General features: G+C 70.1%; 56 protein-coding genes and 1 pseudogene. 30 read left to right on the top strand and 27 right to left on the bottom strand.

Translation table 11 applies throughout. From position 1 onward, the window contains the following. Nucleotides 1-44 precede the first annotated feature (44 nt). The 7 genes from ACIBBB_RS26230 to ACIBBB_RS26200 all read right to left on the bottom strand — a co-directional run bounded on the left by ACIBBB_RS26230 (nt 45) and on the right by ACIBBB_RS26200 (nt 8,312). Nucleotides 45-599, bottom strand: coding sequence for a bacterial proteasome activator family protein (locus ACIBBB_RS26230; protein ID WP_398986054.1), 555 nt, complete (start codon nt 597-599; stop codon nt 45-47). A gap of 99 nt (nt 600-698) precedes the next feature. Continuing rightward, a complete protein-coding gene (locus ACIBBB_RS26225) occupies nt 699-3,644 on the bottom strand; it encodes an FtsX-like permease family protein (RefSeq protein WP_398986052.1) in 2,946 nt (981 codons plus the stop codon). Further along, the gene (locus ACIBBB_RS26220; RefSeq protein WP_398986050.1) at nt 3,641-4,381 is read right to left on the bottom strand and encodes an ABC transporter ATP-binding protein; all 741 of its coding nucleotides are present in this window, start codon (nt 4,379-4,381) and stop codon (nt 3,641-3,643) included. The genes ACIBBB_RS26225 and ACIBBB_RS26220 overlap by 4 nt, the downstream gene beginning before the upstream one ends. A gap of 83 nt (nt 4,382-4,464) precedes the next feature. Then, nucleotides 4,465-5,160, bottom strand: coding sequence for a PadR family transcriptional regulator (locus ACIBBB_RS26215; protein ID WP_398986048.1), 696 nt, complete (start codon nt 5,158-5,160; stop codon nt 4,465-4,467). Nucleotides 5,161-5,317: 157 nt separating this feature from the next. Then, nucleotides 5,318-5,971, bottom strand: coding sequence for a hypothetical protein (locus ACIBBB_RS26210; protein ID WP_398986046.1), 654 nt, complete (start codon nt 5,969-5,971; stop codon nt 5,318-5,320). Between the two features lie 172 nt (nt 5,972-6,143). Continuing rightward, a complete protein-coding gene (locus ACIBBB_RS26205) occupies nt 6,144-6,563 on the bottom strand; it encodes a hypothetical protein (protein WP_398986044.1) in 420 nt (139 codons plus the stop codon). A gap of 111 nt (nt 6,564-6,674) precedes the next feature. Beyond that, nucleotides 6,675-8,312 carry a protein kinase gene (locus ACIBBB_RS26200; protein ID WP_398986042.1) on the bottom strand — a complete coding sequence of 546 codons (1,638 nt, stop codon included), beginning with the start codon at nt 8,310-8,312 and terminating at the stop codon, nt 6,675-6,677. Nucleotides 8,313-8,691: 379 nt separating this feature from the next. On the opposite strand from ACIBBB_RS26200, the gene ACIBBB_RS26195 reads away from it, so the two are divergent. After that, nucleotides 8,692-10,302, top strand: a complete 1,611-nt coding sequence (locus ACIBBB_RS26195) for a protein kinase (protein WP_398986039.1) — start codon at nt 8,692-8,694, stop codon at nt 10,300-10,302. 29 nt (nt 10,303-10,331) lie between these two features. Here ACIBBB_RS26195 and ACIBBB_RS26190 read toward each other — a convergent pair whose 3' ends face one another. The 3 genes from ACIBBB_RS26190 to ACIBBB_RS26180 all read right to left on the bottom strand — a co-directional run bounded on the left by ACIBBB_RS26190 (nt 10,332) and on the right by ACIBBB_RS26180 (nt 12,689). After that, the gene (locus ACIBBB_RS26190; protein ID WP_398986037.1) at nt 10,332-11,381 is read right to left on the bottom strand and encodes a phosphotransferase; all 1,050 of its coding nucleotides are present in this window, start codon (nt 11,379-11,381) and stop codon (nt 10,332-10,334) included. 45 nt (nt 11,382-11,426) lie between these two features. Further along, a complete protein-coding gene (locus ACIBBB_RS26185) occupies nt 11,427-11,909 on the bottom strand; it encodes a pyridoxamine 5'-phosphate oxidase family protein (protein WP_398986035.1) in 483 nt (160 codons plus the stop codon). Nucleotides 11,910-12,029: 120 nt separating this feature from the next. Beyond that, on the bottom strand, nt 12,030-12,689 hold the full coding sequence (locus ACIBBB_RS26180) for a response regulator (protein WP_398986033.1): 660 nt from the start codon (nt 12,687-12,689) through the stop codon (nt 12,030-12,032). Between the two features lie 324 nt (nt 12,690-13,013). Between ACIBBB_RS26180 and pdhA the strand changes: the two genes are divergently transcribed. From pdhA to ACIBBB_RS26155, 5 genes are all read left to right on the top strand, one after another. Next, entirely contained in the window at nt 13,014-14,213 is a 1,200-nt protein-coding gene (gene pdhA / locus ACIBBB_RS26175) for a pyruvate dehydrogenase (acetyl-transferring) E1 component subunit alpha (RefSeq protein WP_398986031.1), read from the top strand. Between the two features lie 2 nt (nt 14,214-14,215). After that, complete coding sequence (locus ACIBBB_RS26170; protein WP_398986029.1) at nt 14,216-15,196, top strand: alpha-ketoacid dehydrogenase subunit beta; 981 nt, start codon at nt 14,216-14,218, stop codon at nt 15,194-15,196. Nucleotides 15,197-15,210: 14 nt separating this feature from the next. After that, nucleotides 15,211-16,593 carry a dihydrolipoamide acetyltransferase family protein gene (locus ACIBBB_RS26165; protein WP_398986027.1) on the top strand — a complete coding sequence of 461 codons (1,383 nt, stop codon included), beginning with the start codon at nt 15,211-15,213 and terminating at the stop codon, nt 16,591-16,593. A 93-nt stretch (nt 16,594-16,686) separates the two neighbouring features. Continuing rightward, complete coding sequence (locus tag ACIBBB_RS26160) at nt 16,687-16,848, top strand: hypothetical protein (RefSeq protein ID WP_398986025.1); 162 nt, start codon at nt 16,687-16,689, stop codon at nt 16,846-16,848. Further along, on the top strand, nt 16,818-17,981 hold the full coding sequence (locus tag ACIBBB_RS26155; RefSeq protein ID WP_398986023.1) for a methyltransferase domain-containing protein: 1,164 nt from the start codon (nt 16,818-16,820) through the stop codon (nt 17,979-17,981). Before ACIBBB_RS26160 ends, ACIBBB_RS26155 begins: the two co-directional genes overlap by 31 nt. On the opposite strand, the gene ACIBBB_RS26150 is transcribed toward ACIBBB_RS26155, so the two are convergent. Next, nucleotides 17,923-18,426 carry an ATP-binding protein gene (locus tag ACIBBB_RS26150; RefSeq protein ID WP_398986022.1) on the bottom strand — a complete coding sequence of 168 codons (504 nt, stop codon included), beginning with the start codon at nt 18,424-18,426 and terminating at the stop codon, nt 17,923-17,925. The genes ACIBBB_RS26155 and ACIBBB_RS26150 overlap by 59 nt on opposite strands. On the opposite strand from ACIBBB_RS26150, the gene ACIBBB_RS26145 reads away from it, so the two are divergent. Beyond that, nucleotides 18,412-18,975: a DUF5753 domain-containing protein gene (locus ACIBBB_RS26145; RefSeq protein ID WP_398986020.1), complete on the top strand. Its 564-nt coding sequence runs from the start codon at nt 18,412-18,414 to the stop codon at nt 18,973-18,975. The genes ACIBBB_RS26150 and ACIBBB_RS26145 overlap by 15 nt on opposite strands. Nucleotides 18,976-18,978: 3 nt before the next feature. Next, nucleotides 18,979-19,161, top strand: coding sequence for a DUF397 domain-containing protein (locus ACIBBB_RS26140; protein ID WP_398986018.1), 183 nt, complete (start codon nt 18,979-18,981; stop codon nt 19,159-19,161). A 9-nt stretch (nt 19,162-19,170) separates the two neighbouring features. Here ACIBBB_RS26140 and ACIBBB_RS26135 read toward each other — a convergent pair whose 3' ends face one another. Both ACIBBB_RS26135 and ACIBBB_RS26130 read right to left on the bottom strand, forming a co-directional pair. Then, nucleotides 19,171-20,001, bottom strand: a complete 831-nt coding sequence (locus ACIBBB_RS26135) for an RNA methyltransferase (protein WP_398986016.1) — start codon at nt 19,999-20,001, stop codon at nt 19,171-19,173. A gap of 103 nt (nt 20,002-20,104) precedes the next feature. After that, nucleotides 20,105-20,917 (bottom strand): GNAT family N-acetyltransferase, encoded by an 813-nt coding sequence (locus ACIBBB_RS26130; RefSeq protein WP_398986014.1) that lies wholly within the window; start codon nt 20,915-20,917, stop codon nt 20,105-20,107. 333 nt (nt 20,918-21,250) lie between these two features. Here ACIBBB_RS26130 and ACIBBB_RS26125 point away from each other — a divergent pair, with 333 nt between their 5' ends. The 4 genes from ACIBBB_RS26125 to ACIBBB_RS26110 all read left to right on the top strand — a co-directional run bounded on the left by ACIBBB_RS26125 (nt 21,251) and on the right by ACIBBB_RS26110 (nt 24,562). After that, the gene (locus tag ACIBBB_RS26125) at nt 21,251-21,613 is read left to right on the top strand and encodes a DUF1330 domain-containing protein (RefSeq protein WP_398986012.1); all 363 of its coding nucleotides are present in this window, start codon (nt 21,251-21,253) and stop codon (nt 21,611-21,613) included. 267 nt (nt 21,614-21,880) lie between these two features. Continuing rightward, nucleotides 21,881-22,471 (top strand): TetR/AcrR family transcriptional regulator, encoded by a 591-nt coding sequence (locus ACIBBB_RS26120; RefSeq protein ID WP_398986010.1) that lies wholly within the window; start codon nt 21,881-21,883, stop codon nt 22,469-22,471. Nucleotides 22,472-22,591: 120 nt separating this feature from the next. Then, on the top strand, nt 22,592-23,512 hold the full coding sequence (locus tag ACIBBB_RS26115) for an RNA polymerase sigma factor (protein WP_398986008.1): 921 nt from the start codon (nt 22,592-22,594) through the stop codon (nt 23,510-23,512). 153 nt (nt 23,513-23,665) lie between these two features. Continuing rightward, on the top strand, nt 23,666-24,562 hold the full coding sequence (locus ACIBBB_RS26110; RefSeq protein WP_398986006.1) for an alpha/beta fold hydrolase: 897 nt from the start codon (nt 23,666-23,668) through the stop codon (nt 24,560-24,562). A 78-nt stretch (nt 24,563-24,640) separates the two neighbouring features. Here ACIBBB_RS26110 and ACIBBB_RS26105 read toward each other — a convergent pair whose 3' ends face one another. Then, complete coding sequence (locus ACIBBB_RS26105; RefSeq protein WP_398986449.1) at nt 24,641-25,549, bottom strand: D-alanyl-D-alanine carboxypeptidase family protein; 909 nt, start codon at nt 25,547-25,549, stop codon at nt 24,641-24,643. A gap of 257 nt (nt 25,550-25,806) precedes the next feature. Here ACIBBB_RS26105 and ACIBBB_RS26100 point away from each other — a divergent pair, with 257 nt between their 5' ends. Further along, entirely contained in the window at nt 25,807-26,481 is a 675-nt protein-coding gene (locus tag ACIBBB_RS26100) for a GntR family transcriptional regulator (RefSeq protein WP_398986004.1), read from the top strand. Nucleotides 26,482-26,627: 146 nt separating this feature from the next. Beyond that, the gene (locus tag ACIBBB_RS26095) at nt 26,628-27,875 is read left to right on the top strand and encodes a nitrate/nitrite transporter (protein ID WP_398986447.1); all 1,248 of its coding nucleotides are present in this window, start codon (nt 26,628-26,630) and stop codon (nt 27,873-27,875) included. A 41-nt stretch (nt 27,876-27,916) separates the two neighbouring features. On the opposite strand, the gene ACIBBB_RS26090 is transcribed toward ACIBBB_RS26095, so the two are convergent. Beyond that, complete coding sequence (locus tag ACIBBB_RS26090; RefSeq protein ID WP_398986002.1) at nt 27,917-28,741, bottom strand: maleylpyruvate isomerase family mycothiol-dependent enzyme; 825 nt, start codon at nt 28,739-28,741, stop codon at nt 27,917-27,919. Nucleotides 28,742-28,918: 177 nt separating this feature from the next. Here ACIBBB_RS26090 and ACIBBB_RS26085 point away from each other — a divergent pair, with 177 nt between their 5' ends. Then, entirely contained in the window at nt 28,919-29,731 is an 813-nt protein-coding gene (locus ACIBBB_RS26085) for a carbon-nitrogen family hydrolase (protein ID WP_398986000.1), read from the top strand. A 66-nt stretch (nt 29,732-29,797) separates the two neighbouring features. Here the strand turns inward: ACIBBB_RS26085 and ACIBBB_RS26080 are convergent, their stop codons facing one another. Both ACIBBB_RS26080 and ACIBBB_RS26075 read right to left on the bottom strand, forming a co-directional pair. Then, nucleotides 29,798-30,292 (bottom strand): LURP-one-related/scramblase family protein, encoded by a 495-nt coding sequence (locus ACIBBB_RS26080; protein ID WP_398985998.1) that lies wholly within the window; start codon nt 30,290-30,292, stop codon nt 29,798-29,800. Continuing rightward, on the bottom strand, nt 30,289-31,536 hold the full coding sequence (locus ACIBBB_RS26075; protein WP_398985996.1) for an MFS transporter: 1,248 nt from the start codon (nt 31,534-31,536) through the stop codon (nt 30,289-30,291). Before ACIBBB_RS26075 ends, ACIBBB_RS26080 begins: the two co-directional genes overlap by 4 nt. Before the next feature lie 81 nt (nt 31,537-31,617). On the opposite strand from ACIBBB_RS26075, the gene ACIBBB_RS26070 reads away from it, so the two are divergent. Further along, nucleotides 31,618-32,607: an ArsR/SmtB family transcription factor gene (locus ACIBBB_RS26070; protein WP_398985994.1), complete on the top strand. Its 990-nt coding sequence runs from the start codon at nt 31,618-31,620 to the stop codon at nt 32,605-32,607. Between the two features lie 248 nt (nt 32,608-32,855). After that, nucleotides 32,856-34,691, top strand: coding sequence for an NHL domain-containing thioredoxin family protein (locus tag ACIBBB_RS26065; protein ID WP_398985992.1), 1,836 nt, complete (start codon nt 32,856-32,858; stop codon nt 34,689-34,691). Nucleotides 34,692-34,738: 47 nt separating this feature from the next. On the opposite strand, the gene ACIBBB_RS26060 is transcribed toward ACIBBB_RS26065, so the two are convergent. The 3 genes from ACIBBB_RS26060 to ACIBBB_RS26050 all read right to left on the bottom strand — a co-directional run bounded on the left by ACIBBB_RS26060 (nt 34,739) and on the right by ACIBBB_RS26050 (nt 38,403). Next, complete coding sequence (locus tag ACIBBB_RS26060; RefSeq protein ID WP_398985990.1) at nt 34,739-34,948, bottom strand: DUF6458 family protein; 210 nt, start codon at nt 34,946-34,948, stop codon at nt 34,739-34,741. Between the two features lie 89 nt (nt 34,949-35,037). Beyond that, nucleotides 35,038-36,342: a M18 family aminopeptidase gene (locus tag ACIBBB_RS26055; RefSeq protein ID WP_398985988.1), complete on the bottom strand. Its 1,305-nt coding sequence runs from the start codon at nt 36,340-36,342 to the stop codon at nt 35,038-35,040. Between the two features lie 234 nt (nt 36,343-36,576). Next, nucleotides 36,577-38,403 carry an acyl-CoA dehydrogenase gene (locus ACIBBB_RS26050; RefSeq protein ID WP_398985986.1) on the bottom strand — a complete coding sequence of 609 codons (1,827 nt, stop codon included), beginning with the start codon at nt 38,401-38,403 and terminating at the stop codon, nt 36,577-36,579. Between the two features lie 174 nt (nt 38,404-38,577). On the opposite strand from ACIBBB_RS26050, the gene ACIBBB_RS26045 reads away from it, so the two are divergent. The 3 genes from ACIBBB_RS26045 to ACIBBB_RS26035 all read left to right on the top strand — a co-directional run bounded on the left by ACIBBB_RS26045 (nt 38,578) and on the right by ACIBBB_RS26035 (nt 41,454). Continuing rightward, on the top strand, nt 38,578-39,042 hold the full coding sequence (locus ACIBBB_RS26045) for an SseB family protein (RefSeq protein ID WP_189106118.1): 465 nt from the start codon (nt 38,578-38,580) through the stop codon (nt 39,040-39,042). Nucleotides 39,043-39,275: 233 nt separating this feature from the next. Continuing rightward, a complete protein-coding gene (locus ACIBBB_RS26040; protein WP_398985984.1) occupies nt 39,276-40,229 on the top strand; it encodes a pirin family protein in 954 nt (317 codons plus the stop codon). Between the two features lie 163 nt (nt 40,230-40,392). Next, nucleotides 40,393-41,454, top strand: a complete 1,062-nt coding sequence (locus ACIBBB_RS26035; protein ID WP_398985982.1) for an AI-2E family transporter — start codon at nt 40,393-40,395, stop codon at nt 41,452-41,454. Between the two features lie 26 nt (nt 41,455-41,480). On the opposite strand, the gene ACIBBB_RS26030 is transcribed toward ACIBBB_RS26035, so the two are convergent. Then, nucleotides 41,481-43,622 (bottom strand): SpoIIE family protein phosphatase, encoded by a 2,142-nt coding sequence (locus tag ACIBBB_RS26030; RefSeq protein WP_398985980.1) that lies wholly within the window; start codon nt 43,620-43,622, stop codon nt 41,481-41,483. Between the two features lie 190 nt (nt 43,623-43,812). Here ACIBBB_RS26030 and aspS point away from each other — a divergent pair, with 190 nt between their 5' ends. The 3 genes from aspS to ACIBBB_RS26015 all read left to right on the top strand — a co-directional run bounded on the left by aspS (nt 43,813) and on the right by ACIBBB_RS26015 (nt 47,036). Continuing rightward, on the top strand, nt 43,813-45,576 hold the full coding sequence (gene aspS / locus ACIBBB_RS26025) for an aspartate--tRNA ligase (protein WP_398985978.1): 1,764 nt from the start codon (nt 43,813-43,815) through the stop codon (nt 45,574-45,576). A 121-nt stretch (nt 45,577-45,697) separates the two neighbouring features. After that, complete coding sequence (locus ACIBBB_RS26020; protein ID WP_398985976.1) at nt 45,698-46,204, top strand: hypothetical protein; 507 nt, start codon at nt 45,698-45,700, stop codon at nt 46,202-46,204. A 10-nt stretch (nt 46,205-46,214) separates the two neighbouring features. Beyond that, on the top strand, nt 46,215-47,036 hold the full coding sequence (locus ACIBBB_RS26015; RefSeq protein ID WP_398985974.1) for a L,D-transpeptidase family protein: 822 nt from the start codon (nt 46,215-46,217) through the stop codon (nt 47,034-47,036). Nucleotides 47,037-47,118: 82 nt separating this feature from the next. Here the strand turns inward: ACIBBB_RS26015 and metG are convergent, their stop codons facing one another. Continuing rightward, a complete protein-coding gene (metG, locus tag ACIBBB_RS26010; RefSeq protein ID WP_398985972.1) occupies nt 47,119-48,732 on the bottom strand; it encodes a methionine--tRNA ligase in 1,614 nt (537 codons plus the stop codon). 163 nt (nt 48,733-48,895) lie between these two features. On the opposite strand from metG, the gene ACIBBB_RS26005 reads away from it, so the two are divergent. From ACIBBB_RS26005 to ACIBBB_RS25995, 3 genes are read left to right on the top strand one after another with little or no spacing between them, the layout of a single operon-like run. Then, nucleotides 48,896-49,555, top strand: a complete 660-nt coding sequence (locus ACIBBB_RS26005; RefSeq protein WP_398985971.1) for a response regulator transcription factor — start codon at nt 48,896-48,898, stop codon at nt 49,553-49,555. Next, nucleotides 49,552-50,673 carry an ATP-binding protein gene (locus ACIBBB_RS26000; protein ID WP_398985969.1) on the top strand — a complete coding sequence of 374 codons (1,122 nt, stop codon included), beginning with the start codon at nt 49,552-49,554 and terminating at the stop codon, nt 50,671-50,673. The genes ACIBBB_RS26005 and ACIBBB_RS26000 overlap by 4 nt, the downstream gene beginning before the upstream one ends. Before the next feature lie 60 nt (nt 50,674-50,733). After that, complete coding sequence (locus tag ACIBBB_RS25995) at nt 50,734-51,177, top strand: GNAT family N-acetyltransferase (RefSeq protein WP_398985967.1); 444 nt, start codon at nt 50,734-50,736, stop codon at nt 51,175-51,177. Here the strand turns inward: ACIBBB_RS25995 and ACIBBB_RS25990 are convergent. Continuing rightward, the gene (locus tag ACIBBB_RS25990; RefSeq protein ID WP_398985965.1) at nt 51,152-51,640 is read right to left on the bottom strand and encodes an HIT family protein; all 489 of its coding nucleotides are present in this window, start codon (nt 51,638-51,640) and stop codon (nt 51,152-51,154) included. The genes ACIBBB_RS25995 and ACIBBB_RS25990 overlap by 26 nt on opposite strands. On the opposite strand from ACIBBB_RS25990, the gene ACIBBB_RS25985 reads away from it, so the two are divergent. Further along, nucleotides 51,639-52,085 carry a DUF6210 family protein gene (locus ACIBBB_RS25985; RefSeq protein ID WP_398985963.1) on the top strand — a complete coding sequence of 149 codons (447 nt, stop codon included), beginning with the start codon at nt 51,639-51,641 and terminating at the stop codon, nt 52,083-52,085. The two genes, ACIBBB_RS25990 and ACIBBB_RS25985, sit on opposite strands and share 2 nt — an antisense overlap. Here the strand turns inward: ACIBBB_RS25985 and ACIBBB_RS25980 are convergent. From ACIBBB_RS25980 to ACIBBB_RS25970, 3 genes are read right to left on the bottom strand one after another with little or no spacing between them, the layout of a single operon-like run. Further along, complete coding sequence (locus tag ACIBBB_RS25980; RefSeq protein ID WP_398985961.1) at nt 52,072-52,263, bottom strand: DUF397 domain-containing protein; 192 nt, start codon at nt 52,261-52,263, stop codon at nt 52,072-52,074. The genes ACIBBB_RS25985 and ACIBBB_RS25980 overlap by 14 nt on opposite strands. Further along, nucleotides 52,223-52,678: a DUF5753 domain-containing protein gene (locus ACIBBB_RS25975; RefSeq protein WP_398985959.1), complete on the bottom strand. Its 456-nt coding sequence runs from the start codon at nt 52,676-52,678 to the stop codon at nt 52,223-52,225. The genes ACIBBB_RS25980 and ACIBBB_RS25975 overlap by 41 nt, the downstream gene beginning before the upstream one ends. A gap of 7 nt (nt 52,679-52,685) precedes the next feature. Next, nucleotides 52,686-52,859 carry a helix-turn-helix domain-containing protein gene (locus tag ACIBBB_RS25970; protein WP_398985957.1) on the bottom strand — a complete coding sequence of 58 codons (174 nt, stop codon included), beginning with the start codon at nt 52,857-52,859 and terminating at the stop codon, nt 52,686-52,688. A 121-nt stretch (nt 52,860-52,980) separates the two neighbouring features. Here ACIBBB_RS25970 and ACIBBB_RS25965 point away from each other — a divergent pair, with 121 nt between their 5' ends. From ACIBBB_RS25965 to ACIBBB_RS25955, 3 genes and pseudogenes are all read left to right on the top strand, one after another. After that, entirely contained in the window at nt 52,981-53,163 is a 183-nt protein-coding gene (locus ACIBBB_RS25965) for a hypothetical protein (protein ID WP_398985955.1), read from the top strand. A 35-nt stretch (nt 53,164-53,198) separates the two neighbouring features. Continuing rightward, nucleotides 53,199-53,417, top strand: a complete 219-nt coding sequence (locus tag ACIBBB_RS25960) for a hypothetical protein (protein ID WP_398985953.1) — start codon at nt 53,199-53,201, stop codon at nt 53,415-53,417. An 83-nt stretch (nt 53,418-53,500) separates the two neighbouring features. Further along, a pseudogene (locus ACIBBB_RS25955) lies at nt 53,501-53,786 on the top strand (RraA family protein); the annotation flags it as partial. A gap of 66 nt (nt 53,787-53,852) precedes the next feature. On the opposite strand, the gene ACIBBB_RS25950 reads toward ACIBBB_RS25955, so the two are convergent. Beyond that, on the bottom strand, nt 53,853-54,335 hold the full coding sequence (locus tag ACIBBB_RS25950) for a peptidoglycan-binding domain-containing protein (protein WP_398985951.1): 483 nt from the start codon (nt 54,333-54,335) through the stop codon (nt 53,853-53,855). Nucleotides 54,336-54,596: the final 261 nt, after the last annotated feature.

The following is a 54,596-nucleotide window of genomic DNA, read 5'->3' as shown; positions in this document are numbered from 1 at the left end:
CTCGGGTTAAGAGGCGTCACTCCAGAGCCATGAGATCAGAAGGGTCAGAGATACGGCCCCGACCGGATCGCGCCGTGCGCGCCCGGGTCCTCGCCGTCCTCGCCGTCCTGCGACGCGCCCGGCGGAAGCGCCCGGCGCATCTGCTCCAACTGCGCCCGCGCCGCCATCTGCTGGGCGAACAGCGCCGTCTGGATCCCGTGGAAGAGGCCCTCCAGCCAGCCCACCAACTGGGCCTGCGCGATGCGCAGTTCGGCCTCGGACGGAATGGCCTCGTCGGTGAACGGGAGCGAGAGCCGTTCCAGCTCGTCGACGAGCTCGGGCGCGAGTCCGTCCTCAAGCTCCTTCACCGAACCGGCGTGGATCTCCTTGAGCCGTACTCTGCTCGCCTCGTCCAGAGGAGCCGCCCGCACTTCTTCGAGCAGCTGCTTGATCATGCTGCCGATACGCATGACCTTCGCCGGCTGCTCGACCATCTCCGTCACCGGGATCTCGCGCGGCTCGTCGTCCCCGTGTCCGCCGCCGAGCGCCATCCCGTCCTGTCCCACCACGAGGACATGGGGGTTGCTCTCCTGCGACCGTTCGTTCCTCGGCATTTCCATATCTTCATTGTCTCGCACCTGGGTGCCGACGCGAGGTGAGCCCCCGGGGGAAAGCGAATCGCTCTCCCCCGGGGGCTCACCCGCGCCCGCGGACCGGTGTCAGATCGCCGCCCTGCGCGCCAGCGCGCCCCGCGAGCGGGTGACCAGCGCGGCGAGTACGGCCGCGCCGAGCGGGACCACGACGAGCAGGACGCCCAGCGTCTCCCACGGGATGACCACCGGCACGAAGGGCGCCGTGGCCTGCTCCCCGCTGGACCACCCCTCGTCCAGCATCCGCGCGTACATCTGGTCCTCAGCGCGGCGTTCGGTGAAGCGCAGCCCGACGGCGGGCAGGATCCCCGACGCCGAGCCGAGTACGACACCCATCGCGGCCACCACCCCGCACTGGAAACCGCTCAGCGCCTTGCGGACCCTGGGCGGCGCCCCGACGGCGGCGAGTGTCTTCAGGTCGGCCTCGGCGTCGGCCTGGGCGAGGCCCGTGGCGATACCGGCGGCGCCGATGGTGATCAGCCCCGCGAAGACGGCGAGCGCCAGCAGCGTGGCGCTGTTCTCGGGGGCGAAGCCCTTCTCGATGGTCAGCCAGGGATCGCTGCCCGTCTTGTCGAGTTCGCCGGCGAGCTTCTGCTGCTGCGCGTCGCTCGGCAGCTTCTCGGTGGTGAAGAAGGAACCGAACGGGACGGTCGTGATTCCCGCCTTCTCGGCCGCGTCCGGAGGCACGATCACCGTGACGCCGTACGCGTTCCCACTGCCCGAGAACTGGTGGGCGGGGAGTGTCTTGACGGTGCCCGGCCGCTTCTCGGCGTCCGATTCGCCCGCCGCTTCCGCGTCTTTCAGCTGCGCCGCGGTGACGAGGCGGACGTCGATCGTCCCGTTGACGCCGCCCTTGGGCGCGACCGCGGCACCGCCCGCGCCGCCCTTCGCCCCGCCCTTGTCGACAGCGCCCTCGGGGGTGAGGACCCGCTTGCTGAAGGACACCGCCCGCCCGTTCGCGAGCGCCTCGCTCGCTTCCGGGTTGTTGATCTCCAGCACCTTGAGCAGGTTGTCGTCGCCGACGAGGATCTCGCCGCCGACGCTGCCGAGGCCGGTGCCCCCCTGTTCGCAGCGCCAGTCCGTGGCGAACTTGCGCCTCTCGGCCTTGGAGAACTTGTCCGACGGGTCCTCGCCCGTCGCGCTGTACGCCCAGAGAGGGCACTCGTACGCCTTGGGCGTGACGATCTCGTACTGTCCGCACTCGTCGCCGCCTCCGTAGGAGGAGCAGCTCTTCTTGCCGACCACGACACGGTCCACATCGGCCCGTACGTCCGTCGGAAGCAGCTTCTGCACGTCCTCGCGCATCGACGGGACGTCCGCGGCGGATTCCGGGGACAGGACCGCGACCGCGCCGTACGGCAACTCCGGCTCGTACCGGGCCTCGGCCTGGGCGTCCGAGCTGGCCGTGTACGTCGCCACGGCCACCGTGCCCGCGACCGCCGCCAGCACCGCCGCCACGGCCGGAGCCGTACGGCCCCGGTTACGTACGGCGTCCCGCAGCGCGAGCCGCGGTGAGAGCGGCAGCCAGCGGCCGATCCGCCCGAAGAGCCCCACCAGGGCGGGCGTCAGGGCCACGACACCGAGCTCGGCGAGCGCGCTGCCGCCTGCGACGATCATGGTCTGGTCGGACACGGTCGAGCCGTACAGCGCGATGCCCGCGCCGAGTACGACGGCGGTCAGGCCCAGCATCGGCAGCACCCTGCTGCTCTTGCGGATGCCACGGCGACCGGTGAGTGAGGCGACGACGGTCTGCCGGGACGCGGTCACCGCGGGCACGATCGCGGCCAGCAGGCCGGTGACGACCGCGACCAGCGCGATCGCGATCAGCTCCAGCGGACGCAGGTCGAAGCTGCCGAAGCGCTTGCCCAGGAAGGCTTCGAGCACCGGCTGGAGCGCGAAGGTCAGGATGACGCCCAGCACCGTACCGACCACGGCGGCGACCGCGCCGATCACCAGACCGCCGCTGAGGACGATGGCCCTGATGTGGTGCCGGTCACCGCCGTTGGCGCCGACCAGGCCGAGCTGGCGGCGGGAGCGGCGGGCGCCGACGGCGAACGCGGGGCCTGCCAGCAGGCAGATCTCCAGCATCGCGAGGCCGACGATGGTGGTGAGGATGGCGAGCTCGGTGGCGTTGGTGGAGCCGCCCCCGTAGTCGGACGCGCCCTCCTTCTCGTACAGCGGCACGTCCGAGTCCGGCGGCGGGTCGAGCACCACCGCGCGCGAGGTGACCGCGGCGCCCTTGGCGTTGGTCTCCTTGACCATGTTCCACGTGAAACCGGCGTCGCCGGGGACCGAGGTCAGATAGGTGGAATACGTCTGGGTGCCGGGCAGCTCCGCGGCGGCCAGAGCCTTGTCGAGCGGGGCCAGCAGAGCGCCGGGAAGCGCGTTGACCTGGGCGGTGTTCAGGCCGTCCGGCAGCTCGTACGCGCCCACGATCCGGAACGAGGTGTCGAGTCCGCGCGCGGTGAGCTTCGAACCGACGTGGAGACCGCTGCTGCCCAGGAAGGCGTTGGTCGCCGCGACCTCGCCGGCCTCCCGCGGGAACCGGCCGCGGTCGAGGACCATGATGCCCTCGGCCATCGGGTCCGCGGCCTTCAGCTCCCGGACCGAGGTGCTCAGCAGACCGTGGGTCGTCCGGAGCTTGGCCGTGCCCTCCGAGTCGATCAGGGACTCGGTGTTCGCCGGGAGGGCCGTCGCGACGTCCATCTCGCCCTCGGGCCACGGCTCGTCGTCGTAGCTCTTCACCGGCTGATAGTTGTCACCCTTGGGGTTCTGCATGAGGGGGACCCCGCCCATACGCGGGTCGGTGACGCGGGCGTCGGCGCGCCCCAGGTCGCGGTCCAGTTGCTGGGCGGCGGTGAGATCCGCGCTGCGCAGCGTCAGGTCGGCGGCGCTCACACCGAGGATCGGCAGGGCGAGCATGGCGAGGACGAGGAAGCTGCGTCCCTTGAAGCGCCAGGCGTCACGGCGGGCTATGCGGATCGCGGCGCGCCAGGAGTGGTACCAGTTCTTCACCGTTCGGCCGCCTGGCCCGTGAGGAGCGAGTCGGCCTGGCTGCGGAGGGTCTGGTCGACGACCGCGCCGTCCCGGAGGAAGACCACGCGGTCGGCCCAGGCCGCGAAGCGCGGCTCGTGCGTGACCAGGACGCCGGCCGCGCCCGCGTCGCAGCGGCTGCGCAGCAGGGCGAGCACGGACTCGCCGGTCTCGGAGTCGAGGGCGCCGGTGGGCTCGTCGGCGAGGACCAGTCGGCGGTCGCCGACGAGCGCGCGGGCGATGGCCACGCGCTGCTGCTGGCCGCCGGACATCTCGTCCGGGAAGCGGTCGGCGAGGTCGTCGAGCTCCATCTCGCGCAGCGCTGCGACGGCCTCGACGCGGGCCTTGCGGGCGGAAGTGCCGTCGAGCTCGCGGGGGAGAGCGACGTTCTCGGCGGCGGTGAGGGCCGGGATGAGGTTGTAGTCCTGGAAGACGTAGCCGATGCTGCGGCGGCGCAGCGCGGCGATCTGCTTGCGGCCCGCGGTGGTGAGGTCGGTGTTCTCGACGATCACCTGGCCCGATGTCGGGGTGTCGAGACCGCCGGCGATGGTGAGCAGCGTGGACTTGCCGGAGCCTGACGGGCCCATGACGGCGACGAGTTCGCCGGGGAAGACATCGAGGTTGATCCCGCGCAGGGCGTGGACCTCGGTGGCGCCACTGCCGTGGACGCGGGTCAGGTCCTTGAGTTGGAGCACGGGATGCGGTGCCTGGTCAGGCATGGGTGGGTCCCCCTTGAGAACGGATCTGTGCGCAGACGCGTAGGTGGGTGGGTGGGTACGTGGTTGGTGGTACGGGCGCGGTGTCAGCGGTTTCCGGAGCGGCCGAAGCCGACCCGGGAGGCGGGCGCGGGCTTCTCCCCCGGCGGCGCGGCGTCGGGCGGCCGGACCGGGCCGGCGGTCCCGTCGCCCGTGCCGTCGGCGGCGCTCTCCTGTTCCTTCCTCCGCTGCTTCTCCTTCTGGGCGTTCATCAGCGAGAGCCGGACGAGCCGGGCCTCGCAGTGGTCGAGCCAGCGCGCCTCGGCCTCGGTCTGGAAGATGAGCTGTTCGAGGACGAGCAGCCACGCCACGTCGTCCCGGTTGTCCGGCGAGACGTCGGTGGCCTGGGCCTTGAGCCGGGTGTAGTCCTGCATCGCCTGCACGGTGTGGTGGCGCTGCGACTGGATCACCTCGCGGATGTCGATCCCGGGTGCGCCGACGGCCATGGCGAGCTTGATGGCGAGTTCGTCGCGCGGCGGACTGCGCCGGTCGACCGGTGACCGGAACCAGTTCCGCAGCTCCTCGCGGCCGGCGGCGGTGATCACGTAGAGCGCGTGGCCGGCTTCGTCCTCACCGTCCTGGAGGACCATGCCGTCGCGCTCCAGCCGGTTGAGCGTCGTGTAGACCTGGCCGACGTTCAGGGGCCAGGTGGCGCCGGTACGGGATTCGAACTCCGTACGGAGCTGGGAGCCGTAGCGCGGTCCCGATTCGAGGAGGGCCAGCAGCCCGTGGCGGATCGACATACTCAGTATGTATACCCAGTATGCCTTCGACGGCAAGGGCCCTGAGAGGGACGTCACGGGTCCGTCGTAAGGAGGAGGTAAGGGTGACGAGGGATGTACGAGGGTGGTGAACGCGCAGGTGGGAGGGGATGTGTAGGGGCGCGCCGGATGGCCGGCGTCAGCGTCGCCGGAGCCGTAGACCCAGAAAACCGATACCGAGACCCATCAGGGCCATGCCGACGCCGAGGGTCAGCGCGGGCACGGCGCGGGCGACCGGCTGGGAGACCGCCTGGCTGTTCTGCTCCTGCGCGGAGGCGTCCTGAGGGGGCGTGCGGGGAGGGACGGGCCCCTCCTCGGAGGCTTCGGAGTCGTCCGACAGGAGCTCTTCGCCGCCGAGTTCACTCCCGTCCGAGTCGTCCTGCTCGCGCTCGCGTTCCCTCTTCGGGGACTTCTCCGTGTCCGGCTTCCTGTCGTTCTCCGGCTTGGCCGAGGCCGACGCGGAACGGCTGCGGGAGGGCGAAGCGGAACCGGACGAAGGTCGTCCGCTCGCACTCGGTGACATCGGCACGGTGGGGTCGGCGGGCGCGGTGACGGCGACCGACGACGACACCTCGGCACTCGCGCTCGTCCGCCCCGGCCGGGGCCGCCCCTGCCCGGCCTCGTTCCCCGCCAGCGAGGAGCCGGCGCTCGGGGAGCGCGACGGCTCGGCGGACGGGGGTTCGCGATCCTCGGCGTACGCGAGGGGCGGGCTCGACAGCGGAGAGGCGAGTATGACCGCGACGGCGATCGCGAGCGCGCGGGAGGAACGGAGCCGTGCGTGGAGCCGTGACATCACCGACTCAGCGTCACATGCGGTGACAGAAGCGGCATCTCGGCCGTGCGGGCTCCGGCGCGCGGAGTTGACGCCCGGGCCACCGGGCCGACGAAACGCCCGGCACACGCGGTGTGCCGGGCGGTCACGGAGAAAGAAGGCCGGAACCGTGTACGGGTGACCGGCCTGGACTTCAGTAGTACGGGTTGGTGATCGAGTTGTCGCCGCAGGATCGGATCACGCTGCCGCCCTCCCTCACGAACACCTCGATGTAGGCGTACTCGATGCCGAGGGAGTCCGTGGCCGTCGTGTTCCAGGTGTGCGAGGCGCCGTTTCCGCCGTAGTCGTGGTGCAGCGGCCACAGGTGTGTCGCGCCCGACCCCCGCACCGTCTGAAGCTGGATCGCCACGCGGTGGCCGTCGGCCGAGGTGTCCGTGACCCTGAGGCTGACGCTGTTGAGCTGAGTGCGGCCGGCGAAGACCCAGAAGCCACTTCCCGAAGCACCCGTGACACCCCACGAGGCGCCCACGGCGTTCACCGCCGCCGCCGCCGGAGAGGCGGCGGCAGGGACGATGACGGCGGCTGCCGCACCGGCGACAACAAGGCTGGACACTCGTTTGCGCAAGGCGATTTGCCCTGGCCGGCGAGTTGTTGTGCTCACGCTAACTCATATGCGTGAGTCACCGACCACGGATTGTTCTGAAGGATCTCCCCGAGCAGGTGATCAACCGGCGTTACCGGTCGAGATCTTCAGCTCGAACTCCTGGTCCTTGGGCAGAACGGCCGCGCCCTGGCGCGGGTACTGCTCGACGACGATGCCCTCTGCCTGGGCGCCGTCGTCCACTTCCTTGACCTCGGCCCAGGTCCACCCCGCGGCCGTCAGGCAGTCCTTCACCGAGAGGATGTCCTTGTAACGAAGGTCGGGCGCCTGGACCTTCGTCGGATCCACCCCGTCCTCCGAGGCGTCCGAGCATTTCTCGGGATCGATCGTCCGGTAGCGCTCCGGCGGCCGGTGGCCCGCGACCGCCGAGCCGCTGGGGTTGGACACCGAGCCGCCCTTGTCGTCGTCGTCGCCGCCCTGCGTGAGCGCGAAGGTCAGACCGGCGATCGCCGCGACCGCGACCACGATCGAGCCGACGACGACCGGCATGTTCCGCCTGCCGCCGTTGTTGGCACCGCCGCCGTGGCCGCCGTGGCCGCCGTGCCCGCCCTGTCCCGGGCCCATCGGGGGCTGCGGCGACATCGAGTACGACGGTGCCGGGGTCTGGTAGCCCGGGTTGGGCTGTGGCGGGTAGCCGTACGTAGGGGGCGGTGTCTGCACCGGCGCCGGTGTCGGCGGACCGTACGCCCCCGGCTGATACGGCGTCTGCACCCCGCCCTGCGGCGGCTGCAACCCCTGGTCGACCGGCGGGAAGACCGCCGAGCCCACGCCCGCGCCGCTCGCCGACGGGGCGCCCTGGACGATCACCGGGGCGCCGGTGTGGCCCTGCGGCAGCACCCGCGCGCACTCGTCGCGCATCGCGGCGGCGCTCGGAAACCGCTCGTTCGGGTTCTTCTTCAGCGCCCGCGCGACCAGCGCGTCCATCGCGGGAGTGATGGAGCGGTTGATCGACGAGGGCGCGACCGGCTCCTCCTGCACATGCGCGTACGCGATCGCCAGCGGTGAGTCCGCCTCGAAGGGCAGCCGGCCCGTCAGCAGCTGGAAGAGCATGATGCCGACCGAGTACAGGTCGGAGCGGGCGTCGACGCCGCGCCCCAGCGCCTGCTCGGGGGAGAGGTACTGCGGCGTGCCCACGACCATGCCGGTCTGCGTCATCGACGTGACGCCCGACTGCATGGCCCGCGCGATGCCGAAGTCCATCACCTTGACGACGCCGCGCTTGGTCATCATCACGTTGCCGGGCTTGATGTCGCGGTGGACCAGGCCCATCTCGTGGCTGGTCTCCAGCGCGGCGAGCACGTCCGCCGTCACCTTCAGCGCGCGGTCGGCCGGCATCGCGCCGTACTGCTGGATGTCCGACTGGAGGACGGAGCCGAGCGGTTGCCCCTCCACGTACTCCATGACGATGTACGGCATGAGCGAGCCGTCCAGCTCGTCCTCACCGGTGTCGAAGACCGAGACGATGTTGGTGTGCGACAGTTTCGCGACAGCCTGGGCCTCGCGCCGGAAGCGTTCACGGAAGGACTGCTCGCGGCCGAGTTCCGTGTGGAGCGTCTTGATGGCGACCTGCCGGTCGAGAGCCGCGTCGTACGCGAGGTAGACGGACGCCATGCCGCCCTCGCCGAGTAGGTCACGAAGCTGGTACCGGCCGCCCGCGACCGAACCGCCCGCGTAGCGGCCCTGTGCGCCGTCGTGGCTCATGACTGTGCTTCCCCCTCGGCGCGGCGACGCGGTGATCCAGTGCTTCGCGCTGATCCGTACTCACATGCTCCCGTATTTACGGGCCAAGTCTGCCGCAGGGCCCTGACACGTCAAGCGGGGTGCCCGTTCCGTGACCCTACGCACAACAAGCGTCTCGGAAGCGTTACAGGAAACGCATGGAATTTGCCTGTGCGCAGACGTACCGGGTTTGATGACCGGTCCATCTCCGATCGGCGTGCCGCGCGAAGGCTGTAGCGTGACCGGCACAGCAACAACCAGGATTCGTACCGGCTCCTGGCCCCACACCTTCACCCATCCCAGGCACCACCGCGACCCCCGCCCGCGCGCGGCACGCGGACAGATACGACGGCGAGGACTGATGGCACCCGAACCCGAAGCAGGCGGCGGCGGAGTGCCTGATGCTGCGGACTCATGGGGCGTCGGCGGGCTGGTCGGCGACGGCCGTTACCGGATGACGTACCGCCTCGGCCGGGGCGGGATGGCGGAGGTGTACGCGGCGGAGGACGTCCGGCTCGGCCGTACCGTGGCCGTCAAGCTGCTCCGCTCCGACCTCGCCGAGGACCCGGTCTCCAAGGCCCGCTTCACCCGCGAGGCCCAGTCGGTGGCCGGTCTCAACCACCACGCCGTGGTGGCGGTGTACGACTCCGGTGAAGATGTCGTGGGCGGCCGGACCGTCCCGTACATCGTCATGGAGCTCGTCGAGGGCCGCACGATCCGCGATCTGCTCCTCAACGCGGAGGCGCCGCCCCCGGAACAGGCGCTGATCATCGTCTCCGGTGTGCTTGAGGCGCTCGCGTACTCGCACCAGCACGGCATCGTGCACCGTGACATCAAGCCCGCGAACGTGATCATCACGCACGGCGGCGCGGTCAAGGTGATGGACTTCGGCATCGCCCGTGCCCTGCACGGCGCGCAGTCGACGATGACCCAGACCGGCATGGTCATGGGCACTCCGCAGTACCTCTCCCCCGAGCAGGCCCTCGGCAAGGCCGTCGACCACCGGTCCGACCTGTACGCCACGGGCTGTCTGCTCTACGAACTCCTGTCGCTGCGCCCGCCGTTCACCGGCGAGACGCCGCTCTCCGTCGTGTACCAGCACGTCCAGGACATCCCCGTACCGCCGTCCGAGGTCTCGGACGTGGTGCCGCCGGAGCTGGACGGGCTGGTCATGCGCTCGCTCGCGAAGGACCCGGACGACCGGTTCCAGAGCGCCGAGGAGATGCGCGGCCTCGTCCAGTACGGCATGCAGATGCTCCAGCAGCAGGGCAGCCACGTCGGCACGTGGAACACCGGCCCCGTCGACATGCACGAGGGCGGCACCCCGGCGATGGGCGTCGCCGCCACGGGCGCGCTCGGTCACCCGCCGCACGGCGACACCGCGCAGCGCCCGCTGCTGCCGCCGCAGAACCCGAACGACGGCGGTTACGACGGCGGCCACCACGGCAACGGGGGCGGCGGCCGCGGCAAGATGTGGCTGTTCGCCGTGCTGGCCGTGATCGCGATCCTGGCGGGTGCCGCGTACGCGCTGAACAACATGGCCGGCACGGACACCGGGAACAAGGACGACCAGAAGACCACGCAGACCCCGTCCAGCACGCCGAGCGAGAAGCCGACGAAGTCGGACGACGAGTCCACGCCGTCCGACGACGAGGAGTCCACCTCGACGGGCGGCAACCAGCAGCCGGAGTACCCGCCGGACAACACCCCGAGCGAGAAGCCGACGCCGTCCGAGAAGCCGTCGGTCACGCCGTCCTCGCCCGATCCGGGCGACGACGAGGGTGCGACGGAGGGCGACACCGAGGGCGCCACCGAGGGGACCACGGAAGGCACGGCGGAGGGCACCACCGAGGGCACGACGGAAGGCACGGCGGAAGGCACGACCGAGGGCACGACGGAGGGCTCCACCGGAACGACCGAGGGCGGCGAAGCGGGTGAACCCGGTGGCACCATCGAGGGCGTCACGAGGTAGCAGTCCCGGGAGGGGTGGCACGGCCGCCCTCACCCCGTGAACGCCTCGCACACCTCCTCGTACCTCCGCGTCCACCAGACCGCCAGGGCCGACACCGCAGGGAACTGCGGGTCGGCCCTTCGGTCGTCCAGCAGGTAGCGCCAGCGCAGTATCCAGAAGTCGTTCAGCCGCTCCCACCACACCCGGTGGACGGCCGCGGCCAGTTCAGGGACGTCGGACCCGGCCGCGAGCCGGTAGGCGCGCGCGTACGCCCGTACCTTCTCCAGGTCCAGCTCCCCCGACGGCCGTACGAAGAAGATCGCCGCCGCCCGGACCGCCTCCTCGGCGCGCGGCTGGACGGACAGCCGGTCCCAGTCGACGATCGCCGCGGGCTCCGTGCCCCGGTAGAGCAGGTTCAGCGGGTGGAAGTCGCCGTGCACCCACCCGGTGGCCGTCTCGGCGCCCGGTGGGGGGCGGTGGTGGGCATGGCTCTCCAGGAGCGCACGGCGCTCCCGCAGCCGGTGCTCGGCGAGGGAGTCGAAGCCGTCGCGGGGAGTGCGACCACGGGCGAGGGCGAGCAGTTCGTCGATGAGCGCGAAAGTGTCCGCGGGGGTGGCGCTGTCGTACGCGCCGTCGTACGCGAGGCGGCACTTCGCCGGCCCCATGACCTGTTCCAGACAGGTGTGTACGACTCCGAGGAGCGACCCGAGCCGCCCCGACGCGGCGGGCGTCAGCTGGGCGCCGGTGCGGTGCCGGCCGTCGATCCAGGGGTGCAGGGCGTAGCAGTGGCCGCCGACGACGGCGACGGTGCCGCCCTCGGTGTCCCGCACGGGCGGCACGACGGGCACGCCGAGCGCCTGGAGCCGCCGGGTGGCGTGGTGCTGGCGGGAGATGGACTCGTGGTCGCCGTCGAGATGGTGCTTGAGGAAGAAGGAGCCGTGGGTCGTGGTGAGCCGGTAGCCACGGTTCAGCAGGCCTTGGGCGACGGGCCGGCAGGACAGGGGTTCGCCGCCGTATTCGTAGCGTCGGAGCAGGTCACCGAGGGGGAGGAGGCCGAAGGGCTGGTCGGCCACGGGTGGAGCGGTAGCGACATAGGGCATCGTCGCAGTCGTTGCAGATGAGCGTGGCACCCGTCAAATGATAGATCACGCAGCGTGTTGATCGTGTCGCGGTCTGCTGCCGCTCCCGCTCCCGGTCGCCCCGGCTGTTTCGGCTGTCGTTTCGGCGGTCGCTTGCTCCGACGAGTATTCGAGGACGTGCACGGTCGCGAACTGGGGCGTCATGCTCATGTAGACGGCATCGAACGGTTCGCCGTCGACGTGGTGCGGACCCGGCCCGAAGAGCGCCAGCTCGTCGTCCGTCGGCCTGATCAGGTTCGCGGTGCCGGTGAACTGCACCGACCAGAGGTCGGGCTCGCCGGTGTTGAAATTGTCGGCGCCGTACGCGACCACACTGCCGCTGCACGCGCGGTGGTAGCCCATCCCCCGGTGCATCCGCAGGACGAAGCTGTCGTCCCTGACGATGTGGCGGGCGGGGGCCACGAAGGGCATCGCCCGCATGCTCGTCGCCACCCGTCCGTACCGGACCCGGTTGAGCAGCTCGATGGCGCGCAGATCATCGGTGGACATGGTTCCCACTCTCAGTCACCGATCGCCCACAGAACAGGGGAGCCCGCCCCGGATGCGTGGGACCTTGGTCCTTATCCGGCCTTTAGGGAACCGGGGCCGGGAGAGGCCCTTCGACAGGTTTCAGCGCTGCTCGGCCTGGATTCTGGCCACGTACGCGGCGGCCTGCGACCGGCGCTCCATCCCCAGCTTGGACAGGAGACTGGAGACGTAATTCTTGATCGTCTTCTCGGCGAGATGCAGCCGCTCGCCGATGGCGCGGTTGGTCATGCCCTCGCCGATGAGATCCAGGATCTTGCGCTCCTGCTCGGTGAGGTTCGCCAGCCGCTCGTCACCCTTGGGGGCGTTGCCCTCGCGGAGCCGCTGGAGGACCCGCGCGGTCGCGACCGGGTCCAGCAGGGAACGGCCGGCGGCCACGTCCCGTACGGCGGTCAGCAGCTCGTCGCCGCGAATGGCCTTCAGTACATAACCCGAGGCGCCGGCCATGATCGCGTCGAAGAGCGCCTCGTCGTCGGAGAACGAGGTCAGCATCAGACACTTGATGCTCTCGTCCCTGGAGCGGATCTCGCGGCAGACCTCGACCCCGCTGCCGTCCGGCAGCCGTACGTCGAGCACCGCGACATCGGGCCGGGTCGCCAGGATTCTGGTCAGCGCGTCCTCGGCCGTCCCCGCCTCGCCCACGACCTCGATGTCGTCCTCGACGGCGAGCAGCTCGTGGACGCCCCGTCGGACCACCTCGTGATCGTCCAGCAGAAATACGGTGATTTTTCCCTTTTCAGGCACGACATCAGTCAAACACACTTCCCTCTATCCCCGCCGTGGGCCGCCGGGATAACGTGCCGTTGTTCCGGCGGCCTGCAAGGCTGTGACCAGTGGTTGTCCCCGACTTTTTCGATTTACTTGGAAATCCAAGCAAAATCGCAGGTCAAGGGGGTTTCGCAGGAATGCGACCCACTGGGTAACGTGCCTGTGACAGGGCGCTCGCCGGGGCACCTGTCACGCCTGTCCCGGCCGGGCCGCACCCACCCCGTGCACGCGTCCGGAAGCAGGCGAGCCGCACTGGTTCCCGGCGGATCCCGGGGACCGGACCGACGGAGGAGCACGCACGTGACCGTGGAGAGCACTGCCGCCGCGCGAAAGCCGCGACGTAGCAGCGGCACCAAGCGCGCCGGCGCCAAGACGACGCCGCAGCCGAAGGCTTCCGAGCCCCAGCTCGTACAGCTGCTGACGCCCGAGGGCGAGCGTGTCCAGAACGACGAGTACGACGGCTACGTAGCCGACATCACCCCCGAGTCCCTGCGCGGTCTCTACCGCGACATGGTCCTCACCCGCCGTTTCGACGCCGAGGCCACGTCCCTCCAGCGTCAGGGCGAGCTGGGCCTGTGGGCCTCGCTGCTCGGCCAGGAGGCCGCCCAGATCGGCTCGGGACGCGCGCTGCGCGACGAGGACTATGTCTTCCCGACCTACCGGGAGCACGGTGTCGCCTGGTGCCGGGGCGTCGACCCGACGAATCTGCTGGGGATGTTCCGCGGTGTCAACCACGGCGGCTGGGACCCGAAGACCAACAACTTCCACCTGTACACGATCGTCATCGGCTCGCAGACGCTGCACGCCACCGGCTACGCGATGGGCGTCGCCAAGGACGGCGCGGACTCCGCCGTCATCGCCTACTTCGGCGACGGCGCGTCCAGCCAGGGCGACGTTGCCGAGTCGTTCACCTTCTCGGCCGTCTACAACGCGCCGGTGGTCTTCTTCTGCCAGAACAACCAGTGGGCCATCTCGGAGCCCACCGAGAAGCAGATGCGCGTGCCGCTCTACCAGCGCGCGCAGGGCTTCGGCTTCCCCGGCGTCCGGGTCGACGGCAACGACGTACTGGCCTGTCTGGCCGTGACGCGCGCCGCCCTGGAGCGCGCCCGCAGCGGCGAGGGCCCGATGCTCATCGAGGCGTTCACCTACCGCATGGGCGCGCACACCACGTCCGACGACCCGACGAAGTACCGGGCGGACGAGGAGCGCGAGGCGTGGGAGGCGAAGGACCCGATCCTGCGGCTGCGGGCGTATCTGGAGCGGGAGTCGGCCGCCGACGAGACGTTCTTCGCCGCTCTGGAGAAGGAGAGCGAGGCGCTCGGCAGGCGGGTGCGTGAGGCGGTGCGGGCGATGCCCGACCCGGACCACATGGCGATCTTCGAGCATGTCTACGCCGACGGGCACGCCCTCGTCGACGAGGAGCGGGCGCAGTTCGCGGCATACGAGGCGTCGTTCGCGGACTCCGGTCCGGACGCCGGTTCCGCCGAGGAGGGCAAGTAGCCATGGCCGTACAGAAACTCCCCCTCGCGAAGGCGATCAACGAGTCGCTGCGCGTCGCCCTCGACACCGACCCCAAGGTCCTGATCATGGGCGAGGACGTCGGCAAGCTCGGCGGCGTCTTCCGGGTCACCGACGGTCTCCAGAAGGACTTCGGCGAGGACCGGGTCATCGACACCCCGCTCGCCGAGTCGGGCATCGTCGGTACGGCGATCGGCCTCGCGCTGCGCGGCTACCGGCCCGTCGTGGAGATCCAGTTCGACGGCTTCGTCTTCCCCGCGTACGACCAGATCGTCACGCAGCTCGCGAAGATGCACGCCCGCGCGCTCGGCAAGATCAAGATGCCGGTCGTCATCCGCATTCCGTACGGCGGTGGCATCGGCGCCGTCGAGCACCACTCCGAGTCGCCGGAGGCGCTGTTCGCGCACGTCGCGGGGCTGAAGATCGTCTCGCCGTCGACGTCAGCGGACGGCTACTGGATGATGCAGCAGGCCATCCAGAGCGACGACCCGATCATCTTCTTCGAGCCCAAGCGCCGCTACTGGGACAAGGGCGAGGTCGACACCGAGGCCATCCCCGGCCCGCTCCACAAGGCCCGGGTCACCCAGGCCGGCACGGATCTGACGCTCGCGGCGTACGGCCCGATGGTCAAGGTCTGTCTGGAGGCGGCGGCGGCCGCGGCCGAGGAGGGCAGGTCGGTGGAGGTCCTCGATCTCCGCTCGATGTCCCCGATCGACTTCGACACGATCCAGACGTCGGTGGAGAAGACCCGCCGGCTGGTCGTGGTCCACGAGGCGCCGGTGTTCTACGGCTCCGGCGCGGAGATCGCCGCCCGGATCACGGAGCGCTCCTTCTACCACCTGGAGGCTCCGGTGCTGCGGGTGGGCGGCTTCCACGCCCCGTATCCGCCGGCGCGCCTGGAGGAGGAGTACCTTCCGGGCCTGGACCGGGTGCTCGACGCCGTCGACCGCTCGCTCGCGTACTGAGGAGTGCCGTGACCATGACTGCTGACACTTCTACCCGCTATCGAGAGTTCAAGATGCCCGACGTGGGCGAAGGGCTCACCGAGGCCGAGATCCTCAAGTGGTACGTACAGCCGGGCGACACCGTCGTCGACGGCCAGGTGGTGTGCGAGGTGGAGACGGCGAAGGCGGCCGTCGAACTGCCCATTCCCTACGACGGGGTGGTGCACGCGCTGCGCTTCGACGAGGGCACGACCGTCGATGTCGGGGCGTCGATCATCACGGTGGACGTGGCGCCGGGGAGCGACGACGGACCGGCTCCGGCTGCCGCTCCGCCTCCCGCGGCTGAACCGGCCGCCGAGCCGAAGGGGCGCCAGCCGGTGCTCGTGGGCTACGGCGTCTCGGAGGCGTCCACGAAGCGGCGTCCGCGCAGGGGGGCGGCGGCGGTCCCCGAACAGGGCGCCGCTGCCGCCGCGATCCAGGCGGAGATGAACGGGGCCGCTTCCGCCCCCGCGGCCGAGGGCCCCTCGCGCCCGCTGGCGAAGCCGCCGGTGCGCAAGCTCGCCAAGGACCTGGGCGTGGACCTGACGACGGTCACGCCGACGGGCGCGGACGGGGTCATCACCCGCGAGGACGTGCACGCGGCGACGGCACCCGCGGCCGGGGCACCGGTCGCGGAGCCCACGCCGGCTCCGGTGGCCGCCACTCCCGCGGCTGTCGGCCGGGAGACCCGTATCCCCGTGAAGGGCGTACGGAAGGCGACGGCGGCCGCGATGGTGGGCAGCGCGTTCACCGCGCCGCACGTCACGGAGTTCGTGACGGTCGACGTGACGCGCACGATGAAGCTGGTGGACGAGCTCAAGTCCGACAAGGACCTGGCGGGCGTACGGGTCAACCCGCTGCTGCTCATCGCCAAGGCGCTGCTGGTGGCCATCAAGCGCCACCCCGAGGTCAACGCCACGTGGGACGAGGCCGCCCAGGAGATCGTGGTCAAGCACTACGTGAACCTGGGCATCGCGGCGGCGACCCCTCGCGGCCTGCTCGTCCCGAACATCAAGGACGCGCACGACATGACCCTGCCCGAACTCGCCCGATCCCTGGGCGAACTGGTGTCCACGGCCCGCGAGGGCAAGACGACCCCGGCGGCCATGCAGGGCGGCACGGTGACCATCACGAACGTCGGCGTCTTCGGCGTCGACACGGGCACCCCGATCCTCAACCCGGGCGAGTCGGCGATCCTGGCGGTCGGCGCGATCAAGCTCCAGCCCTGGGTCCACAAGGGCAAGGTCAAGCCCCGCCAGGTCACCACGCTGGCCCTGTCGTTCGACCACCGCCTGGTGGACGGCGAACTGGGCTCCAAGGTCCTGGCGGACGTGGCGGCGATCCTGGAACAGCCGAAGCGACTGATCACCTGGGGCTGAGGGCTGACGGAAGGACGTAAGGGTCGCAACTCCGCTGGGAGTTGCGACCTTTTCGCCTCTACGCGCCCCTGATGGTCACGGAACGGAGCCGGTATGTCTGTTCTGGTGACCGAGTGCGGTCGGCCGGTCGGAGACCGAGGGGAGACGCTCATGGGCGAGCACGGTGACGGCAAGGACGGAACCGAAGGGGACATGAAGCAGACGCCGAAGGAGTCGGACGGTCAGTGGACCAGGCCCGTTCCGCCGAAGAAGTGAGTGACGGCTACGCGCGGCCGCCGGCGGGCCTGACCGAGTCCGGCGCGCTGGTGGAGAGTTGGCGTGGCGCGTTCTCGCGTGCGCCACGTGCGGAGTTCGTGCCGGAGGCCGTATGGGCGCCGGACGACGGATCCCCGACCGGCCACCGGCGCATCACGCGGGCCGCCGAGCCCGCTACGTGGTGGACTCTGGTCGACGCGGACGAGGTGGTCGTCACGCAGCTGGACGACGGCGCGGACAACGGCCCCGGTGTCCCCACCTCCTCCGCGTCCAAGCCTTCGTTGGTGGCGTCGATGCTCCGGCATCTGGATGTCACCGACGGTGCCCGGGTCCTGGACGTCGGTACAGGCACCGGCTGGACAAGTGCCCTGCTGGTGGCGCGACTTGGCGGCGAGGCCGTCACCACGGTGGAGGTCGACCCCGGCATCTCCTCGGAGGCCGCGCGCCGCCTGAAGGCCGCCGCGCTCTCGCCCTCGCGGGTGCTGGTAGGTGACGGCCTGGCGGGCGGGCCCGAGGGCTCGCCGTACGACCACATCCACTCGACGGCCACCGTACGCCGCGTTCCCCGCGACTGGATCGAGCAGACCAGGCCCGGAGGCACGATCGTGACGCCTTGGGGCACGCCGTACGCCAACGCCGGCCTCCTGCGGCTGGTGACGGCCGAGCCCGGCGGCCCCTCGTACGGCCGCTTCGTGGACAACGTCAGTTTCATGTGGATGCGCGCCCAACGCCCCCACGCCGTCACCCTCCCACCGACGGTGCCCGACCGACGCGGCCCTTCCGCGATCGACCCGGACCTGGCGCTGTCGAACGTGGACGTGGCGTTCACGATCGGCCTCCGGGTGCCCGACGCGCGCTACGTCCACACCTGGGACCCCGCGAACCCGGCGGCCACGTACCGAATCGTCCTCTCGGACGGCAACGGCTCGTGGGCGTCGGTGCGTTACGAGGCGTGGGACGCGCCGGACGCGGTCCGCGAATGGGGTCCCCGCCGCCTCTGGGACGAGATCACGGCGGCCCGTGCCTGGTGGGAGGACCGGGCCCGCCCGTCCCTGACCCGCTTCGGCCTGACGGTCACGGCGCGGGGGCGCCAGGAGCTGTGGCTGGACGGTCCGGCGAACCCGGTGGCGTGACGAGGGAGCGCGGGCCGAGGCCGCACTCCGCCCAGACACTCTTGCCGACGGTGCGGGGCTCGACGCCCCAACGATCCGCCAGCTCCGCGACGATGAGCAGCCCCCGGCCGAAGCACTCGTCGTCCTCGGGGAGCCGGAGGCGCGGCAGCCGTTCGCCGCGCGGATCGGTGACCTCGATCCGGAGGGTGCTGGCGGTGAGTTGGAGCCGTACGCGGAAGAGACGGTCGCGCAGGCAGCCGTGCAACAGTGCGTTGGTGGCGAGCTCGCTGACCAACAGCCCGGTGTTGCCTACGAGTCCGGGCCACCCCCACTCCCCAGCGCGCCGCCCGGTCCGCCGCCGCGCGAGACGAACGCTCCCGGCGGTGGGCGTGTAGTCGAGCCGGTCCTCCTGGAGGACGGGTTCAGGGTCGGGCGTGGGCTGTTGCGGAGCGTGAGCTGCGTTCATGAGGGCGTCCTTGACATCGCGACCGGTATCCGGAGCTGGCAAGGGTCGTTCGTCCCAGGCCTACTGCAAACCCCGGACTACGCAAGGTCGTTGGCAGTCGGCAACGCCGACTGGGAGGACGTCGACGAGATCGAGCGGTTCGTAGAGGCGAAGATGGCGCGGCAGGGTCGACTGACGGACGGCAGCCCGCTGCGCCTGTGGGCGGTGGTCGGCGAAGGTGCGCTGCGCCAACTGGTCGGTGGTCGTGACGTGATGCGTGCCCAGCTCGCGCGTCTGGTCGAGGCGGCCGGGCTGGACACCGTCAAACTCCAGGTAGTCCCGTTCGTCGCGGGGTCGCACCCTGGAATGACCAGTGCGTTCAGCATCGTTTCGTTCGCCGAACCTGGCGCGATGGACGTGGTTTATATGGACACCACGTCGTCTACCCTGTGGCTGGAGAGCGAGACGGACGCCGCGCGACACAATGTGACCTTCGACCGGATCGTCCGGAACGGGCTCGCTCCGCAGGATTCCATCGCGCTGATCGAGCGCATCCGCAGGGAGCTGTAGGCCGTGCCCAAGTTCCAGTTCGTCAAGTCCAGCTACAGCAGCGGCAATGGCGAGTGCGTCGAGGTCGCCCGTAACATCCCCGGCACTGTTGCCGTGCGGGACTCGAAGGACCCTGGCGGGTCCGTCCTGCGCGTCGCCCCCGGTGCGTGGCGTGCCCTGACCGCGTACGTGCGGCGGCCGGCGTAACACCCGGGCTCAGGCCCGCCGTTGGCGGGCCGCCTCGTACAGGACCACCGTCGCCGCGTTCGAGGCGTTCAGTGAGCTCGCCGAGCCCGACATCGGGATGCTCACCACGTGGTCGCACACCTCGCGCCAGCTTGTGCTCAGTCCGGACGTCTCGTTGCCGATCAGCAGCAACACCGGTTGCGTCAGGTCGAATGCGTCGGCGTCCGCGTCGCCGTGCTCGTCCGTGCCGACCACGGCGACCGGGCGTCCCTCCGCGCGTTCCTTCGACAGCCACTCCGTGACCTCGTGGTGCGAGGGGCTCCGGACGACCGGGAGCGTGAACAGGGAGCCGGTGGTGGCGCGTACGGCCTTCGGGTCGTAGACGTCGGCCGCGTGGCCGGTGACGATCAGGCCGTCCGCGCCGAAGGCGTCGGCCGAGCGGATGATGCTGCCGATGTTGCCCGGCTGGGTGGGCCGGTCGAACAGCACGCCCAGGAAGCGGTCGTGGACGCGGATCCGGCTCAGGTCGTCCGGCCGCGTCTCGACCACGGCCAGGACCTCGGGCGGGCCGTCGTTACGTTCGCCCAGTTCGGCGAGGAGTTCGGGGGCCATCGCGACACGGTCCGTACTGATGCCCCGCAGCACCTCCTCGGCCCACCGTGAGAGCGGCCGGCTCGCGTCGTACAGCAGGGCGCGTACGGTCCACCCGTGCTCGACGGCCATCGTGATGGGGCGTACGCCCTGAACGAGGAACTCGCCTTGCCTCTTGCGCTTGTTGCGGTTGGCGAGCAGCGCGTGCCACTGCTGGAAGCGGGCGTTGCGGGTTGTGATCCGCTGTTCCGTACCCCGCCGTGCTGCCATCTGTTCTCCACTGTCCCGGCCCGTCCCGCTGCCCCGGAAGGCTACATGGAGCGTGTGCCGCCACGTGGTCGCCGACCGGTGATCGGGCGGACGTCCAGAGGCGTCAGGGCATCACGATTCGGTAGTCGGAGACAGGCCGGTAGCCGATACGCCGGTACAGGCCGTTGCTCGTCGGGTTGGCGAGATCGGTGAAGAGCAGTACGTGTTCCGCCCCGGCGTCCAGCGCGGCCTGGGAGACGGCCGCGGTGACAGCGGCGCCGTAGCCTCGTCCGCGATGTTCGGGCGGGGCGTAGACAGGGGTGACGCGGGCCATGCCGCTCACGACCGAGGTCATGGCCGCTACGGCTACCGGTTCGCCCGCGACCGTCCACAGCCGCCAGCCGCCCCGGGCTGTCCGCTCGTCGATGAATCTGTCGAGATCGGCTCCGAGCGTGCCGGCTTCCGCGACGAAACGGGTACACCAGTCGTGGAGAAGAGACCGGTCGTCCCCGGTTGCCACCCGCGGTGTCCCCGGTGGTGCGGCGCCAGGCGGTACCAGCTGTTCGAGACGGAAGAGGCGAAGACTCGGTCCGCCGTCCGGGACGGCGCCCGTGATCGTCTCCCAGCCCTCGGAGAAGGCGCGGACCGACGCGTTGTCGGCCAACAGCCCTGTGAACGGGTGGGCGTCGGTGGACAGCAACCGGGCGAGACCCGCCCCCGCGGCCAGGGAAAGGTGGCTCGCGGTCAGCAGGTGAGGTGGAATCCACACGAACGCGGCCGTCGTCGGAGCACCGTCCCCCTCACGCCACCAACCCAGAAGCGTGGGCGGCGCCGTGCCCCCGGACCGCGGATGCTCGATCGAGTCGAGCCCGGACAGCAGCATGGTGTGCAGATCGGGACGTGCGACAAGGAAGGCCCCCGCCTCGGATCGAAACACGTCGGGTCTGTCTGTCACGCGCCATGTCATGGGTTCGAATCTCCTGCTTGCCGGCGAAACGGAGGTGCGGGCCCCTCATGCGGCGCTCGCTCCCGAACGAACATGTAATAGATGTCACACATAATCTATTTCGGCTTCTCGATCGACAGCCTCGATCCCGCCAAGCCCAAGGGGGCGCCCGGGTCGCGGCGGGCCCGGCCGGGAGTGGGGTCGGATGCGTCACGCCATCCCGCTCGGGTTGATCGATCGCGCACAGGATTACGCTTATAATCTAAGTGGCACCGACAACCCCCCTGCGCTGCGCGGCCACTCACTCAACCTGGAAGGTTCGACATGAGCACGTACCTGATCAACCACCTCCGCATCCCCGGCGGCGTCCCGAATGAAGCGGGTCTGTCCTACCTCGAACAGGTCGAGGCCACCGCGAGGCCCTATGGCGGCAAGTGGCTTGCCAACGGTGAGCCCAGCGTCGTGGAGGGAGCGTGGCAGGGCCTGGTCGTCCTCATGGAGTTCCCCGACCGCGCCGCCGCCGACGAGTGGTACAACTCGGCGGAGTACCAGGCGATCCTGCCCCTGCGCGTCAACAACGCCATCTCCGACATCGTGCTGATCGACAGCCTTCCCGCGGACTACACCGTCCGGGGATTCGCGCAGCAGGTCCGAGCCGCCATTCAGGCGTCCGGTTCCGCCGGCTGAGCACGGGGAACGCAGGCTTCGCATGTCACCACCGAGGCCGATGACGGCCTCGGTGGTGACACCGGCGGGTCTGCCGGAACGCTGGAGCATTACATCGACTACGCCCGAGCGGCGGCTGAGACGGGAGTGCACGAACCGTTCATCGACTTCGGGCAGAGCCTCCTCACCCTCACATAGTCTGAGGAATTCGGGTGGGTCGGCCGGCCACTGCCCGTCCCCACAGCCCGCGACATGCACAGGTGGCCGGCGACGCCACGGAGGTGAAGGATGAGTCGCGTCTCACAAGCGGAAGCGAAGGCAAACCGGGAGCGGGTGGTGGAGGCAGCCTCCCACCTGTTCCGTGAAAAGGGTGTGGCCGAGGTCGGTATCGTAGATGTGATGCGGTCGATCGGCCTGACCCAAGGCGGGTTCTACAAGCAGTTCGCCTCCAAATCCGCGCTCGTTGACGAAGCCACCGCCAAGGGCTTGGCCGACAATCTCCAATCCCTCATCACCTTGGACCAGGACGCCGGGGAACATAAAGCGGCGTGGAATTCTCTGGTCGATTCCTACCTCTCTGTCGAGCACCGCGACAACCCCGGCAGTGGTTGCCCCGCGGCCGGTTTCGCCGGCGATGTCGCGCGTCAGCCCGAGCACAGAAAGACCTACGCCGACGGCACCCATGAACTGGCGGCGTGGATAGCACCCGGGGATGTTGGTCTGGCGGCCCTGGCCACCCTCGTGGGCGGGATACTGCTGGCCCGCGCCACAGCGGGAACGCACCTGTCGGAGCAGATCCTTCACGCGGCCCGGGTAGCTGTGACGGAGGCCGTTGAAGGTCATCAGCCGGATGACAGCCGGATGACGACAGAGCGGTAGCAGAAAACTCAATCTGGCGCTGTGTAGAACCTGACGCCGTGTAGAGCGGAATGGGAACCCGGCCGCACCAGGCTCGTCGCGTGTGCTGTACGCAGACCCCCGAAGCGAGTGAGAGGCGTCATGCCCGAAAACTCTTCCGATGTGGAGCTGGTGCGTGCCGCGCGGAGCGGCGAAGTGGCTGCGGCGGGCGCGCTGATCGGCCGGCACCGGGCTGGTATGCACGCGGTGGCGCTCAGTGTTCTGGGCAACGGGCCGGACGTGGAGGACGCCGTGCAGGACGCCTCACTGATCGCCCTGCGGCGCATGGGCGAGGTGCGGCAACCGGAGTCCGTCGGCGCATGGCTGCGCATGATCGTGCGCAACGTCTGCCGCTCTCGGCTGCGCTCGGCGGCTTCCACGACGCCGGTTTCGGACCTGACCGTGCTCGCGTCGGAGGCGAGCCCCGAGAGGGTCATCGAGCGGCACGCGATGCGTGACTGGCTCTGGCGGGCGATCGACGAACTGTCCCCTACCCTGCGCATGACAGTGATGCTGCGGCACTTCAGCCCACGCACCCCCTCGTACGAACAGATCGCCGCTCTGTGCGGCGTGCCGGTAGGGACGGTGCGCAGCAGGCTCAGTGAAGCCAGAGCCAAACTGGCCGAGGCCATGGCGACAACCGCGGACTCGGTGCACGACGACACCGTCGCGCTGTCCCGGAGGAGCGCCCTGGAAGCGGTGGAGACGCTGGAAGCCGCCGGCCAGGGGCGGTTCGCGGAGCTGGCGGCCGAGCGGTGGACGCCGGATGTGGCCTACTACTCGGGACGGCAGCGAGTGGGCGACCGGAACTTCCTCGTCCGGGGCATGGACAACGATCTGCAAGCGGGGGTACGTCAGCGCTTCGTCAGTGCCGTCACCAGCCGCGACATCGTCATCTGGGAAATGGATCTGGTGAATCCGCCGGACAGACCGGGTCACTGTCCTCCGGCCGTCGCCTGGCTGATGTCCATGAAGGACAACCGGATGCACCAACTGCGCCTGTTCCACGGACCTGCCGGCTGAGCCGGGGGGCAGGACGTTCCCCACCGCACCCAGCACTCCGACACAGGTCTACGGGCCTCGGATCTGTGGCGTGGATCACCTCCCCCGCGTCGAACTTCTCCGTGGCCACCGCGTCTTGTGGGTGTTCGAAACATCATCCACATGGAGAACTCGATGCAGAGTGAAACGCCCGATCTGCTGTCCCCCGGAACTCACGATGTCGTGGTGGACGACCTGAACCAGAGGTACCACGTCTACGGCTCGGGCCCGGTCTGCGTGGCCGTCCCCGGCGGACCGGGCGTGATCTGGGAGTCCCTGCGGACGCCGGCCCTGGAGGAGTTCCTGACGATGGTGTACGTGGAGCCGCTGGGCACGGGCGGCTCACAACGCCTCCCGTCGCACCCCCACGGCTACACCCGCGACCGCTACACGCGAACCCTGGTGTGCCTGCTCGACCGGCTGTCCCTGCCGCGTGTGTTCCTCCTCGGACATTCGCACGGCGGTTTCGTCGCCCAGCACCTCGCGTTGCACCACCCGGAGAGGGTCAGGGGCCTGGTGCTGTACGAGAGTGCTCCCGCGACAGGTCCCGAGCACATGGCCGAGGCCGCCTCCAGGGTCGAGGAATTCGCCCACCGTAACCAGGACCGACCGGAGCTCCCCATGGCGCTCGCCGGACTCCAGACAGTGGGGAGCGCTACTGACGACGCGAAGATCACAGCGGCGCTCCGAGACCTCCTGCCCGTCTACTTCGCGCGCTACTGGGACCGCGAGGACGAGTTCAGCGAACTGCGCGAGACGGTCACCTGCACCTACATCTCTCCTCTCGGCGAGAACGGGGAGCCCGACCGTATCGACGACAGGGATGCCCTCCCCTCGCTCACTGTGCCCACCCTGGTCGTGGTCGGCCGATTCGACGTGATCTGCGGGCCGCGCTGGGCGAAGGAACTTCACTCTCTCATCCCCCGGTCCCAACTGGTCGTACTGGAAGACAGTGGGCACTTCGGCCACATCGAAGAGCCCGGGACGTTCGCCGGCGCCCTGCGGGACTTCGTCCACTCGACACGCGGGTAAGGGCCCTGCGGCCACCGGCAACGACAAGGGCGCGGCCACCCCGTGGTGGCCGCGCCCCTTACCGCATCCCGCAGGGGGTCAGTCGCGCTGGGCACCCGCCGGGAGTGTGCGGAGCTTCATCGTCTTCGCAGCCGACGCGCCCGAGTAGTAGTCCAGCAGCTTCGCCGCGTCGTTGTAGCGGTCCGTGCCGTTCAGGATGACGCCGATGTGCGTCTTGCCGTTACGTGTGGCGGCGAAGATCAGGCAGGGGCCGGCGGCCGTGCCCGTGCCGGTCTTGACGCCGAACGCGCCCGTGTACGAGCCGAGCAGCTGGTTCGTGTTGTACCAGGTGTATGTGCGGGTGCCGCCCGTGCTGGTCGGGGTCGTCGTCTTGTAGCTCGTGGACTTGACGACCGCGCGCAGCGTGGAGTTCTTCATCGCGTACTGGGCGATCGTCGCCAGGTCGCGCGGGGTCGTGTAGTTGTCGCCGGCCGCCGAGATGCCGTCGAACGAGTCGAACTTGGTGTTCGTCAGGCCCAGGTCCTTGGCCTTCGTGTTCATCTTCCCGATGAACGACTTCGTGCGCGCGGCCACCGTCGAGCCGGTGCCGATCGCGTCCGCGAGGGCGTACGCCGCGTCGCAGCCGGACGGGAGCATCAGGCCGTACAGGAGCTGACGGATCGTCACCTTGTCGCCGGTGCGCAGGTCCGCGGTGCTCGCGCCTTCGCGGACCACGTAGTCGCGGTAGGTCTGCTTGACGGTGATCGTGCGGTTGAGGTCGATGCCCTTGGTGTTGAGCACGACGGCCGCGGTCATGATCTTGGTGGTGCTGGCCATCTGGCGGCGGGTGTCCGCGGCCTTGCCGTACCGCTTCGCGCCGGTGGTGTTGTCCAGCAGGAAGGCGCCCTTGGCCGAGAGGGTCGGCAGGGCCGCGGCAGCTGCCTTGGCGGCGGGCGCGGACTCGGCCGCCTGGGTCGCCGGGGCGACCAGGGCCGTGCCCGTCAGCATGGCGCCGGCGGTGAGGGCTACCACGGTGGACCTGCGCACGTTTCTCCGCACGCCCGGGAAGCTGGTTATCAAAGGAACGCTCCGATGTCGCAAATGTGCTTGTCTGAAGTGAATTCGACTCACGCCCGTAGCAGGGGTAGTCCACTGAAAAGACGCATGAGTGATCTGAAGGGATGTACGGCACGCACCGGAAATCCCGTCGTTCCGCGATATGGACGCGATCACTGTCGCATCTCTGTTGTATCTAAGCTGTGCTCATGCCATCCGCGCCTGCCGCCGCCTCCCCCGTCCCCGTGAAACAGCCGCCCGCCGCCGACCGTGTCTACAGCCACATCAAGCAGGGTGTTCTCGACCGGCACTACCAGGGCGGGACCCTCCTTACGGAGGGCGAACTCGCCGAGGCCGTAGGGGTGTCACGTACGCCCGTACGCGAAGCGCTGCTCAAGCTTGAGGTCGAGGGGCTGATCAAGCTCTATCCCAAGAAGGGTGCCCTCGTCCTCGCCGTCTCCGCGCAGGAGATCGCCGATGTCGTCGAGACCCGTCTGCTGGTCGAGGAGTTCACCGCCCGCAAGGCCGTCCCCGCGTCCGCGCGGCTCATCGCGCGCTTGGAGGAACTGGTGGAGGAGCAGCGCCGCCTCGCGGAGGAAGGCGATCTGGCCGCCGTGGCGGTCACTGACCGGTGCTTCCACGCCGAGATCGTGCGCAACGCCGGCAACGAGATCCTGTCGAAGCTCTACGACCAGCTCAGGGACCGGCAGTTGAGGATGGGCGTCGCCGTCATGGAGGCGCACCCCGAGCGCGTCGAGACCAGCATCGTCGAGCACGCCGAACTGCTCGAAACCATCCGGGCCGGTGACGCCGAGGCCGCCGCGCGGTGCGTGCGCGCCCACGTCGGCCGCGTCAAGGTGCTCATACGGGGTGAGGCCCGGTGAGCGCGTCCTTTTCCGGAGCGTCCGGAGGGTCCGGACCTTCGCAAGGGTCCGGACCCTCGGGCGGTGCCTCGGGCGGGTCCTCCGGAGCATCCGGTCGCGGCCCCGCCCTCGCCCTCCCCGGCGACCCGCCCGGCGGCCGCCGCGCCATCGCCGTCTGGAGCATCGGCGTCGCCGTCTACTTCGTCGCCGTCATCTTCCGTACGAGCCTGGGCGTCGCCGGACTCGACGCCGCCGACCGCTTCGACGTCAACGCCTCCGCCCTCTCCACGTTCTCGATCCTCCAGCTCCTCGTCTACGCCGGGATGCAGATACCCGTCGGCCTCATGGTCGACCGCCTCGGCACCCGCAGGGTCCTCACCCTCGGCGTGACGCTCTTCACGATCGGCCAACTCAGCTTCGCCCTCGCCCCCACCTACGGCATGGCCCTCGCCGCCCGCGCCCTGCTCGGCTGCGGCGACGCGATGACCTTCATCGCCGTACTGCGGCTCGGCGCCCGCTGGTTCCCCGCCCGCCAGGGCCCGTTGATCGCGCAGTTCACCGGGCTCTTCGGGATGGCGGGCAATCTGGTCTCGACCCTCCTCATCGCCCGCCTGCTGAGCGATCTCGGCTGGACCACGACGTTCGTCGGCAGTTCGATGGCCGGTGTCGTCGTCCTCGTACTCCTGCTGTTCTTCCTGAAGGACCACCCCGAGGGCCACGAGCCGCCGCCGTCCGAGCACGCGGGCGCGACCTACGTACGGAAGCAGATCGCCGAGTCGTGGCGGGAGCCCGGCACCCGGCTGGGGCTCTGGGTGCACTTCACCACCCAGTTCCCCGCCATGGTCTTCCTGCTGCTGTGGGGCCTGCCGTTCCTCGTCGAGGCCCAGGGGCTGTCCCGGGCCACGGCGGGCGATCTGCTCACCCTCGTCGTCCTCGTCAACATGGTGATCGGCCTCGTCTACGGGCAGATCATCGCCCGCCATCACGCCGCCAGAGCCCCGCTGGCCCTCGGGACGGTCGCCGTGACCGCCCTCGTCTGGGCGTCGACCCTCGCCCACCCCGGCGACCACGCGCCGATGTGGCTGCTGATCACGCTCTGCGTCGTCCTGGGCTCCTGCGGACCGGCCTCGATGATCGGCTTCGACTTCGCCCGGCCCGCGAACCCGCCCGCCCGTCAGGGCACCGCCTCCGGCATCGTCAACATGGGCGGTTTCACGGCCTCGATGACGACGCTGTTCGCCATCGGCGTGCTGCTCGACGCGACCGGAGGCGACTACCGCGTCGCGTTCTCGTCCGTCTTCGTCCTCGAAGCGCTGGGGATCGTCCAGATCCTGCGGCTGCGGGCGCGCGCAGCGCGACGGGAGCGTGAGCAGCTGGTGGCCAGCCGGGTGGAGGCGGTGCACGTGCCCGCCTGAGCGTGTACGCGGGGGCCTACGCAAGGACGAGGCGCGCGGCGCTACTGCGTGACCGCGAACTCCCGCAGGATCGCCGCCGCCAGCTCCGCGTCCCCGTCCGTCTTGATCCGGTCCGGCACCGCGGCGGCCCGTACCCGCCCGCACGCCAGCCGGAAGTACGTCTCCCAGTCCATCGCCAGCGTCACCGCGGGACCGAGCGAGGGCGAGCCGTCGATCGTGCCGCGGCCGTCCGCGTCGACCCGGACCGTCCGCAGGAATTCGAGGGGGCCGTGCACGTCGAAGACGACCGCCGTGTTCGGCGGGGCCCCGGCGCCCTTCGCGACGACCTTCGGGAGCGCTTCCAGGAGCGCGTCGCGGGTCACCAGCGCGCCGCCGGAGTCGAGGTTGCCGGGCTTGCTCAGCGTCGTACGCAGGTCCTGCTCGTGCACCCAGATGTCGAACGCGCGTGCCCGCATGGCCTGTTCGAGCGTCTGCTCGGTGCCGAGCGGGGCGCGGACCATGGCGTCGGGCGCACGGTTCTCGTTCCGCAGCTGGCGGTTACGGCGGATGATCGTGTATTCGAGCTCGGAGGTCATCTCCGGAGCGGTGTGGTGGCGCCGTACGTCCACCTGCATCTCCATGTAGCGGGAGATCTCGCTCCGCACGTGATAGAGGTCGCGCGGCAGGGTGTGGATGGGGCGTGGGTCCCCGAGCATCTCGCACTCCAGACCGATGACGTGCGAGACGATGTCCCGCACCGACCAGCCGGGGCACGGCGTGGGCCGGTTCCACTCACCCTCGACGAGTGGCTGCACCAGCTCGGCTATGGCTTCAATGGAGTGGGACCAGGCGTCGGCGTAGGTTTGAAGGCTGGGATGGACGGTCACGGGACCCCTCGACGGTTCTGCGGTTAGCGGGCTGGGCTGCTGGCTGCGGGCGGCGGGCTGTGGGCTGCGTGGGAGGTTCGAAAGCCTAAGTTACGCTGCCCGTTGGCACCCCGGCAGTGCTTTCGTGTGACGATCGTAGGCCCGTGTAGAAGGCTCGAATGCCAGGACGGTGGTAGTGTGCGCGCCTCCCTCATCCAGATCGCAGTAGACCCGGACGAATCGGTCAATTCCCGTAGGCAACGCGCCGCCTCCTTGGTACGGCAGCAGCGCGGCGCCGACCTCGTGGTCCTGCCCGAGCTCTGGCCGGTGGGTGCTTTCGCTTACGAGTCGTTCGCCGCCGAGGCGGAGACGCTGGACGGCCCGACGTTCCAGGAGATGTCGGAGGCGGCGCGCGACGCGGGCGTCTGGCTGCACGCCGGGTCCATCGTGGAACGTGCCCCCGAGGCTGTTCTGGACGGTGCGTCCGACCTCTACAACACCGCGCTCGTCATCGCGCCGGACGGCTCCCTCGTACGCTCGTACCGCAAGATCCACCGCTTCGGGTTCGACAAGGGCGAGGCGACCCTGATGGGCGCGGGCGACGAGCTGGTGACCGTCGCCCTGCCGGACGCGGTGATGGGTCTCGCGACCTGCTACGACCTGCGGTTTCCCGAGCTGTTCCGGGGGCTGCTCGACGAGGGCGCGCAGCTCTTCGTGGTCCCGGCGGGCTGGCCGGCCCGCCGCCGCGCGCACTGGACGCTGCTGGCGCAGGCGCGCGCGGTGGAGAACCAGGCGTACGTGCTCGCCTGCTCGACCGCCGGCACGCACGCCGGGGTGGAGCAGTCCGGGCACAGCATCGTGGTCGACCCCTGGGGCGAGGTGCTGGCGGAGGCGGGGACCGGCGAGGAGGTCCTGACCGTCGAGTTCGACCCGGCGAAGGTCGCGACGACGCGCGAGCAGTTCCCGGTGCTGAAGGACCGTCTGCTGGGCGTGACGGCGCCCCGCGGCTGAGCCGCGCCGTCCGGGCCCGTCCGCCTCTCACGGGGGGCGGGCCCGCTCCCGAACGGCGGCCACCCCTCAGCCCTCCTCACGCTCCTTCTCCGCCATCCGGATCACACACACCGCGACCGCGATCAGCAGCGACGGGTCCGCTTCGTCCCTGATCACATCCACGGCGTACGTCTCCCGCACCCGGAACCACCGGCGCGAGACGTGCGCCAGCAGCTCGCCGTCGTACTCGACCGCGAACTCGCGGTCCAGGATCCGCCCGCTCACGTCCAGCTCGGTACCGTCTGCGAGTCCCACCCGGTAGTGGTTGCGGAGCAGCGACAGCTTCTTCTTACGGATGGTGGCGAGCGGCTCACCGTCCCGCTCGATCGTCATCGCGTCCCGCAGGCTCAGCAGCTTCTGACGGAGCGTGACCAGCACGCGACCCTGAGGGTCCTTCAGCTCCAGGGTGTCGCGCAGCCGCAGCGCCTTTCCGTCCACGAGGAAGGCCTGGCGGCCCTGCTCGTCCTCGATCCAGTAGTCGTCGCCGATGGCGAAGATCTTGTCGCGCACCAAGTACTTCATGCCGGATCCGTACCCACAGGGCCCCTGGGCGACAGTGGTACGGCGTCACCTGCACGCGTACGGATGACGACGTCCGTCGGCGGCGCCGCCTTCTCCCGCAGCCCGCGCGCCAGCAGGAGCGTGACAGCGACGGAGGCCGCCGCCAGTACCGCGATGCCCGTCGCCGGCGAGGTCTGCTCGGCGACGGTGCCCGCCAGGAGGGCGCACACGCCCTGCATCGTGAGCATGCCGGAGGAGTGCAGCCCGAGCGCGTGCCCGCTCAGCTCGTCCGGTGTCAGGGCCATCAGCCGCTCCTGGGAGACGAGGCTCGCCGCGTAGCCGACCGTCGCGAGCGTCACGAGCGGTACGGCGAGCGGGAGCGCCGGGTCGAGGAAGAAGAACAGGTGCGGCACGGCGAGCAGCAGCAACAACGGGACCGCGAGGTGCGAGCGCCACCGGCGGGGGACGAAGCGGCCGATCAGGATGTCCCCGGCGAGCATGCCCGCCGCACCGGCGGCGAAGAGCAGCCCCGCGTGTTCGGGGGCGTAGGGCACGTACAGGGATTCACAGCCGACGACCAGACCGTTGGGCACCCACAGCGCCAGATAGACGGTGCGGCGGGCGCGGGACGACCACAGGCGCGCGTTGTTCCGCCAGGTCTGGGCGACCGAGGGGCGGCCGGTGGCGCGCGGCGCCCTCTTACCGAGGCCGAGCCGCGCGACGGCCGCCGCCACGAGGTACAGCCCGGCGCCGGTGAGCAGGGCGCCGCGCGGTGACAGGAACGCGACCAGCACACCCCCGGCGGCGAAGCCGCATATCTGCATCAGACCCGCGGACATGTTGATCGCGGACCGGCCGAGCAGATAGCCCTCCCTGGAGAGGACTTCGTTGAGGAGCCCGTAGCGCACGCCGCCGCCGAGCGCGGAGACGGTGCCGAGACTGAGCACGATCGCGAGGACCGCGGGGACGGGCAGACCCGGCAGGGCGGTGGCGGCCGTGCCGAGGGCGAAGATCAGCGACAGCGTGGTCAGCGTGGCGCGCGGAGGAAGCCGGTCGGCCGCCGACAGCAGCATTGTCGCACCGAGCACCTGGGCGAGGGAGGGGCCGAACATGGCGAGCGCGGAGAGCAGCGGCGAGCCGGTCGCCGTGTAGACGAGCGTGCTCAGCGCCAGCCCGCTCACCGTCTGGGCCGCGACCTGCCCGGCCGAGGTGAGGAAGAGCGGGGTGAACTCCGGCGTGCGGAAAAGCTCTTGGTAGGTGCGCATGTCCGGAGTCTCCGAGGCGCGCGGGACAGGGCGTTAATGTTTCGCGGGAGGGCGAAACATGACGGGGGCGGGAGGGATGACATGGGCTGGTGGCAGGTCGACGCGGACACGCTCGCCGGGAGCCGGTTCGTCGTGTCGCCTCTTACGGAGGCGGTGGCGAGCCTGCGGGCGCTGGAAGAAGGCCGGGCCGCGCACCCGGGCGAGCGCGCGTGGCTCGACACCCATCTGCCCGCCTACCGGGCCCGGCAGGCCGACGACCCGGTCGCGGCCCTGCTCGTACGGGCGGCCTTCGGCCGCACCTGGAACGCGGACTTCATCACCCCCACGCCCACCGGTCGGGCCCTGACCGAGCAGACCTTCGAGTCCGAGCTGACGCGGATACGGGACGCCCCGCCCGCGACCGTCCGCGCCGACCTGCTCGTCTCCCTGAACGGCCCGCTCCCCGCGCTCCTCGCCGGCCGCGACGATCTGCCGGAGCGGGCGGCGGCGGTGGTGGAGTGGGTGTGGGCCGAGACGGTGCTGCCGTACTGGCCACGGCGCCGGCGCCTCATCGAGGCGGACGTCGTCGCGCGTACGGCGCAGCTGAGCCGGGGCGGCTGGGCGAGCGCACTGGGCGACATGCGCCGCGGGATGCGCTGGCTCGGCGGGAGCAGGCTCCAGATCTCCACCCGCGCGGACCGGTCGCAGGAGATCCCCGGGGCGCGGCTGATGTTCGTGCCGGTGACGCCGCGGCAGAGCTGGGTGTCGTGGGACGCCGACCGGTACGCCGTGGTGTACCCGTGCGCCGGGGCCCTGGCCCACGAGGGCGGCCGGCCGCCGGTGCCCGAGCCGCTGCGCGCCCTGCTCGGTCCCGGCCGGGCCGCGGTGCTGGCCCTGCTCGGTTCCCCGAAGAGCACGACGCAACTGGTGGCACTGACCGGCCAGGGCCTGGGCTCGGTGGGCCGCCACCTCAGGGTGCTGCGGGACGCGGGCCTGATCGGCCGTCGGCGGGCGGGGCGGTCGGTGCTCTACTTCCGTACGGAGGCGGGCGAGGTCCTGGTGGTCGCGGCCGGAGGCGGCGGACGCGTGTAGGTCCGTCTTCAGCGTCCCGCCTTGTGATGCACCGCACCAGCCGCCGCGGGCCCCGCCCCGCGGGCGGGCGGCGCTCCTTCGACGACACGACCTGGCGCCCCCGCACCCGCGCGGACGCACGCACCCGTCCCCGGCGGGCGTGGCCCGAGCGGTACGCGGTAGCCCGTACACCTGGCTTCTCTTGGGGAGGCGACCGGGGACGGCGACCACGAGGTGGCGTTGTCCGAGCCGGATGGCACCCTGGAACCATGAACGACGCCTCCGCCTCAGCACCCCCTCCCGCCCCTCGCCGCCGTGCCCGTGTCCGTGCTCCCGAGCTGGTCGGCAAGGGCGGCTGGCTGAACACCGGAGGCAACGCGCTCACCCTGGCCGACCTGCGCGGACGCATCGTTCTGCTCGACTTCTGGACCTTCTGCTGCATCAACTGTCTGCATGTCATCGACGAGTTGCGCGAGCTGGAGCAGAAGCACAGCGACACCGTGGTTACCATCGGCGTCCACTCACCGAAGTTCGTCCACGAGGCCGAACACGCCGCCGTCGTGGACGCCGTCGAGCGGTACGAGGTGCACCACCCCGTCCTGGACGATCCGGAGCTGGCGACCTGGAAGCAGTACGCGGTACGGGCCTGGCCCACGCTCGTCGTGATCGACCCCGAGGGGTACGTCGTCGCGCAGCACGCCGGCGAGGGGCACGCGCACGCCATCGAGAAGCTGGTGGAGGAGCTGGAGGCGGAGCACGCCGCGAAGGGCACGCTGCGGCGCGGTGACGGGCCGTATGTGGCGCCCGAGCCGGTCGCCACCGACCTGCGCTTTCCCGGCAAGGTGGTCACCCTGGACTCGGGGAACTTCCTGGTCTCCGACACCACCCGGCACCAGCTCGTCGAGCTGGCGGCAGACGGCGAGAGTGTCGTACGGCGGATCGGCGGCGGCGAGCGCGGCTTCGGGCCCGAGTCGTTCAACGAACCGCAGGGGCTCGCCCAGCTGCCGAACGGCCGTATCGCCGTCGCCGACACCGTGAACCACGCCGTCCGCGAGTACAACCCCGCCTCCGGTGCCGTCGAGACCCTCGCCGGCACCGGCCGGCAGTGGTGGCAGGGCTCGCCGGCCCACGGGCCCGCGCTCGACGTGGCGCTCTCCTCGCCGTGGGACGTGGCCTGGTGGAACGACCGGTTGTGGATCGCGATGGCAGGGGTGCACCAGCTGTGGACGTACGATCCGAATACCGGCACCGTCGGAGTCGCGGCCGGGACCACCAACGAGGGGCTGGTCGACGGGCCCGCCGCCGAGGCGTGGTTCGCGCAGCCGTCCGGGCTGGCCGCGACCGATGACCGGCTGTGGGTCGCCGATTCCGAGACCAGCGCCCTGCGGTACGTGGAGCGGGACGGGGACGGCTTCGCCGTCCGGACCGCCGTCGGGACCGGGCTCTTCGACTTCGGTCACCGCGACGGCCCCGCCGGCCAGGCCCTGCTCCAGCACCCGCTCGGCGTGACCGCGCTGCCGGACGGCTCGGTCGCCGTCTCCGACACCTACAACCACGCCCTGCGCCGCTACGACCCGGCGACCGGCGAGGTCACGACGCTCGCCACCGATCTGCGCGAGCCGTCCGGCGCGGTGCTCGTCGGTGACGACATCGTCGTGGTCGAGTCCGCCCGGCACCGGCTGACCCGGCTGCGGCTGCCCGACGAGGCCGTACGCGTCGAGTCGGTCGCGCACCGCACGCGGCGCGCCGCGACCGATGTCGCGCCGGGCGCGCTGCGGCTCGACGTGGTCTTCGAGGCGCCCAAGGGGCAGAAGCTGGACACCCGTTACGGTCCCTCGACCCGGCTCCTGGTCTCCGCCACCCCGCCGGAGCTGCTGGCGGAAGGCGCCGGTGCCGGGACCGAGCTGGGGCGTGAGCTGGTGCTGTCGGACGGCGTCACCGAGGGCGTGCTGCATGTCTCGGCGATGGCCGCGTCCTGCGACGACGCGCCGGAGATCGAGTACCCGGCGTGCCATGTGCACCAGCAGGACTGGGGTGTGCCCGTACGCGTCACCCAGTCCGGCGCGGCCCGGCTGGGTCTGGTGCTTGCCGGACTGGACGCCTAGGGCTGCCGGCTCGCCGGCTCGCAGGGGTTGAGGGCGCCTACCGGCGCCTACCGGTGGTCGCGTTCGATGACCGTCGGGGGTGCGACGACCGCGCGCCGGCGCTTCGCGATGCTCGTGAACGTCGCGATGCCGATGAGGCCGACCGCCATGAGGATCACCCCGACCAGGTCGAGGTTGACGCTCTCGGCCTCCCAGTCCGTCGCGAAGGTGAGGATCGCCCCCACCGCGATGAGTGCGATGCATCCGCCTATGCCCATGAATCCCGCCTCCTGTTACGACTGGTGGCCATTCCCGGGCCGCTTATGCGGGTACCCGGCCCCGGAACACCCATGCAGGAGAAGGGAATTCAGCTCTCCAGGAACGCGGCCAGCGCGTTCGCCAGCAGGAACGGGTCGTCCGCGCCGCACAGTTCACGCGCGCTGTGCATCGAGACGATCGCCGCCCCGATGTCGACCGTCTTGATGCCGTGCCGGGCCGCGGTGATCGGGCCGATGGTCGTGCCGCAGGGCATCGAGTTGTTCGAGACGAACGTCTGCCACGGCACCCCCGCCCGCTCGCAGGCCGCCGCGAACAGCGCGCGCCCGCCGCCGTCCGTGGCGTACCGCATGTTGACGTTGACCTTGAGGATCGGGCCGCCGTTGGCACGCGGGTGGTGCGTCGGGTCGTGCCGCTCCGGGTAGTTGGGGTGCACGGCGTGCCCGGTGTCGGAGGAGAGGCAGACCGTGCCGGCCAGGGCCCGCGCCCGGTCCTCGTACGAACCGCCGCGCGCCAGAACCGAGCGCTCCATCACCGTCCCCAGCAGGGGCCCGTCGGCGCCGGTGTCCGACTGCGAGCCGCTCTCCTCGTGGTCGAAGGCGGCGAGGACCGGGATGTACGGCAGCTTCGTACCCGAAGCGGCGGACCCCGCGACGGCGGCCAGCGCGGCCGTACCGGCGTGCACCGACAGCAGGTTGTCCATCCGCGGCCCGGCGACCAGTTCGCGGTCGCGCCCGAGGTAGGCGGGCGGCTCGACGGAGTGCGGCATCAGGTCCCAGCCGGTGATGTCCGACGCCTCGGCCCCGGCCTCCTCGGCGACGAAGCGGATCAGGTCGCCCTCCTCGACCTCGCCGAGCCCCCAGATCGGCTGCATGTGCCGTTGCGGGTTGAGCTTCAGACCGTCCGTGTTGACGCCGCGGTCCAGATGTACGGCCAGCTGCGGTACGCGCATCAGCGGCCGGTCCACGTTGACGAGCCGGTGGCTGCCGTCGCGCAGGGAGATACGGCCGGCCAGCCCGAGGTCCCGGTCGAGCCAGGTGTTGAGCAGCGGCCCGCCGTACACCTCGACGGCGACCTGCCGCCAGCCGTACGCACCGGTGTCCGGGATCGGCTTCACCCGGAGGTTGGGGGAGTCCGTGTGCGCGCCGACGATCCGGAACGGCGTGTGCGGCTCGGCCCCTTCCGGGACGTACCAGGCGAGGAGCGCCCCGCCGCGCAGGACATACTTGCCGCCGGTGGTCCCCTCCCACGCGTCCGTCTCCTGGACCTGCCGGAAGCCGGCCTTCTCCAGGCGCTCGGCCGCGCTCGCCACCGCGTGGTACGGCGTGGGGCTGGCTGCGAGGAAGGTCATCAGGTCGTCGGTGTGGCCGCGGTCGAAGCGGGCGGATCTGCTCATGGGATCACCATAACGAGACGGCCGCCGGCGCCTCGGACCCGGACGGCGGACCATGCCTGTCCGGTACACCGACATCCCCGTACACCGAAATCTCCCTATACCGAAATCGCCTGGCACCGACGTCGCCCTGCACCGACATCACCGGTACGGCGAAGAACCCCGGACCGGACAGCGAAATCGCCGGACAGGCCGTCATCGGCCCGTCCGGCGATCGAAGAAGACCCGCTCACCGCATCAGAAGGCGGCTTCGTCCAGCTCCATCAGCGAGTTGTCGACCGACTCGGCCACCGCGCGCTCCACCGTGACCCCCGGCAGGACGCTCGCCGCGAAGAACTTCGCCGCCGCGATCTTGCCCTGGTAGAAGGGGACGTCCTTCGCGGACGCCGTCTCCAGCTTCTCCACGGCCACCGCCGCACCGCGCAGCAGCAGATAGCCGACGACGACATCGCCCGAGGCCATCAGCAGGCGGGTGGTGTTGAGGCCCACCTTGTAGATGTTCTTGACGTCCTCGGCGGTGGCGGAGAGGTCGGTCAGCATCCTGCCGACGATCGCCTCCAGGTCGACGGCCGCCTTGGCGAGCGCGTCACGGGCCGGCGCCAGCTCGGCGCCCCCCGTCCCGACGGCGAGGAACTGCTTGATCTCCTCGGACAGCGCGTTCAGCGCCTGCCCCTGGTCACGGACGATCTTCCGGAAGAAGAAGTCCTGGCCCTGGATGGCGGTGGTGCCCTCGTAAAGAGTGTCGATCTTGGCGTCGCGGATGTACTGCTCGATCGGGTACTCCTGGAGATACCCGGAGCCGCCGAGCGTCTGGAGCGACTGGGCCAGCTGCTCGTACGACTTCTCGGAGCCGTAGCCCTTCACGATCGGCAGCAGCAGGTCGTTCAGCGCGTGGTCCGCCTTGACGTCCTCGCCCTCCGCCTCCTTCTTGGCGATCTCGTCCTGGAGGGAGGCGGTGTAGAGCACCAGCGAGCGCATGCCCTCGGCGTACGCCTTCTGCGTCATCAGCGAGCGGCGTACGTCCGGGTGGTGCGTGATGGTGACCTTGGGCGCGCTCTTGTCCATGAACTGCGAGAGGTCCGGGCCCTGGACGCGCTCCTTCGCGTACTCCAGCGCGTTCAGATAGCCCGTCGAGAGCGCGGCGATGGCCTTCGTGCCGACCATCATCCGGGCGAACTCGATGATCATGAACATCTGGCGGATGCCCTCGTGCTTGTCACCGATCAGCCAGCCCTTGGCGGGGTGCCGGTCGCCGAAGGTCAGCTCGCACGTGTTCGACGCCTTGAGGCCCATCTTGTGCTCGACGTTCGTCGCGTACGCACCGTTGCGCTCGCCCAGCTCGCCGGTCTCCCAGTCGAACTCGTACTTAGGTACGAGGAAGAGGGACAGGCCCTTGGTGCCGGGTCCCGCGCCCTCGGGGCGAGCCAGCACGTAATGGAGGATGTTGTCCGACATGTCGTGCTCGCCGGAGGTGATGAACCGCTTCACACCCTCGATGTGCCAGGAGCCGTCCTCCTGCTGGACGGCCTTCGTCCGGCCGGCGCCCACGTCCGAGCCCGCGTCGGGCTCGGTGAGCACCATCGTGGAGCCCCACTGCTTCTCGACGGCGATCTCGGCGATCTTCTTCTGTGCCTCGTTGCCCTCCTGGAAGAGGATGCCGGCGAAGGCCGGGCCCGAGGTGTACATCCAGATCGCCGGGTTGGCGCCGAGCAGCAGCTCCGCGTACGCCCAGATCAGGGAGCGGGGCGAGGTGGTGCCGCCGATCTCCTCGGGCAGGCCGAGACGCCAGTACTCCGAGTCCATGAAGGCCTGATAGCTCTTCTTGAAGGAGGCGGGCACGGGAGCGGTGTTGGTCTCCGGGTCGAAGACGGGAGGATTGCGGTCCGCGTCGGCGTAGGAGGCGGCCAGCTCGGACTCGGCGAGCTTGGTGACCTCGGAGAGAATCGTCTTGGCTGTCTCGACGTCCATCTCCGCGAACGGGCCCGAGCCGTACAGCTTGTCGCGCCCGAGGACCTCGAAGAGGTTGAACTCGATGTCGCGGAGATTCGACTTGTAGTGCCCCATGGCGACGGCTCCGTAAGCGGTTGGGAGGCAGATTCCTCGTACGCGTATCAGTAGTGGCTCCGATGATGCTACCCGTCGGTAATAAGATGCAACCCCTACCGGACATCTGTGACGAGGACGACGAGGAGCCCATGCGGCCCATCGGCGGGCCTTTTCCTCAGTAGTCTTGGCGGCATGTACGGCTACGACCAGAACGCTGGCCCTCAGCAGCAGTACGCACCCCCGCAGCAGCCGATGGGCGGCGGCGGATACGGGGAGCAGCCGCTGTACCCCGAGCCGTCCCCTCCCTCGCTGGCGGACGCGGTGCGGGCGTTCACGACCGGGTCGCTCTCCGCCGAGGACTTCCAGCAGATCTTCGCGACGTCGAAGGTCTACTGCCCGCGCGGTGACAACCCCGGCTTCCTGGCCCTGCACAACACCCAGCAGCCGGTCATCCCGATGTTCAGCACGCTCAAGGAGCTGCGGCGGTACGCGGGCAAGGAGTCGAAGTACTTCGTGATCACGGGTGCCGAGGTGATCGATCTGCTGCCGACGGGGTACGGCTTCGTGATCGACATGGAGGGTGAGCACCGGATGGTGTTCGACGCCAAGGCCGTGGAGCAGATGGTGGACTTCGCGATGCGGCGGATGTACGGCTGACGGCTGCGCGGCTGACGGCTCGCGGATGTACGGCTGGCGGATGTACGGCTGAACCGTTGTGCGGCTAACCGGGCTTACCGCCTGCGGCCGCACCGCTGACGGCTGCGCGGCTGAACCCCGGCCGGCGCCGGATCTCTCTGCGTGAAGCGCGTGACACGCGTGCGGAATACCGGCTGCCTTGTCAGATGTTCACCGTTCAACTAAATTGGAGCCAGAAGCCGAGGAGGCCCCCAATGCCCGCTGTGACCGTCGAAAACCCACTCACCCTTCCCCGTGTCACGGCGGCCGCCGACGCCGTCGCCCGGCCCGTTCTCGCCGTGTCCACCGCACCCGGTGGCTTCGAGGGCGAGGGCTTCCCGGTGCGCCGGGCGTTCGCGGGGATCAACTACCAGCACCTCGACCCGTTCATCATGATGGACCAGATGGGCGAGGTGGAGTACGCGCCGGGAGAGCCGAAGGGCACCCCCTGGCACCCGCACCGCGGCTTCGAGACCGTGACCTACCTGATCGACGGCACCTTCATCCACCAGGACAGCAACGGTGGCGGCGGAACGATCCGCAACGGCGACACGCAGTGGATGACGGCGGGCTCCGGCCTGCTGCACATCGAGGCGCCGCCGGAGTCGCTCGTGATGTCGGGCGGTCTCTTCCACGGCCTCCAGCTCTGGGTGAACCTGCCCGCGGCCGACAAGATGATGGACCCGCGCTACCAGGACATCCGCGGCGGCCAGGTGCAGCTCCTGACCTCGCACGACGGAGGCGCGCTGCTGCGGGTGATCGCGGGCTCGCTGGACGGGCACGAGGGGCCGGGCGTCACGCACACGCCGATCACGATGATCCACGCGACGGTGCGGCCGGGTGCCGAGGTCACGCTGCCGTGGCGCGAGGACTTCAACGGTCTCGCGTACGTCCTGGCCGGCCGAGGCGCGGCCGGTCCCGACCGGCGGCCCGTGCACATGGGGCAGACGGCGGTCTTCGGCGCCGGGTCGTCGCTGACGGTCCGCGCGGACGAGTCCCAGGACTCGAACACGCCGGACCTGGAGGTCGTCCTGCTGGGCGGCCGGCCGATCCGGGAGCCGATGGCGCACTACGGTCCGTTCGTGATGAACAGTCACGCCGAGTTGAAGCGGGCCTTCGAGGACTTCCAGTCCGGCCGGCTGGGCACGGTGCCGGCGGACGCCGCGTAAGTCGGTCCGACCGGGGTGGGGCCCTCTCGCCCCACCCCGGTCGCGCACCCCGCCGCGATCCGCCCCGCCGCGATCCGCCCCGCTCCACCTGTGAGTGACACTCCGTCACCCACCCGGCCCCATCCGTGGGGCCCAGGCCCGGACGGCATGGTCGGGTGGGCGGATGGAGAACTCGCGCGGGGGTCCGCCCGGCGTGCTGCCCCCCGAGGTCTGGCGGGTGGGTGCCTGGTGCGCCGTCGTGCTGCTCGTCGCCGGTGTCGTCGCCGTCGGGGTGTGGATCGTCATCACCTTCAAGACGGCCGTCACCCCCGTACTGCTCGCGATCCTCGGGGCCGCGCTGCTCGGCCCCCTCTACCGGCGACTGGTCGCCATGAGGGTGCCCAAGTCCCTGGCAGCCGGGGTGACCTGTCTGGCCGTCGTCGCGGTCGTCGGCGGAGCCGGATACGTCGTCGTCACCGCGCTCATCGAGACCGGCGACCAGATCGTCGACTCGCTCAAGCAGGCCGGGCGGGACCTCAGCAAGCAGTTCGGGGCCGCCGGGACGTCGCTCGACGACATCGCGTCGAACGCGAGGAACCTGCTTGGCAAGTTCGGCGGTACGGCCGCCTCCGGCGTGATCACCGGGCTCAGCGTCGTCGGCGAGCTGATCGCCACCGCCGTCCTCGCGCTGCTGCTGATCTTCTTCTTCCTCAAGGACTCCGACCGGGTCGCCGGCGCGCTGCGCTCCGTCGCCCCGCGCCGTACCGGCGACGTGGTGGAGGCGATGGCACGGCGGGCGTACGGGGCCGTCGAGGGCTTCATGCGCGGTACGACCTTCATCGCGTTCATCGACGCGATCTGCATCACCGTCGGCCTGCTGATCCTGCGAGTGCCGGGCGCGGTGGGGCTGGGGGCGCTGGTGTTCGTCGGCGCGTACATCCCTTACCTGGGCGCGTTCCTGACCGGCGCCGTCGCGGTGCTCGTCGCGCTCGCCGACCGTGGCGTGGTGATCGCGCTGTGGGCGCTCGGGGTCGTGCTCGCCGTGCAGGTCCTGGAGGGCCATGTGCTCCAGCCGGTGATCCAGAGCCGTACGGTGCAGATGCATCCGGCGGTCGTGATGCTGGCGATCACGGCGGGCGCGAGCGTGGCGGGAATCCTGGGAACGCTGCTGGCGGTCCCACTGACGGCGGCGGCGTTCGGAGTCCTGTCGGAGATCCGCGAACGGTACGAGACGAGCACCCCGTGACGGGGACCACAGGGGCGTGACCGGGGTCAGCCCGCGTCGCCCTCTTCGTAGATCTCGAACCAGATCGACTTCCCCTCGCCCCGCGGGTCCACCCCCCACGCGTCCGCCAGCATCTCCATCAGCACCAGGCCCCGGCCGCTCGACGCCAGCTCGCCCGGCTTGCGCTTGTGGGGGAGTTCGTCGCTCGCGTCCGCGACCTCCACACGCAGACGGCGTTTGCCCCGCTCCCCCGCCGCCTCCGCGATCAGCACCGCGTCGCCGTCCGTGTGGAGGAGCACGTTCGTGGCCATCTCGGAGACCATCAGCACCGCCGAGTCGACCTGTTCCTCGTCCCGCCAGTCGTGCAGCAACTCCTTCAACTGCCCTCGCGCGGCCGCGACCTGCTCAGGTTCGGCCTGGGAGATCGTCAGCACCGTACGGCGCGGGTGCGGTCGTGCCGGTACCGCCGGTGCGATGTCCCGCGAGAGCAGCATCAGCGCGATGTCGTCCTCGCGGCGGTCGGCGAGCGGGCCCGTCGTGTAGTGCGAGCCGGGGCCGTGGACCGCGTCCACCAGCGCGTCGGCGAGCTTCTCCAACGACGCGCCCGTGTTGTTCTCCAGCACCGGCCGCAGCCGCGTCCAGCCGCTCAGCATGTCGTGGCCGCCGGTCTCGATCAGCCCGTCGGTGCAGAGCATCATCGTGTCGCCGGGCTCCAGGACGACCCGGGTCGTCGGGTAGTTCGAGTCCGCCTCGATGCCCAGCGGCAGCCCACCCGCCGTCTGCCGGATGATGGCCGTGCCGTCCGCCGAACGGATCACCGGGTCGGGATGCCCGGCCCGTGCGATGTCGAGCGTGCCGGAGTCCGGGTCGACCTCCATGTACAGGCACGTCGCGAAGCGCGCCAGGCTGTACTCGGGGTCCTCACCGTCCTCGTCCTCGGGGGACGTGAGGCCGTGGGGGACCGAGAACTCGTACATGCCGTGCAGAAAGCGCGACGCCCGTGCCAGCACGGCGTCCGGCCGGTGCCCCTCGGCGGCGTACGCGCGCAGGGCGATCCGCAGCTGCCCCATCAGGCCCGCGGCCCGTACGTCGTGCCCCTGGACGTCCCCGATGACCAGGGCCACCTTCCGGCCGCCGGGCAGCGGGATCATGTCGTACCAGTCGCCGCCCACCTGGAGCCCGCCGCCCGTCGGCACATAGCGCGCGGCCACGCTCATCCCCGGGATTTCCGGCCCCAGCGTCGGCATCATCGAGCGCTGGAGTCCCAGCGACAGCTCGCGCTCCGTCTCCGCGACATCCGCGCGCACCAGCGCCTGCGCGAGCATCCTGGCGACCGTCGTCAGGATGGACCGCTCGTCGGGCGTGAACGTCACCGGGTTCTTGAAGGCCGCCATCCAGGCGCCCATCGTGCGCCCGGCGACGATCAGCGGCACGAAGGCCCAGGACCGGCGGCCGAAGCCCCGCACCAGCGGCCAGGTCGCGGGGTAGCGGTCCTGGTAGTCCTTGGGCGTCGGCAGATAGATGGCCCGGCCGGTCCGTACGACCTCGGCCGCCGGGTAGTCCGTGTTCACGGACATGTTCGTGAAGGGCCCCTCCGCGCCGTCCGGGTGACCGTGGTGCCCGATGATCGTCAGATGCTCTCCCTCGATGCCGAAGACGGCGAGCCCGTCGAGGGAGAAGCCCGGCATCGACAGCGACGCCGCGACCCGCAGCACCTCGGCGGTGGAGCGAGCCTCGGCGAGCGCCCGGCCGGCGTCGAGGAGGAACGCCTCGCGTGAGCGCCGCCAGTCGCCCGCGACGGGGCTCTGGCCGGTCAGCGCGCCCGCATGGGGCGCGACGATCTCCTGAACGGTGCCGATCAGCTCGTAGTCGTCGCCGTACTCGTGCTTGCTGACGAACGGCTTCGAACGGGACCTGATGGTACGGATCACCTCCCCGTCCTCGCCCACGACCCGCACATGGGCCTCGGCGAGCGTCCCGTCGGCGACCGCGAGGCGCACGATGCCGTAGCTCTCGGCCCAGTCGACCGGATGCAGGCGCGCGCGCATGGCCCCCTCGCTGAGGACCGTCGGCTCGGCGGGCAGCCCGAACAGCCGCGCCGCCTCCGCGTCGAGGGTGATGTATCCGGTCGCGTTGTCCCAGCGCCACAGACCGGTCGCGATCGCGGCCAGTACCTCATCGCTGCGCATTGCACCACTTTAGACCGGTACGGGTCGAGAGTGCGGTGTCAAGCAGCCGTGCGGGTGGCCGGGCGCCGGGCCGGGGCGGGGACCGGCCGGGCGGGCAGACCCCGTAAACGCGGGGGAAGCGCCCTTGGCCCTGCCGGTAACCTGGTGCGGCCAAGCCCACCCGCCAAGAGCTAAGACTGGATGAACGACGATGCATCGGTACAGGTCCCACACCTGCGGCGAGCTCCGCGCCTCTGACGTCTCCACCGACGTCCGGCTGAGCGGCTGGCTGCACAATCGTCGAGACCTGGGCGGCATCCTCTTCATCGATCTCCGCGACCACTACGGTCTCGTCCAGCTCGTCGCCCGCCCCGGCACCCCCGCCAACGAGGCGCTCTCCAAGCTCACCAAGGAGACCGTCGTCCGTATCGACGGCAAGGTCTCCGCCCGTGGCGCGGACAACGTGAACCCGGATCTGCCGACCGGCGAGATCGAGATCGAGGTCGGCGAGGTCGAGGTCCTCGGCGCCGCCGGCCCGCTGCCGTTCACGGTCAACACCGACGACGGCGTCAACGAGGAGCGACGGCTCGAATACCGCTTCCTCGACCTGCGCCGCGAGCGCATGCACCGCAACATCCTGCTGCGTACGGCCGTCATCTCCGCCATCCGGCACAAGATGACCGCGCTGGGCTTCAACGAGATGGCGACCCCGATCCTGACCGCGACGTCCCCCGAGGGCGCCCGCGACTTCGTGGTCCCCTCCCGGCTGAACCCGGGCAAGTTCTACGCGCTGCCGCAGGCCCCCCAGCAGTTCAAGCAGCTGCTGATGATCGCCGGCTTCGACCGCTACTTCCAGATCGCGCCCTGCTTCCGCGACGAGGACGCCCGCGCCGACCGCTCGCCCGGCGAGTTCTACCAGCTCGACGTGGAGATGTCCTTCGTCGAGCAGGAGGACGTCTTCCGGCCGATCGAGAAGCTGATGACGGAGCTGTTCACCGAGTTCGGCGGCGGTCGCGAGGTCACATCCCCCTTCCCGCGCATCCCGTTCCGCGAGTCGATGCTCAAGTACGGCAACGACAAGCCGGACCTGCGGGCCCAGCTGGAGCTGGTCGACATCTCGGACGTCTTCGAGGGCTCCGAGTTCAAGGCGTTCGCGGGCAAGCATGTGCGCGCGCTCCCGGTGCCGGACACGGCCGGCCAGTCGCGGAAGTTCTTCGACGGCCTCGGTGACTACGCGGTCGAGCAGGGCGCCAAGGGCCTCGCCTGGGTGCGGGTCGGCGAGGACGGCACACTGGCGGGCCCGATCGCCAAGTTCCTCACCGAGGACAACGTCAAGGTCCTCACCGAGCGCCTCTCCCTCGTGCCCGGCCACGCGATCTTCTTCGGCGCGGGCGAGTTCGACGAGGTCTCGAAGATCATGAGCGCGGTCCGCGTCGAGGCGGCCAAGCGGTCCGGCCACTTCGAGGAGGGCGTCTTCCGCTTCTGCTGGGTCGTGGACTTCCCGATGTACGAGAAGGACGAGGAGACCGGAAAGATCGACTTCTCGCACAACCCGTTCTCCATGCCGCAGGGCGGCCTCGAAGACCTGGAGACGAAGGACCCGCTGGACATTCTGGCGTGGCAGTACGACATCGTCTGCAACGGCATCGAGCTGTCGTCGGGCGCGATCAGGAACCACGAACCGGAGCTGATGCTCAAGGCGTTCGAGATCGCGGGGTACGACCGCGAGACCGTCGAGCACGAGTTCGCGGGCATGCTGCGCGCGTTCCGCCTCGGCGCCCCGCCGCACGGCGGCATCGCGCCGGGCGTCGACCGCATCGTGATGCTGCTCGCCGACGAGCCCAACATCCGCGAGACGATCGCGTTCCCGCTCAACGGCAACGCGCAGGACCTGATGATGGGCGCGCCGAGCGAGCTGGACGAGGCGCGGCTGCGCGAGCTGAACATCCAGCTCCGCAAGCCGGTCGCGAAGTAGCCGCGCAGCTGTCATTCGTTCGGCAGGGGGCCCGGAACCGTACGGTTCCGGGCCCCCGCGCGTGGCGTCTTCTTGCCAAGGGGCAACCTGAAAGCCCCTCCGGCACGTTGACCGGTCGTGGATGACCGAACAGATTGGCGAGGGGGACGAGACGATGGACCCGGGCGACGGCGACTTCGAGGCGTTCGTCTCCGCTCGCGGGCCGCGACTGCTCCGGGTGGCCTGGCTGTTGACGGGCGACGCGCACCTGGCGGAGGACCTGCTCCGGACGACGCTCGCCGAGGTGTGGCCGAGGTGGCACCGGATCTCGGGGGAGCGGCCGGAGGGCGTACGTACGCCGGACCCGCCCACCCTCCCCGCGCCGGCGGAGCCCTCGGTGCTCTGCCGCAAGCTCATGGGCACCGAGGAGTACAGCGTCCTGCTCGCGGGGCCGGGCCCCGCCGGCGACATAGGCATCCAAGTCAGTGTCTGCGCGGCCGGGGCGGGGGCGAGTTCCCCGATCCTCGGCGACGTACGCGCCATGATCGCCGGTGCGGACTGTCCCGCCTCCGGGCTGTATCCGGAGCCCAGCAGGGCTCCGACCACCCATGCCCAGGAAACCGGGGGGACAGACGCCCATGCGAACTGAAAGGTCACACATGTCTCACCGGGTACGCCCGCACCAAGTGGCCGCCCTCCTCCTCGCCGGCGGCCTGCTGCTCAGCGGCTGCGCGGGCGGGCTCGGCGGCGGGTTCGGGGGCGGCGGAGGATCGTCCGTCCCGACGGCGGTGGACGACAAGGGCGCGGGCGGCGACGAGAGCGACGGCGCACGCGGTGGTCTGGGGCGGGCGGTGCCGGACGCGGCGGCCGAGCAGCGGACCGTACGCCCCAGGGAGATCCCGTCACTCGGCCCGAAGACCCGGTCGCGGATCCCCGAGTCCTCGCGCCAGGCCGTCGTGGTCACGGGCGACGCCCCCGACTCCAACCGCGCCACCCTGGTCCTCTACGAGCGGGACCCCGTCGAGGGCTGGCGGTCGGTCTCCGACCCCTGGCCGGCGCACAACGCGCTGAAGGGCTGGACCGACGACCACCGGCAGGGCGACCTCCGCAGCCCGATCGGTGTCTTCGGTCTGACGGACGCGGGCGGCCGGCTGCCGGACCCGGGGACGAGACTCCCGTACGACCGGGGCCCGGCCTTCACGCTGAGCGGCGTGGGCTTCGAGGGTGAACCGCTGGCGGGGTCCTTCGACCATGTGGTGGCGATCAACTACAACCGCGAGCCGGGCACCACCCCACTGGACTGGACGCGCCCGCTGGGCGCGTCCAGGGGCGGCGGCATCTGGATCCATGTGGACCACGGCGGCCCGACCCAGGGCTGCGTCTCGCTCCCGATGAAGCGGATGAAGGACCTGCTGCGCTGGCTGGACCCGTCGAAGCACCCGCGGGTGGTGATGGGCGACGTGTCGTCACTGGGCCGCTGACGGAGTCGGCTCGCGACAGCGCCGGACGTGCCGCACACGCGGCCCGTCCGGCGCTTGAGAACAACTCCGGAATCCCCAGCGGCTACGCCGGCTTCTCCTCCAGGCGCGGGAACAGCACCGCGCCCTTCGTCACCGTCGTGCCCGCCGGGAGCTGTCCCCACGTGCCCGCGTCCTGGACCCGCTGGTCCGCCAGCGCGCCCAGCACGGCCTCCGCGCCCAGCGAGTCCCACAGCTTCTGCGACGTGTCCGGCATCACCGGGTTGAGCAGCACCGCGACCCCGCGCAGCGCCTCCGACGCCGTGTACAGGATCGTCGCGAGCGCCGCCTGACCCTCGGCGGACGTGTCCTTCGCGACCTTCCAGGGCTCCTGCTCCGTGATGTAGCCGTTGACCTGCTTCACGAAGTCGAAGATCGCCAGGATGCCGCCCTGGAAGTCCAGCTCCTCGCCGATCTTCCGGTCGGCCTCGGTGACCGCCTTGATCAGCCCGTCCCGTACGGCCTGCTCCGCGACCCCACCGGACGTCGTCTCCGGCAGCGTGCCGCCGTAGTACTTGCCGACCATCGCCGCGACACGCGACGCGAGGTTGCCGTAGTCGTTGGCCAGCTCGGAGGTGTAACGGGCGGAGAAGTCCTCCCAGGAGAACGAGCCGTCCTGCCCGAACGAGATCGCCCGCAGGAAGTACCAGCGGTACGCGTCCACGCCGAAGTGCGAGGTCAGATCCTGCGGCTTGATGCCGGTCAGATTCGACTTGGACATCTTCTCGCCGCCGACCATCAGCCATCCGTTCGCGGCGATCTTGCCGGGCAGCGGCAGGCCCTGCGCGAGCAGCATCGCGGGCCAGATGATCGCGTGGAAACGCAGGATGTCCTTGCCGACGAGGTGGACGTCGGCGGGGAAGGTCTCCTCGAACTTCGCCGGGTTCTCGTTGTAGCCCACGGCTGTCGCGTAGTTCAGGAGCGCGTCGATCCACACGTAGATCACATGCTTCTCGTCCCACGGCACCGGCACGCCCCAGTCGAACGTCGACCGGGAGATCGACAGGTCCTGAAGCCCCTGCCGGACGAAGTTCACGACCTCGTTGCGCGCGGACTCCGGCTGGATGAAGCCCGGGTTGGCCTCGTAGTGCTCCAGGAGCCTCGGGCCGTACTCGCTGAGCTTGAAGAAGTAGTTCTCCTCCTTGAGGATCTCCACCGGCGTCTTGTGGATCGCACAGATCTTCAGACCCGCGAACTCACCTTCGCCGTCGAGCAGTTCGCCCGGGAGTTTGTACTCCTCGCAGCCCACGCAGTACGGGCCCTCGTAGCCGCCCTTGTAGATCTCGTCCTTGTCGAACAGGTCCTGCACGAACTCCTGGACGCGGTCGGTGTGGCGCTTCTCCGTCGTCCGGATGAAATCGTCGTGTCCGATATCCAGGTGTTCCCAGAGAGGCCGCCACGCCTCGTCGACGAGCTTGTCCGCCCACTCCTGCGGGGTGACACCGTTCGCCTCGGCCGTGCGCATGATCTTCTGACCGTGCTCGTCCGTGCCGGTGAGATACCACACCTTCTCGCCCCGCTGGCGGTGCCAGCGGGTGAGCACGTCGCCTGCGACGGTCGTGTAGGCGTGGCCCAGGTGAGGAGCGTCGTTGACGTAGTAAATGGGGGTGGTGACGTAGTACGCCCGCCCACCCTGCTCTTCGGATCCAGTGGCGGCCATGGTCGAAATCCTAACGGCCCGGCACAGCTCCCTTCACCTCGGTCAAACCTGAGAGTGTGCTTAAAGAGTGTGGGTTCGACACAACCTATTCCCCCGGCACACGCATCTTTAGAGGGAGAAGGACGACACCCGTGCGCTGCCGCGCGGGGCGGGAAGGGTCAACATGCGCGTGCTGGTCGCCGAGGACGAGGAAATCCTGGCCGAGCTGATCGCCACCGGGCTGCGGCGGGCCGGTTTCGCCGTCGACACCGTCTACAGCGGGGACGCCGCCCTCGCCTATCTCGGACTGCACGACTACGACGTCGTCGTCCTCGACCGCGACCTCCCCCGCGTCCACGGCGACGACGTCGCCCGCAAGCTCGTCGCCGACGGCTCCCGGACCCGGATCCTGATGCTCACCGCGTCCTCCTCCATGGAAGAGCGCGTGAAAGGGCTCGACCTGGGCGCGGACGACTATCTGGGCAAGCCCTTCGAGTTTCCCGAGCTGGTCTCGCGCGTGCGCGCGCTGCGCCGACGCAACGCGCGCGCGTTACAGCCCACTCTGGAGCGGCGCGGTGTGCGGCTGGACACCGTGAGCCGTACGGCGGTGCGCGACGGCAAGGCACTCGACCTCTCCGTGAAGGAGCTGACCGTGCTCCAGATCCTGCTGGAGGCGGACGGCGAGGCGGTGACCACGCAGCAGCTGCTGGAGCGGGCGTGGGACGCGCAGACCGATCCGTTCTCGGGTGTCGTACGTGTCTGCGTGGGGGAGCTGGGCGCCAAGCTCGGCGATCCGGCGCTGATCCGGCCGGTGGAGCTGGACGGAGGCGGTTACGTCCTGTGACGGGTGCGATCAGGGAACGGATCGCTCTCGTCTACGGCGCGGTCTTCCTCGTCCTCGGCGGCTGCCTGCTCACGGTCGTGAACCTGCTGTCCAGCGCCGGTACGCAGACCGAGGCCGCCGAGATCGCGGCCCGCGTCGTACCGGCGCAGCCGCCGTCGTCGGGCAACGGTTACGTCCTCACCAAGGAGGGCCAGCTCGCGCCCGTCACCGTGTACCAGCTCACGGACAACGTCAGCGAAGCCGCCTCGGACGAGCTGATGTTCTGGTCGGTGGGGGCGCTGGTGGTGATGGCGCTGTGCGCGGTCGCGGTCGGCTGGTGGACGGCGGGGCGGGTGCTGCGGCCCGTGCACGCGATGACGGCGAAGGCGCGGCTGCTGTCCGAGCACAACCTCCACGAGCGGATCGGGTCGACCGGCCCCGACGACGAGCTGAAGGAACTGGGCGACACGCTCGACGAGTTGCTCGGCCGGCTCCAGAGGGCCTTCGACAGCCAGCGGCGCTTCATCGCGAACGCCTCCCACGAGCTGCGTACACCGCTGGCCACGCAGCGCACCGCGATCCAGGTGGGCCTCGCGGGCGCGGGCTCGCCGGACGAACTGGCCCGTACGAGGGAGCTGCTGCTCGACAACAACCGCCGCAGCGAGCAGCTCATCGAGGGCCTGCTGGTCCTGGCGCGCAGTGAGCGGGAGGTCGAGGACCAGGAGGAGATCCACTGGGGCGACCTGGTGACGGAGGAGTCGGCCCGGCACGGGCTGGCGGTGACGGTGACGGAGCCGGGCGGTGTACGGGGCAACCGGGCGCTGCTGGACCGGCTGGTCGGCAATCTGCTGGCCAACGCGCAGGCGTACGGGAAGGGCGAGGTGGACGTCTCGGTCTCGGGAACGACCCTGACCGTCCGCAACGACGGCCCCGACATCGCTCCGGAGGACATCCCGGCCTTCTTCGAGCCCTTCCGCCGTGGCGAGGGCCGCGACCGTATGGGCCCGGGGGCGGGCCTGGGCCTCTCGATCGTCCGCTCGATAGTGACGGCCCACGGCGGCACGGTGACAGCGCGGCCCGGGGGCGAGGGCGGCGGCCTGTCGGTACGGGTGGAGCTGCCGCCGTCGGGTGCGGCGTAGTCGATGTCCGAAGGGTGGAAATGTCTGCTCGCGCGCGTGCGCCTTTGCTAGACAGCCACCATGAGCAAGGTCAAGATCCGTACCGCGAGCCCCGCCGAGGTCCCCGCCCTGCTGGCCTTCTGGGCCCGGTCGGCCGAGGGCGCCAGCATCACCGACGACGTGGCAGGGGTCACCCGTCTCATCTCCCGTGACCCGGACGCGCTGCTGGTGGCCGAGGCGGACGACGGCGCCATCGTCGGCACGGTCATCGCCGGTTACGACGGCTGGCGCTGCCATCTGTACCGCCTGGCCGTCGACCCGGACCGGCGCCGCCGGGGCATCGCCGCCGCGCTGCTCGCCGCCGCGCACGAGCGCTTCGTCGCACTCGGCGGCCGACGGGCCGACGCCATGGTCCTGGACCACAACGAACTCGCCCACCACGCCTGGCGCGACGCCGGCTACCAGTCGCAGCAGCAGTGGAGCCGCTGGGTCAAACCGCTCAGCTTAGCTCCGCCCGCAGACTGATGACCAAGGCGGCGATCTCGGCGGGGGTCGGCGCCAGAACCCCGTTCTCCGCCATGAGCGCGTGATACTGCTGCCGCTCGGGCGGCACACCCGGCGGCAGCGCGGCGATGTGCCAGTGGAGGTGGGAGTTGGCCTGTTGGCTGCCGAGTGAGAGCAGATACGTACGCTCCGGGCGGAGTACGTGCTCCACGGCGAGCGCGACGCGCCGTACGACGAGCATGAGCCGGGTGTACGCCGCCTCGTCCAACTCCCGTACGACATGCTCCACATGCGCCTTGGGTGCGACGAGTACCCGGCCGGGGAGAGTGGGCCAGCGATCGAGGAAGGCGATGTGGGCGTCGTCCTCGTAGACGGTCTCGTGGCGGTAGCCGGGCTCCCCACGCAGGAACGCGCAGACGAAGCAGGGCCCGTCGCGGGCGCGTTCTTCGTAGGCGGCGAGATCCATGTTGGAGACTTCCCCCATGGCCACTTCCCCCACTTCCCGATTTGTTTTCATCGACCCCGACGGTACGGGCGGTGACTGGGCCCACGTCGTGGTCGCAGCGCCGACCGGTGTTTTCTATCAGCAGGAGTACGGCGGCACTTCGCGCCGTCAGGGCCAGGCGGAGGGCTACCTCGTCCCCATGTCCGGGACATCCGGCGAGATCGAGGCGGTCGCCGCGGTCTTCGAGCCGTTCCGGGGCGGCGGGGCCGGAGGCCATGTCTGGGAGGGCGCGCGGTTGGACGCCCTACGTGCGGCCGTCGGCGCCGTCAGATTCTGGGCGTGCGACGGCAGCGCCGAGCGCCCGCACCCCCTGCGGCTCGACGAGTCCCGCCTGCCCGAGGCCGACGACGCGTGGCTGCCCGTGCACACGCCCGACGGCCCCGGACTCCTGGTGTGGTCGGCCAGACGGGTCAGAGCGAGTTGAGGAAGTCGCCCCAGGCGGCGGGAGTGAGGAGGAGCACCGGGCCGGTGGGGGTCTTGCTGTCGCGGACGGGGATGACACCGGGGTAGCCGTCGGCTACCTCGACGCAGTTGCCGCCGTCGCCGTTGCTGTAGCTGGACTTACGCCACTGGGCGATGCTCAGGTCGAGTCGGGGACGCATGGTTGTTCTCCTCCATCAATCGCTCGATGAACGCCACGGAATCCCGGGGCGACAGGGCCAAGTCCCTCAGTAGATCGTAGGACAGCCGTAGTTTCTCGACCTCTGACGGATCTTCGATCAGCTTCCCCGAGTGGGCGTCTTCCGTGTACGACACGGCCTTGCCGTCCGGAAGCCAGAGGACGGTGAGGGATGTGCCCAACAGGCCGTGTGGCCCTGCATCAAAAGGCAACACCTGAAGCGTGACGTTTGGCAACTGGCTGGTCTCCAAGAGGTGTTCCAATTGCCGCGTCCACTCCTTGGGGTCCCGGGTCTTGCGCCGTAGTACGGACTCGTCCAGGACCGCGCGGAAGTGAGGGGCATCCTCCCGCCGCAGCAAATCTTGTCGTCCCAGCCGCGCGGCGATCTCTTCTGTCAAGTCGTGTTCATCCCGCGCGCGCCCCCGTCTCAAGCCTGTGCAGATACGCACGGTCATAAGTCGTCTCCTCGCCCAACGCGGCCAGTGACATCCCCGACTCCTCCCGCAACCGCGCCAGTTCCTTCGCGAGCATCTGCCGTGCCGACGGCCTCTGACCTGGGTTCGGCTTCCGTGCGCCCATGACAACTCCCCTGTGTCCAACGGCAACCCGGCTATGGCCAAGCCCTTTTGGACACGGCCTCATCTGCCGATTCTTGATGCACGGAATGTAATTGCGCAATGACGGAAGGTGCATCCCTCTCATGTTCGAACCAGAGACTCGAACACCGTCCCGTGTCTCCGCCGATGTGGCCGAGTTGGACGCGGTCGTGCACAGCGGCGGCTTCTGGCGGCTCGTGCCGGACTCCGTCCCCCGTCTGTACGCACCGGTGACACCTGAGCTGCTGCGGCGCGTTGAACAAGGGCTGAAGCGGGTCGCGGAGTGAGCGGCAGCGGCGCGCGGCGGGTTCTGTCCCGGTTGATGAGTACGTTCGGTACGGATGGGGTGCTGGTGGTGCGGAAAATCGACGGCAACGCCGAAGGCGACATGGAACAGCTCCTCGGGCCGGGCGCGTCGCTCGCGTGGCCCAAGTGCGAGTGCGGCAGCCCCAAGTGCCCGGACTACGTACCGCCCGTGTCGACGTTGAGCGCGCGTCTGGCGGAGCGTAACCAGCACAGTCGGCGAGGGCGCCTTGAGTAGTCTCGGCTGCATGAGTGGCGTCAGTGGATACCACGACATTTCCCCGACCACGCTCGCCGACCTTCTGGGCCGCGAACAGGTACGTCGCGCAACGGCGCGGAATCGCGGGGTTCGTTCTCGACGGGGTGATCCGTGACCTGGCCGAGGTGCGCGAGATGGGCTTTCCCGTCTTCGCGCGGGGCGTCATTCCCATCCCGGGGTCCAAGGCGGCGGCTGAACCGCTGAACCGTGACGTGCGGTGCGGCGGAGTGACGGTGCACGCGGGCGAAGCCGGCCAAGGAGGCGGCGGAAACCCTGGACGAGTGGGAGGCGGCGCACCGGGCCCGTATCGACAAGATCCTTGCCGAGCACGACGCCGAGTCGGCGTAGCGGGCCGCCGGGGGCCCGACCCCGCTGACCTCCGGCAGGGAGGTCAGCGTCGACGGGCGTCGTGGTCTAGAACGGCGGGTTGTAGCACATGATGAACTGAACGCTCCCGTCATCGGGATCGCGGTAGTAGTCCGGCCACAACATCTTCTGACGGGTCGTCGGCCCGTAGACGCCGTCGGCGCTCACGCCGAGGCGGTTCGCCTGGAGCCACTCGACGGCATCCACCGTGCCGGTGCCGTAGGTACCGTCCGCCCCTCCGGTGGCGCGGATCCGGTCTGCGGCGTAGGTGCCGCTGTAGCAGCGAATGATCGCCGTCTGTAGTGCCTTCACGGCGTTCACGCTGCCCGTCTGCCACTGCATGTAGCAGTTCAGGCCGTTACCGGTGCGCGCGGGAACCGTGTAGTAGTTGTTGACGGCCAACCCGTCGGTGCGCTTCACCGCCGTGTTGCACGGACCGTAGGCGGCGTGGGCCTGTGTGGTCATCACCGGGCTGGCGTTCAGGCCGGCGGCGAGGAGGAGAGCCGCACCCCCCAGCACTCCGATCCGCATGCGGAGCGTCGTGGATACTCGTTGCACGGTGCAGTCCTTCTGGTCGGTGATGCCGTCTCCATGACGGCTTCGCCCATGGACTTTAGGGTCGTTGTGGGCTTTGGACTGTGTCGTGCGTGCAGGGAGCTTTGTCGGTGGTGCACAGTTTCGGCTCGGCTTCGGCTCGGCGCCGCTTCAGGCGTGTAGCCCTTGCGTGTGCTGGGCGAAGCTGTTGTGCTGCGTGAGGGGATCGCGCCGGGCTGATGTCGGGAACGGGCCGTG

Origin of the sequence: Streptomyces sp. NPDC051217 (assembly GCF_044455465.1) — a bacterium.
GTDB lineage: Bacteria > Actinomycetota > Actinomycetes > Streptomycetales > Streptomycetaceae > Streptomyces.
The sequence above is the reverse complement of the archived record's forward strand: the minus strand, read 5'-3'. Positions and strand labels throughout refer to the sequence as shown.

Bases quoted from the DNA above. Each gene is read 5' to 3' on its own strand.
- ACIBBB_RS26230 (WP_398986054.1), bottom strand. From the start codon at position 599: ATGGAAATGCCGAGGAACGAACGGTCGCAGGAGAGCAACCCCCATGTC.
- ACIBBB_RS26220 (WP_398986050.1), bottom strand. From the start codon at position 4,381: ATGCCTGACCAGGCACCGCATCCCGTGCTCCAACTCAAGGACCTGACC.
- ACIBBB_RS26215 (WP_398986048.1), bottom strand. From the start codon at position 5,160: ATGTCGATCCGCCACGGGCTGCTGGCCCTCCTCGAATCGGGACCGCGC.
- ACIBBB_RS26210 (WP_398986046.1), bottom strand. From the start codon at position 5,971: ATGTCACGGCTCCACGCACGGCTCCGTTCCTCCCGCGCGCTCGCGATC.
- ACIBBB_RS26200 (WP_398986042.1), bottom strand. From the start codon at position 8,312: ATGAGCCACGACGGCGCACAGGGCCGCTACGCGGGCGGTTCGGTCGCG.
- ACIBBB_RS26195 (WP_398986039.1), top strand. From the start codon at position 8,692: ATGGCACCCGAACCCGAAGCAGGCGGCGGCGGAGTGCCTGATGCTGCG.
- ACIBBB_RS26190 (WP_398986037.1), bottom strand. From the start codon at position 11,381: ATGCCCTATGTCGCTACCGCTCCACCCGTGGCCGACCAGCCCTTCGGC.
- ACIBBB_RS26185 (WP_398986035.1), bottom strand. From the start codon at position 11,909: ATGTCCACCGATGATCTGCGCGCCATCGAGCTGCTCAACCGGGTCCGG.
- ACIBBB_RS26170 (WP_398986029.1), top strand. From the start codon at position 14,216: ATGGCCGTACAGAAACTCCCCCTCGCGAAGGCGATCAACGAGTCGCTG.
- ACIBBB_RS26165 (WP_398986027.1), top strand. From the start codon at position 15,211: ATGACTGCTGACACTTCTACCCGCTATCGAGAGTTCAAGATGCCCGAC.
- ACIBBB_RS26160 (WP_398986025.1), top strand. From the start codon at position 16,687: ATGTCTGTTCTGGTGACCGAGTGCGGTCGGCCGGTCGGAGACCGAGGG.
- ACIBBB_RS26150 (WP_398986022.1), bottom strand. From the start codon at position 18,426: ATGAACGCAGCTCACGCTCCGCAACAGCCCACGCCCGACCCTGAACCC.
- ACIBBB_RS26135 (WP_398986016.1), bottom strand. From the start codon at position 20,001: ATGGCAGCACGGCGGGGTACGGAACAGCGGATCACAACCCGCAACGCC.
- ACIBBB_RS26125 (WP_398986012.1), top strand. From the start codon at position 21,251: ATGAGCACGTACCTGATCAACCACCTCCGCATCCCCGGCGGCGTCCCG.
- ACIBBB_RS26120 (WP_398986010.1), top strand. From the start codon at position 21,881: ATGAGTCGCGTCTCACAAGCGGAAGCGAAGGCAAACCGGGAGCGGGTG.
- ACIBBB_RS26115 (WP_398986008.1), top strand. From the start codon at position 22,592: ATGCCCGAAAACTCTTCCGATGTGGAGCTGGTGCGTGCCGCGCGGAGC.
- ACIBBB_RS26110 (WP_398986006.1), top strand. From the start codon at position 23,666: ATGCAGAGTGAAACGCCCGATCTGCTGTCCCCCGGAACTCACGATGTC.
- ACIBBB_RS26105 (WP_398986449.1), bottom strand. From the start codon at position 25,549: ATGCTGACGGGCACGGCCCTGGTCGCCCCGGCGACCCAGGCGGCCGAG.
- ACIBBB_RS26100 (WP_398986004.1), top strand. From the start codon at position 25,807: ATGCCATCCGCGCCTGCCGCCGCCTCCCCCGTCCCCGTGAAACAGCCG.
- ACIBBB_RS26080 (WP_398985998.1), bottom strand. From the start codon at position 30,292: ATGAAGTACTTGGTGCGCGACAAGATCTTCGCCATCGGCGACGACTAC.
- ACIBBB_RS26075 (WP_398985996.1), bottom strand. From the start codon at position 31,536: ATGCGCACCTACCAAGAGCTTTTCCGCACGCCGGAGTTCACCCCGCTC.
- ACIBBB_RS26070 (WP_398985994.1), top strand. From the start codon at position 31,618: ATGGGCTGGTGGCAGGTCGACGCGGACACGCTCGCCGGGAGCCGGTTC.
- ACIBBB_RS26065 (WP_398985992.1), top strand. From the start codon at position 32,856: ATGAACGACGCCTCCGCCTCAGCACCCCCTCCCGCCCCTCGCCGCCGT.
- ACIBBB_RS26060 (WP_398985990.1), bottom strand. From the start codon at position 34,948: ATGGGCATAGGCGGATGCATCGCACTCATCGCGGTGGGGGCGATCCTC.
- ACIBBB_RS26055 (WP_398985988.1), bottom strand. From the start codon at position 36,342: ATGAGCAGATCCGCCCGCTTCGACCGCGGCCACACCGACGACCTGATG.
- ACIBBB_RS26050 (WP_398985986.1), bottom strand. From the start codon at position 38,403: ATGGGGCACTACAAGTCGAATCTCCGCGACATCGAGTTCAACCTCTTC.
- ACIBBB_RS26045 (WP_189106118.1), top strand. From the start codon at position 38,578: ATGTACGGCTACGACCAGAACGCTGGCCCTCAGCAGCAGTACGCACCC.
- ACIBBB_RS26040 (WP_398985984.1), top strand. From the start codon at position 39,276: ATGCCCGCTGTGACCGTCGAAAACCCACTCACCCTTCCCCGTGTCACG.
- ACIBBB_RS26035 (WP_398985982.1), top strand. From the start codon at position 40,393: ATGGAGAACTCGCGCGGGGGTCCGCCCGGCGTGCTGCCCCCCGAGGTC.
- ACIBBB_RS26030 (WP_398985980.1), bottom strand. From the start codon at position 43,622: ATGCGCAGCGATGAGGTACTGGCCGCGATCGCGACCGGTCTGTGGCGC.
- aspS (WP_398985978.1), top strand. From the start codon at position 43,813: ATGCATCGGTACAGGTCCCACACCTGCGGCGAGCTCCGCGCCTCTGAC.
- ACIBBB_RS26020 (WP_398985976.1), top strand. From the start codon at position 45,698: ATGACCGAACAGATTGGCGAGGGGGACGAGACGATGGACCCGGGCGAC.
- ACIBBB_RS26015 (WP_398985974.1), top strand. From the start codon at position 46,215: ATGTCTCACCGGGTACGCCCGCACCAAGTGGCCGCCCTCCTCCTCGCC.
- metG (WP_398985972.1), bottom strand. From the start codon at position 48,732: ATGGCCGCCACTGGATCCGAAGAGCAGGGTGGGCGGGCGTACTACGTC.
- ACIBBB_RS26005 (WP_398985971.1), top strand. From the start codon at position 48,896: ATGCGCGTGCTGGTCGCCGAGGACGAGGAAATCCTGGCCGAGCTGATC.
- ACIBBB_RS25995 (WP_398985967.1), top strand. From the start codon at position 50,734: ATGAGCAAGGTCAAGATCCGTACCGCGAGCCCCGCCGAGGTCCCCGCC.
- ACIBBB_RS25985 (WP_398985963.1), top strand. From the start codon at position 51,639: ATGGCCACTTCCCCCACTTCCCGATTTGTTTTCATCGACCCCGACGGT.
- ACIBBB_RS25990 (WP_398985965.1), bottom strand. From the start codon at position 51,640: ATGGGGGAAGTCTCCAACATGGATCTCGCCGCCTACGAAGAACGCGCC.
- ACIBBB_RS25980 (WP_398985961.1), bottom strand. From the start codon at position 52,263: ATGCGTCCCCGACTCGACCTGAGCATCGCCCAGTGGCGTAAGTCCAGC.
- ACIBBB_RS25970 (WP_398985957.1), bottom strand. From the start codon at position 52,859: ATGGGCGCACGGAAGCCGAACCCAGGTCAGAGGCCGTCGGCACGGCAG.
- ACIBBB_RS25965 (WP_398985955.1), top strand. From the start codon at position 52,981: ATGTTCGAACCAGAGACTCGAACACCGTCCCGTGTCTCCGCCGATGTG.
- ACIBBB_RS25960 (WP_398985953.1), top strand. From the start codon at position 53,199: ATGAGTACGTTCGGTACGGATGGGGTGCTGGTGGTGCGGAAAATCGAC.
- ACIBBB_RS25950 (WP_398985951.1), bottom strand. From the start codon at position 54,335: ATGCGGATCGGAGTGCTGGGGGGTGCGGCTCTCCTCCTCGCCGCCGGC.